This window comes from Mesorhizobium sp. M1088, assembly GCF_040318575.1.
Lineage (GTDB): Bacteria > Pseudomonadota > Alphaproteobacteria > Rhizobiales > Rhizobiaceae > Mesorhizobium.
Genome location: NZ_JAMYMO010000004.1, coordinates 115344 through 171336, shown reverse-complemented (window position 1 = coordinate 171336; position 55993 = coordinate 115344). Strand labels below are relative to the sequence as shown.

The window sequence follows — 55993 nt, the reverse complement described above, 5'->3', positions numbered from 1 at the left end:
GCGGTGTGACCTGCCATCTCACCATGCGCAACGAAACCGCCTGGTGGCACCCGATGCATGTCCACGGCTTCAGCCTGTCGGTCATCTCGCGCAACGGTTCGCCGGTGCCGCACCGCCAATGGCAGGACACGGTGCTGCTCGCCCCCAAGGATGTGATCGAATGCGCCTTCGTCGCCGACAATCCCGGCGACTGGATGCTGCACTGCCATGTCGCCGACCACCAGATGGCGGGTCTGATGACCGTCTTCCGCGTGACCTGATTTTTTCGCCACCCCAATCACCCAAGGAGAACTGCAAATGAAACTGCCCTACTCAATCGCCGCTCTCGCGGTCGCAATCGCAATGCCGATGCCTGCATTCGCCGCAACGATCCAGGCGGTGATGTACAAGAACCCGAGCTGCAGCTGCTGCGAGACCTACGCCGCCTATCTCGAACAGAACGGCTTCAAGGTCGAGCTCAAGCCGACCAACGACCTCAGCCAGATAAGCGCTGGGCTCGGCGTTCCCGCGCAATTGCAAGGCTGCCATTCGGTGGTGATCGGCGACTACGTGGTCGACGGCTTCGTGCCGGTCGACTTGGTCAAGAAGATGCTGACGGAACAGCCCCAAATCACCGGCATCGCCATGGCCGGCATGCCGATGGGCTCGCCGGGAATGGGCGGCGAGAAGACCGAGACCTGGAAGATCTACGCCTTCACCAAGGACGGCAAGGCGCCGACCGTCTACGCGACGCAGTGACGGCCGGCGATGAATTTCTGGAACCCGAGGAGACTGCCATGAAACTGACCTACTCGCTTGCGGCCTTCGCCGTCGCGATCGCCATGCCCCTTCCGGCCGTCGCCGCGACGATCGAAGCGGTGATGTACAAGAACCCGCAATGCAGCTGCTGTGAATCCTATGCTAACTATTTGGAGCACAATGGCTTCAAGGTCGAGATCAAGCCGGTCAACAACCTCTCGCAGATTAGCGGCGATGCCGGCGTGCCGGCCGACCTGCAAGGCTGCCATACGCTGATGGTCGACGGCTATGTCGTCGACGGCCTAGTGCCGGTCGAGATCGTCAAGAAGCTTTTGACCGAAAGGCCAGCAATCACAGGCATCACGCTGGCCGGCATGCCGACGGGCGCGCCCGGCATGGGCGGCGAGAAAGACGGGACCTGGACGATCTATGCTTTCACCAAGGACGGCAAGGCGCCGACCGTCTACGCGACGGAGTGAAAGGCACCGCGATGTTGACCGACATTTCCGATTGTCCGGCCAGAACCTGGCTTGCGATGACCTTCCTGTCCGTTGCCGGTTTCCTCGTGCTGCTGGTTCTGGTGCTCGCCGTCGCAGCACTCGCAAGATACGTGCTGACGGGTCGTCGGACCACAATCGGCCGGGTGCATCATGACCAGCGGTGACGTTCAATCCGATGCGGGACCGGCAGCCATTCGGCGCGCCTTGCTTCGACGATTACTGGTCGTCCTGCCCGTGATGATTTTCGTCGGGCTGGCCGTGTTGCTCGCCTGGGGGCTCACGCGCAATGCGTCCGACATTCCATCGGTGCTGATCGGCAAGCCGGTGCCCCAATTCAGCCTGCCGCCGGTCCAGGGTCGCACGTTTGGTTTGTCGAGCGGTGACCTGCGGGGCGACGTTTCGCTGGTCAACGTCTTCGCATCCTGGTGCTTGGCCTGCCGCGAGGAACATCCTGTGTTCATACAACTGGCGGCGAGCAAGACGGTGCCGCTGCATGGGCTCAACTACAAGGACAGGCCCGATGATGCCGCACAATGGCTCGACACGATGGGCGATCCTTATACGCGTACCGGCGCGGATCTGAACGGCCGCGTCTCCATCGATTGGGGCGTCTACGGCATACCGGAAACTTTTGTCGTGAGCGCCGACGGCCGCATTGTCTACAAGCACATTGGCGCGGTGACGGAAGAGGCTCTTGAGAAAACGATCATGCCGCTCGTCGAGCGCCTGAGGGCCGAGGCGAAGGAGCGGCAACCGTGAAGATGCTCACTCTCGCGCTCTTCGGCGCCTTGCTCACGGTGGCGCAGCCCGCATCGGCCGTCGAGCCGCCGCAGGACTTCGCCATTCATGAGGCTCCCGTCCCCGTGCCGGAAATCAGCTTTGAGGACGCCGACGGTCAACCGAAAACGCTTGCGGATTTCCACGGCAAGGTCCTGCTGCTCAACATCTGGGCGACATGGTGCGCTCCCTGCCGCAAGGAAATGCCGACGCTCGACCGGTTGCAAGCCAAGCTCGGCGGACCGGATTTCGAGGTCATCGCGCTGTCGATGGATCGCGGCGGTCCGGACATCGTGAAAAAGTTCTTCGCCGAGATCGGCGTCGAGCATCTCGCCCTCAACATCGACACAACGGGCAAGGCGATGTTCACGCTCGGCGCCCTCGGCCTTCCCATGACATTGCTGATCGACCGCGAGGGCAAGGAAATCGGCCGGCTGATCGGCCCAGCCGAATGGGATTCACCCGAAATGATGGCGTTCATCCGCAGCCATTTCGGGGCCAACTGAGAAAGGAAAGGACATGACCACAACAGAATCGCCCGAAACCTCGCAGGCTTCGCTCGGCCGCAGCATTCTTCACGCCATCCGCCACTATCTCGGTGACCGGCGCGGACTAATCGCTGCCGGCATGGTCATTGCCGTCGCCGGCCTCGCCTTCAACTGGACATGGCTGGTCGCCGCGGGCATTGCGCCACTGCTGCTCAGCGTCCTGCCTTGCGTGGCCATGTGCGCGCTCGGCCTGTGCATGAACCGGATGACAGGCCGCACCTGCCAAACGGAAAACGCTGCCCCAAAAGCGGATGGGGAAGGCACCACGAAAGGCAGCGGTTGATGCCTATCCAGACCCAAAACGAGCGGCAAGCGCTCTCGCCGACTTTGGGCACGCGCTTGCTGTGCGGCCTGATCGCACTGGCGGCGCTGATCCTCGGCCTTTTTCACGGCGCGCAGGCGCATTCGCTCGATGAAGTCGACGCCATGCTCAAGGGCGACGAGAAGTATTTCCAGCCGATTGATAAGCCGATACCCGATTTCACCCTGCGCACCGCTGAGGGGCGTATCGTGCGGCCGACCGAGTTGCATGGCAAGGTCGTCGTCCTCCACTTCGTCTACACGTCGTGCACGGACGTATGCCCGCTCCACGCCGAGAAGATCGCCGAGATCCAGGCGATGGTGAACGCCACGCCGATGAAGGACCAGGTCACCTTCGTGACTATCACCACTGACCCGACGCGGGACACGCCGGACGTGCTGCGCAGCTACGGGCCGGCGCACGGGCTCGATCCGGTCAATTGGTTGTTCCTGACCACGACACCCGATCAGCCGGAGGACGCGACCCGCAAGCTGGCGGAAGCCTTCGGCCACAGATTCAGCAAGACAGATGACGGCATTCAGGCGCACGGCATCGTCACTCATGTCATCGACAAGGAAGGCCGGTGGCGCGCCAATTTTCACGGCCTGGATTTCGCGCCGGTCAATCTTGTCACCTTCGTCAACGCGCTCACCAACGGCGTCGAGCGTCCGCACCATGAACAGGAAACGGGTGGGGAGCCGGACGAAGGCTGGCTGGCAAAATTGAAAAACTTCTTTTGACGCGCAATTTCGCCGGCGGCATGCCGACCGGGCGCCTCGACGGAGAACAAGGAGAGATGCATATGACGATCAGCGTAAAACAGGCAAACCGATATGGGAGCTGGCTTGTCCGCGCCCTGCTGCTTGCCGCCGTGACCGGATGGTTCCTGCTAAATCCGGGCCTTCAGGGCGCCGGGCGATCGGCGACGGCGGCTGGCGGAATGTCCCAGGACCAAATCGACCAGCGCATCCACGACTATATCCTCGCCCATCCCGAAGTCCTGGTGCAGGCGCTGCAAAGCCTGGATCAGCGCCAGCGCGAGGCCGAGGCGGCCCAGGTAAAGGCGGTTCTGGCGTCGCGCGCGGACGACATTTTCCGCGACAAGCAAAGCCCCGTCGGCGGCAATGCGCAAGGCAACGTCACCATGGCCGAATTCTTCGACTATAATTGCCCTTATTGCCGCCAAGTGGCGCCGATCATGGCGCAAGCCGCGGCCAACGACCCGCAGTTGCGCATCGTCTACAAGGAATTCCCCATCCTCGGCCCTGATTCCGTATTTGCGGCCAAGGCAGCGCTCGCGGCTCAGATGCAGGGCAAATATGCGGAGTTCCACAAGGCCCTGTATGACGCCAAGAGCCGGGTGAACGAGACGATCGTTCTCAGGATCGCGGCCGAGATCGGCCTCGACGTCCCTCGCTTGAAGACCGATATGCAGCATCCGGACATCCAAGCGGCGATTGACCAAAATGCGAAACTGGCTCAGGCGCTGAAAATCGCCGGAACGCCGACTTTCGTCGTCGGCGACCAGATTTTTCAAGGCGCGACCGATCTTGCTTCGATGAAGAAATTGATCGGGCAGGCAAGGGCCCTGAAGAAGTGACGCCGGCAAGCGGGAACAATTGATCGATGCCCGAACTCTCCAACATCGGCGTGCTGACCGCCTTCGTGGCCGGCATCGTCTCGTTTCTCTCTCCCTGCGTGCTGCCGCTGGTGCCGGGCTATGTGTCGTATGTCGCCGGCAGGACGCCGATGGGCGGGTCGGCGCGCCTGTCGGCGGCCGCTTTGAGCCTCTGTTTCGTGCTCGGGTTCTCGACCGTCTTCATCGTGCTAGGCGCCAGCGCCACGGCGCTCGGCCGATTGCTGCTCCGCCACCGCATCGAGCTCAACCTTGCCGGCGGTGCGATCGTCATCCTGTTCGGCCTGTTCCTCACCGGTCTGCTTCGCCCATCCTGGATGATGCGCGAAGCGAGATTTCATGCCGATATGCCCGGTGGCAAGGCGACGTCGGCCTATGTTCTCGGCCTCGCCTTCGCCTTCGGCTGGACCCCGTGCATAGGCCCGATCCTCGGCGCCATCCTGACCGTCGGCGCCCCGTCGGCCACCGTCGCCGAAGGCGTGACGCTGCTCGCCGTCTATTCGCTCGGCCTCGGCCTTCCCTTCTTGCTTGCCGCTCTGTTCACCGACAGTCTGGCGCGGCGGCTGAAGGCGATGCGCCGGACCGGCTCGATGTTGCAGTTCGCCGCCGGGGGTATCATGGTCGTCATGGGGCTCGCCATGGTCACCGGACGGATGTCGACATTCTCGTTCTGGCTGCTCGAACAGTTTCCAATATTCACGCGCATCGGCTGAAGACCGGGAAAGGAATTAGTCATGGTCCGGACAATGTCCCCAAACAGACGAATGGTTGTTTTCGGCGGTGTTTTCGGCGCCGCGATGGTTGCCGGCTTTGTCAACGAACCGGATTTGGCAATCGCTGCGGAGGACCCCGGTATGGCGGGTCGCTTCAAAGACCTCAGCGAAAATGGCAACAGCACGTGTTCGGCCAAATTCACGGAGTCGATCGCAACCATGCCAAGCACGTCGCGGATCAAGGGCTCATGTTGCAGCCCGATGGAAATGAAGCGCTACATCGAGCAGTTGAATGGGCTGACCAAGTATCGCGATATCGCCATGATACCCGTCGATCCATACGACATTCCGGCTGGCATCGCCCAAAAATTGATTCCTTACTACGATGTGAAGCTCTCCGGCGATGAGCAGCAGGCCTACGACTACGCGATGGCCAATTCCAACGAGAAAGGCCCATGCTGCTGTCAATGCTGGCGCTGGAAAGTGTATGGCGGGCTGGCGAAGTTCCTGATCCGCGAGCACGGTTTCACCGGCAAGCAGGTCGTCGACGTCTGGGATCTCTCCGACGGCTGCGGCGGTGGAGAGTAGAGCCGGGCGACGCCTCGGATGCGGTTCAACAAGCGCTCTCAACCTGTTCTAGCTTCTTGAAAGGAGCGCTTGACCTTCCGGTGGCTGGAACGGTTAGGCTCATTGCCAACTTCCGGAGATCGTCCAATGGCGGACCGAACCATGAATTTCGAAAGGCAGCTACTGGCCCTGTTCAGAGAGGCATATCGGCAAGGCAGATCAGATGTCGCGGAGCATTTGCTGCGAGCGCTGGAGGCACTGGATCAAAGCCCTGCCGTTCCCGAGTTACCGCACGGCCAGCATGTTTTGGCCGAAGCCTACTATGAACTCGTTCGTCGATAGCATTGAACATGCCCTGATTGACCGGCAAGCCACCGCCTTCGTGGGCTGATCGAGTTCGCCTTGACGGGCGTACATGGCGAACTAGTTCCCCTCGCAATCGCCGGTGGCAGCGGCGGCGGGAGGGATGATTGTAATGATGATGGACGGTTCAATGTGGATGATGGGCGGCATGGCGCTCATTTGGGTCCTGGTGCTTGTCACCCTCGTGCTCGCGATCGCGGCGCTGGTCAAATATTTGCGAACCTGACGGCATAGGCAGTCGGGGTCAAAAGAGCAAAAAGGACGGAAAGTTGTAGGCGTCACCGGAAGCAGCAGCGTCATCGGGTCGGCGTCGGAACTGGTCCGGCCCTCCGGCTCTTAACGTCTGTCGCCTTCGGCCCTCTCAGGAGTGGCAAATCGCCGGCTATGAGGTCTGGATGGCGAAGCGCAAAGACACGGTTATTGTTACCGGCAGCACCGGCTTCATCGGCTCGGCTCTGGTCAACAGCTTCGCCGACCGGTTTGCTCTCGTCGGCCTCGACCGGGCGGCGACGCGTCAGCCGCCGCCGGCCGCGGAGTGCGTCTGCATCGACCTGACATCGGAGGACGCCGTGGCAGCCGGCTTGGCGCGCGTGCGGACGGCCTATGGCGCCCGCCTCGCCTCGGTGATCCATCTTGCGGCCTATTTCGATCTCACAGGCGAACGGAACCCGCTCTACGAAAAGATTACGGTTGGCGGCACCGAGAAGCTCCTGCGCGCCCTGAAACAATTTGAGGTCGAGCAGTTTGTCTTCATGAGTTCGATGCTGGCGCACAAGGCTGGCCGACCAGGCGACATCATCGATGAGGATTGGCCGCTCGAATCGAACCTACCCTACCGCACCTCGAAGATCGAGACCGAGCGCCTGATCCATGAGCAGCACGGGGCGATCCCTGTCGTCTATGCCAGGCCGGCCGGCGTCTATGATGATCTCGGCCGTAACGCATTCCTCGCCAATCAGATTGCGCGTATCTACGAAGAGGATCCGACCGGGCATGTATATCCGGGTGACCTGCGCACCGGGCAGTCGTTCCTGCATCTGGAAGACCTCACCGATGCGGTGGCGCGCCTTATAGATCGGCGGAAGAAACTTCCCACGGAGCTGGCGCTGCTTCTCGGCGAGCCTGAGGTCATGGGCTACGGCGAACTTCAAGCCGAGATTGGTCGGTTGATCCGTGGCGAGAACTGGGAGACACGGGAGGTGCCGAAGGCGCTCGCCAAGGCGGGTGCCTGGGTCCAACAGGACGTGCTGGGCGAAGAATCATTCGTTCGTCCCTGGATGGTCGATATCGCCGACGACCACTACGCGATCGATATCAGCCGTGCCCGCAATGTCCTCGGCTGGCAGCCCCGGCATTCCCTGCGCGAGACGTTGCCGCGGATCGTCGACGCGCTCAAGGCAGATCCCGCCGGCTGGTATCGGGCCAACAAGCTCAACGCCGCCAAGGTGGCCGGCAGCGGAACAAAAGCGCGAGAGAAAGACAAGGCGTTCGAGGCCAAACACGACAAGATGAAACCCGGACACATGGCCGAGATGGCGGGGATGGGCAAGCAGATGCTCTGGGCTCATTTCCTGGTCATCACGCTTGGCGTGTGGCTCCTCACCAGCCCGCTTCAGTTCGCGCTGTTCGATCCGGCGGCGGCTGGCACTGTGCGTGACGTCACGCAAGAGCGTGGACTGTGGGAACCGGTGCTGCGCAACGCGCTCACCGGCTGGAGCGACATTGTCTCGGGCTTGCTGCTGATGCTGTTTGGCGGGCTCGCACTGTCGCCGCGTTTTTCCTGGGCGCAATGGGGCACGACGATCGCCGGCCTATGGCTGCTGTTCGCGCCGCTGTTCTTCTGGACGCCGAGCGCCGCCGCCACCATGAACGACACGATCGTCGGCGCGCTGGCCATCACTTTCTCGGTGCTCGTCCCGATGATGCCGGGCATGAGCCACGAAGGGATGATGGACGAGAGCACCGTTCCGCCCGGCTGGACCTACTCGCCGTCATCCTGGCTGCAGCGCCTGCCGATCATCGCGCTCGGTTTCTTCGGTTTCCTTATCGCCCGCTATCTCACTGCCTACCAGCTCGGCCATGTGGGTGCTGTCTGGGAGCCGTTCTTCCCCGGCGGAGACGGCAGGAACGGCACGGAATTCATCATCACATCCGACGTTTCTCGAGCCTGGCCAGTCGCTGATGCCGGGCTTGGCGCCGTGGCCTATATGATCGAAACCCTGATGGGCGCGATGGGCACGGCGACCCGCTGGCGCACCATGCCCTGGATGGTGACCTTCTTCTTCATCCTGGTGGTGCCGCTCGGCGGCGTCTCGATCTTCTTCATCATCATCCAGCCGATCATGATCGGCACCTATTGCACACTGTGCCTCATCGCGGCGGCGGCCATGCTGGTCATGATCCCGCTGACGCTGGACGAGGTGGTCGCCATGGGCCAGTACATGCTGCGCAGCGTGCGGGCAGACCGTCCGTTCTGGCGCACCTTTTTCCAAGGCGGGCCGGAGCCGAACGGCGAGGCGGACAAGAACGATCCCGGCTTTTCCGCCGCGCTTGCCGCACAGTCCGCCGCAGCCATTCGCGGTGTCACGTTTCCATGGACGCTGGTCGCATGCTGTATCGTCGGCGGTTGGCTGATGGTCTCGCGGCTGGTCTTCGGCACGGCTGGCGCCATTGCAAACAGCGATCACCTCTCGGGCGCCATGATCATCACGATCGCGGTCTGCGCCATGGCCGAGGTGGCACGGCCATTGCGTTTCCTCAACCTGCCGTTCGGGTTATGGCTGATCGCAGCGCCCTGGCTGCTCGACGGCGCGACCAGAGGTTCGACATTGAACAATGCCGTTGCAGGGCTAGTTGTGATCGGCCTCAGCCTGCCTCGGGGGCGCCGAAGCAAGGAGCACTACGGCTCATGGGACCGCTATGTCGCCTAGACGAAGCCGGGAACCGGCTTGGTCTTGCCGCTCAGTTGCGCGCCCAGCGTCAGTGTCTGCGGGAAATTCCGGACGATCGCTGCCATCAAGGTGGCGCTGCCGGGGCGAAGGGCAATTCCGGCAACGGCCGCGGCGGCGTAGACCCGTGTCGAGAACAGTCTTTTCCAGGCCGCCCCGTAGCGTGTGGCGGCAGCCTCGCGCCCTGCCCGGCCACTTGGCGCGCATGCGAGTTCGCAAGCCAGCAGCCAGCCGGACTGAAGCGCCATCGAGATGCCCTCGGCGATGACAGGATGAGACTCTCCAGCTGCATTGCCGACGCGGAAGATGTCCTCTTCGTAGCACGAGCGAATTCCCGGCCGGATCGGACCTGCGGCAAGCCACGGACCGTCGAGGAGAGCCGGTTCCAGGGCGTTCCTGACGCCTTGGCACGAGTCCACGAGATGGCGCGCGACCGCACCGGCGGCCGACACGTGGCTCCGTTGTTTGGGGCCATATTGTTTACGCAGCCGCGCGAGCATATCGCGCCGGATGCAGCACGAGACCGACAACCGGCCATGATCCGCCGAAACCATGCCGCCATAGCCGCCGGGGAAGGCCAGCAGAGGCATCAAATCCGGCGGCAGGGACGACCCGGTGAAATGCGCCTTGAAGCCGAGCAGGTCCGACGGGCGATTGGCCTTTGCGAGCTGGCTGGGCAATGGTCCCGGTTCCCACGAGCCGTGTGCGGCGACAATCACCGGCGCTCGCAATATCGCCGCTTCATCCCCGGCATGAATTCGCACCCATTGCATCTCGCGATCCCGCTCGATGGCGACGGCGCGGCAGGGTTGAAAGATTTCGACACCCGCCGATCGCGCCGCTTGCAAAAGCAGAGAATCGAGAATGTCCCGGCCGAGCGCCCGGCCGAAGCTGTCTTTCGCCCGAGGCCCAGCTCCCGCACATGGCATTGCCGCCTCGACGCAGGTCTCCCCGGAAAACAAACCGACGCGGCGGATTTCGGGGCCGGCATTGGTACGCCAGGCATCGCCGATCTCGAGCCGGTCGAGAAGCGCAAGATTGCTTGCCGAGATGTATTCGCCGCAGACCTTGCGGCGTGGAAACGCACTCTTTTCCACAATTGCCACAGCCCATCCGCGCCGGACCAGCGTGAGCGCGACGGATGTGCCCGCCGGGCCGGCGCCTATGATGATCGCGTCATGGGTCGACAATCGCGTCATGGGTCGTTGCCGGCGCTGGCGCCGACGAAAATGTGGGAAAACAGGCCGGCGCGCCGTTCCTCGACCGGTTTGCCGTTGGCCGCAAGCCAGAGACCGGAAAGCTCGCTGCCGCGAAAGCCGGCACGCACGCTTTGCGCCGCGTCGTTTCGTGTGACGTCGTTGGCGCCGATTGCCGGCAGAAGACGGGTCGCGGCCAGCGGCAGTTTCGCCCGCAGCGGCTCTGTCGCAATGAGCAACGGGGCTTTCGGCCCGATCAGCGAAAACAGACGCACGAGCTGTGCATCGTCGAGGTGATGCAGGAACAGATTGACGGTGACGGCGTCGAAACGCGCGCCCTCGATCTTTCCTGCCCAGTCGAAGACATCGGCGGTGACGCCTTCCGCCCTCCATCCCAGCCTGTCAAGATCGCCGCGCAATTGCGCGGTGACGAGGCCGACGCGGTCGAGCATCACCAGTTCGACCCCGGGCCAATGCCTGGTCATGCGCCGCGCCACCGCCAGCATGAAGGAGCCATCGCCGGCGCCGATCTCCAGAATGCGGCGTGGCGGCTTTGGCACAAACCTCCTGAGCAACGACGTCATGATCGGCACCTGAAACATCAGCATATTGATGCGCCGAAGGTCGCGGCGCGCGGCCAGCGCTCGCGGATCGTCGGCCGCAAGTCCGTCGAGGATTTCCGGCGCAAGCTGCCGGTGCTCCAGGCCGCTCATGACACCGTTCGAAAGAGCATGGTTTCGGCCGTCAGCCCGGGTCCGAACGACATGCCGCAACCGAGCAGGCCGGGTGGCGCCTTCAGCATCTCCTTCATCACGAACATGACGGTCGCCGACGACATGTTCCCATACTGGCGCAACACCTCGCGCGATGGTTCCAGCGCGGTGGGCTCCAGTTCCAGGGCCCTTTCGACGGCGTCGAGCACCGAACGTCCACCCGGATGCACGGCCCAAAGGTCGATGTCTTTCGCCGATCGGCCTCCGAGGACGGCGGCCTGGCTGTTCCGCAACGCTTCATGAATCGCTGCCGGCACCTGGCCGGAAAGAACCATTTCGAAGCCGTGGTCGCGAATGTTCCAGCGCATCAGGTCCCGCCGTTCCCTCGCCACCAGACAGTGAAAGCTATCGAGCTCGATGCCGACCGGCTCGGCAGTGATGAGCGCAGCCGCGCAGCCGTCGCCCCAAAGGCAGAACGACAGCAGTTTTTCCAGCTCGGTGGTCTGTCGCAGATGCATCGTGCAGAGTTCGATATTGACCAGCAGGACCTTGGCCTGCGGGTCGGAGCGGACGATGTGGCGGGCCAGCTTGAGGCCGTTGATCGCCGCATAGCAACCCATGAACCCGATCATCGTGCGTTCGATCCCGTTCGGCAGCCCGCAACGCGCAACCAGCTCGAGATCGATGCCCGGCGCCGAAAAGCCGGTGCAGGTGGTGACGATCAAATGGGTGATGCGGGAAGCGTCGTCGCCAAGCTGCAATCCGTCGATGCCCTTTTGCGCCAGAACAGGTGCGGCATCGTCGAACATCGCCATTCTCGCCGCCGTTCCGGGAAACGCGCCCCGGATGAAGGTTCCGGCCAGGTCGGCGGACGGTCCCTCGGGGTCGGACGCCGGCGCAAAGCAGGAATATCGGTGCTCGATGCCGGCAAGATCGGCCATGCGTTCGAAGATCCTCCGGCGATCGGCCGCGAGCATGGAGGCCGCGAAACGCAGGTAGAATTGATGAACCTCGTACTCCGGCACCGCTGTCGCGATCCGGTTGATATAGGCCTTGACGGGCATGTTCTGTCTCCTCGGCGTCTGCGCGGTGTTGCGTCGAGCCAGCGCCGGAGGGTCTTTGCTCATCGGCACCCGGTGTCGAACACCGGGTTTTGAGCACTGTTCGGTAAAAACGTTTCCGAGGACCGATTTCTTCCCGAAGGTTCAGTATGTGCTGGCAGGCAAACGGTTGGAGCGGGCGGGCGGTTGCGTCAGGCATCCAAAATCGCCACATCATGTTGACCTTCCATCTACTGGAAGGTCTATTTCCTCCGACAAAGGAGATTTCCGCCATGAACATCGGCGTCGCATCCGAAAAATCCGGCTTGCCGGCCAAGACGATCCGTTACTACGAGGATATCGGGCTCTTGCACCCGGCCCGGACGGACAATGGCTATCGTGATTACTCGACGGCCGATATTCACCGGCTGCGCTTCCTGCAGCGCTCGCGAAGCCTGGGGTTTTCGGTCGACGAATGCCGCCAGTTGCTGTCGCTGTACCAGGACAGGGAACGTGACAGCGCCGACGTGAAGGCCATCGCGAGCGCCAAGCTGGTGGAGATCGACAGGAAGATCGCTGAGCTGGTCGGATTGCGCGGCCTGCTCCACCAATTGGTCAGTCACTGCCACGGCGACGAGCGGCCGGATTGCCCGATCATCGACGAGCTGGCAGGACAAGGCGTCGCCCAGTGAGGTGGATTGAAAATCGGAGCGGCTGACGTGCAAACTTCGCTGTCATGCCGGCTTGTGCTGCCGCACGACCTTCCATTCATGCCAGATCAGCACCATGACGACAGCATCGAATACGGTCAGGACAAGCAGGCCGAACGAATGGGTGTAGGAGTAGCGGTAGACTTGATAGAACATAAATGCGCCCAGCGCCGCAAGCGATGCCGGATACGACCACAGCTTGCCTCTCAAAAGCCCGACAACGAGCAGCAGTTTTATCAGGCCGTGGCTAAGTAGGTAGAAGGCATAAAACTCCTTGCTGGCGACGGAAAAGTGGCTTGCCATCTGCGACAGATAGCCAGCTATGAAATCGTTCGGATCTTCGATCAATTCCTCTTGGGTGAATGTATTGACCCAGGAGGCAATGGCGTCGGTGGTGACGACATAAAGCAGGATCCCGCCCACGCATTCGATCAGGGCATGCGCCCCTTTAAGCCAGATGCTGAGCTCGAAAATCTGATGGATGCGGCGTTCGTCTACTGCTTTCACAAAATTCACCTTGCGATCGACAACAGCGGAAACGAGAAACGATGGATGCAGCTCTCACCCACTGGATCAACGCGGCAGCCGGGATCAGCCCTTTTCTTGATAAGGCAATGATCGCCGTCTCACAAATCGGCGTTCCGCTGATGGTGCTGGCTGTTGCCCTGCAATGGTGGGCAAAGGCCGACCGTTACCATGTGCGCCATGCTGCCTTGTCCGCCGGCTTGGCGTTCCTGCTCGGTCTGGCGATCAATCAGTTCATTTTGCTATTCGTCCACCGGCTGCGGCCCTACGATGCCGGCGTGACGCATCTGCTGATTGCGCCCAGCGCCGACTGGTCGTTTCCCTCCGACCACGCGACAGCCAGCTTTGCGGTTGTTGCGGCTCTTGCAACGCAAGGTCTGCCGCGCCGGACGCTGGCCCTCTCCATCATGGCATTGCTGATCTGCTGGTCGAGAATTTATATCGGCACCCACTATCTCACCGACGTGATAGGCGGTGCCGTCACTGGCGTCTTAGGTGCCGTTGTGGTCCGATTTGCCTATCGCGAGAACTCCCGACTGGACAGTCTGGTCACAAGAATTCTCTAGCTCCTTATGTGCCAACGATGAGACGAGCAGCTATCATAGCGGTCCTGTCGCTTGCCTGCGTCTCTGTCGTGCTCGCCGCCGCCCATTCGGGTCGTGATGCGGTCATCCAGGCTCGCCAGGCCTCGATGAAGGAAATGGCCGCGGCGGCAAAGGCGATCGCTGGGATGTTCGACGGCAAGCAGGCGTACGACGCCGCGGCCTTCAAGGCGGCGGCCGAGACCATCCGCGCACGCACCGGGCCTGCCCTGATTGCCGAATTCCCCGGCGCGACATTGGGTGCGCCTTCAGGCGCCAAGCCGGATATCGACCTCGCCCGCGCGGAGTTCGAGGCACTGGCTCGTCATATCGGAACGCTGGCCAGCGCCCTGGCCTCCGACGCCGAGCGGGCGCCGCCGCGCATCACCGACGGCATGAGAATGGGTTCCGGCCTGGCGATGGGCGGTGGCAGCCTGCTTGGCAAGCGACCATCACTCGCGGAAGCCGATCCCACTAAATTGCCGGCGGAGCACCTCCTGCATCTCATCTTGCAGGATTGCTCGAGCTGCCATTCGAAGTTTAGGCAAAAGGTCGAGTGATAGCGTCAGCTTCGCTGCAGCTGACCCGCCATGAAATTGCGCCAGCCGCCGAAATGCGAAATCTCCTTTGCATCGGTGAGACCGGCACTTTCGACGAGGAAGCCTTTCGGCGAAGTTCCGTCATCAAGCAGAAGCGTGCCGATGCCTAGCGGCGGCGGGATCGCGGCAACAAAACGGCCGAAGGCTTGCGGCGAGAGCCGCCAGACTTCGACCTCGATCGCTGTCCCCTTGCCGTTGCAGATGCGTTCGAGCCCCGGTCGCGGCACCGACTGGCCGGCGAGCGCGTAAAGCCGGTAGAGCGGCGCCGTTCTTGCAGCCCGGGCGAACATTGCGCCGAGCTGCTGCAGCTGGCCGTTCAGCGCCATCCCCGACAGATGCGCGCCGACCACGGCCAGCTCGATCGTGCCTTCATCCACGCCCGCCAGAACATCGCCGCGCTGCGGCTGCGGCCAGCCGATAGCACCAAGCGCAAGGCCGCTTGCCGCATGGACATCGCGCGCAAGCGACGCAGTCAGGTGGTCCTTGCCCGCCGCGGCAAGCAAGGTGACGCTCATCGGCAGACCGTCGCTGCGGGTTCCGCTCGGCACGGCAATGCCGCACATGTCGAGCAGATTGACGAAGTTGGTGTACGTGCCGAGCCGGCTGTTGGTGGCGATCGGATCGGCCAGCACCGCTTCGACTGTGTAGTGCGTCGGCGCGGTCGGCACGCAGAAAACGTCGACCGAGGCGATGACCGGCGCAAGCTTGGCCTTATAGCCTTGCAGGGCATAGAGCCCGTTGAAAGCGTCCGCAGCGGAAAGTTTTCGCGCACCGCCGATGATCTGCCGCGTCACCGGATGCATGGCGGCCTCGTTGGCATCCATGAAGTCCCTGATCGCGGCGTAACGCTCGGCCACCCAGGCGCCTTCGTAGAGCAGAGTGGCGGTGGCGTAGAAATCACCGAACGGGATTTCGACCAGCCGGCAGCCCAGCGTCTCCAGCGAGGCAAGGGCGGCCTCGAAGCCCGCCTGCATCGCCTGGTCGCCGAAGAAGGTCCAGTCGGCCCTGGCCGGCACGCCAACCGTCAGCACCGGCGGGCGCGCGGCAAGAGCCTGAATGCAGAGGTCACGCGAATAGGGATCGGCGTCGTCCTTTGCCGCCGCCGCCTCGAACACGCGGTAGGCGTCATCGACGGTGAGCGCGAAGACCGAGATGCAGTCGAGCGTGCGGCAGGCCGGCACGACGCCGGCGGCCGACAGCGCGCCGACGCTCGGCTTCAGCCCGACGATGTTGTTGAGGCCGGCGGGAATGCGCCCAGAACCGGCGGTGTCGGTGCCGAGCGCGAACGAGACGATGCCGCGCGCGGTTGCGACGGCCGAGCCGCATGAGGAGCCGCCCGGCACCAGTTTCGGGTCGATCGCATTCCTCGGGATTGGATAGGGCGTGCGAACGCCGACCAGGCCGGTGGCGAACTGGTCGAGATTGGTCTTGCCGACAACCAGCGCGCCGGCGGCCTTGAGCCGCGCGACGACGGTGGCGTCTTTCGCCGGCAAGTAGGCATATTCCGCACAACCCGCCGTGGTCGGCATGCCGGCAACATCGATGTTGTCTTTGACCGCGAACGGCACGCCCCACAGCGGCTTTGCCGCGGGATCGAACGGGCCGAGCTTTTCCGCCTCGGCAAGCAACTCCGCCCTGCTCGCCAGATGGATGAAGATGCCGGGGTCATCGGCCGCCGCGAGCCGCGCATGGACCATATCGATCACCTCGCCAATGCTGACGCCGGCCTGATAGGCAACGTGCAGGCTCGCTATGTCGAAGCGGATGTCGCTCATTTGGCCTCGCCCAGAATGACTACCGGCAGGTTCCACTGGATGAGTACGACGCAGCCGTCTTTTGTCCACACCGAATGCTCAGTTCCGACCGGGTTCAGGATCACGCTGCCCGCGGCATGGTCGCCGTTCTCGTCGCTCTGCGTGCCTTCCAGCACGATGATCGTTTCCAGCCCGGCATGGCGATGGCGCGGCACGCCGGCGCCGGGCCGGTAGTTCAGGATGGCGACCGACGGTTCCGTCGGTCCACCCTTGAGCAGCCAATGCACTGTGATGCCTTCGCGGAAAGGCTCGAACGGCAGATCGCGCCAGCCCCCTTGGATGAGAGCCGCGTATGCGACGTTAGGCATTGGAAAGTCCCTCGAGCACCTGGTCCGTCGTTGCCGTCCAGCCGACGATGGCGCCCTGTGCCCTGATCATCGCCAGGGCGGCCGCCTTGAACTCGGCAAAATAGCTCTCGGTAGCATCCTCGGCCAGCAGGCATTCATAGCCGCGGTCGTTGGCCTCGCGCATCGTCGTCTGCACGCAGACCTCCGTCGTCACTCCGGCAAAGACCAGTTGCTGTGCGCCGAGCCGCTTCAGGTCATCGTCGAAGCTGGTGGCATAAAACGCGCCCTTGCCCGGCTTTTCGATGACGATTTCGCCGGGCAATGGGGCAAGTTCATCGAGGATCGCCGTTCCCGGCTCGCCGACGATCAGCACGCGACCCATTGGCCCGACATCGCCGATCCGGATCGACGGATTGCCGCGATTGCGCTTGGCCGACGGCAGATCCGAAAGGTCTGCCTTGTGGCACTCCATCGTGTGGATCACCGGCAGGCCAGCGGTGCGGAACCCCTCGATCAATCTCTTCACCGTCGGCACAATCGCCACCACCCGGCTGACGTCGTTGCCGAGGCTGGCGCCGAAGCCGCCGGGTTCAGCGAAATCGCGCTGCATGTCGATGACGACCAGCGCCATCGCCTCAGGCTTGAAGGCGAACGGAAACGGCAGCGCCTCGATCTCCGCCATCAGTGATGTCCCGCCATGTGCTCGCCGATCGTCTGCACGCTCGCCTGCGCGATCGGCGTCTCGTAGACCAGCGCGCCGTCCGACATGACGAAGATGCGGTCCGAGAGCTCGAGCAGCTCATCAAGGTCCTCCGACATCAAAAGCACGGCGGCACCGGCGTTGCGCGCCTTCATGATGCGGGCGCGGATTTCGGCGACGGCAGAGAAGTCGAGGCCGAAGCAGGGATTGGACACGATGAGCAAATCGACCTCGCCGGTCAGCTCGCGCGCCAGCACGGCGCGCTGCACATTGCCGCCTGACAGCGACGAAATCGGCGAAGCGAGCGAGGCCGTCTTGACCTTGAACTGTTCGACCAGGCGGGCCGCGTAGTCCCTGATCGCACTCATCCTGATCCAGTTGACCGGCTTGCCCGCCTCGTTGAGGTCGAAGGTCCGGAAGGCCATGTTTTCCGCCACCGTCATCTTCGGTGCGCAGGCATTGCGTAACGGCTCCTCCGGAATGAAGCGGACATTGAGCTTGCGCGCCTCGCTGCGGCTGGCGCCATAGGGCGAGCCTTTCACCAGAACGTCGCCGCCATTGCGCGCCCGCTGTCCGGCAAGGACTTCGAGAAACTCCTTCTGGCCGTTGCCGGAGATGCCGGCAATGCCGACGATCTCACCCGACTTCACATCGAGTTCGCCGATGTCGATGGTTTTCAAGCCGGTGCGGTCAGGCGCCTTCAGCGACTTTACCGTCAGCACCTGTCTGGCGCCGGCCGGCACCGGGGCGCGGCTGTCGAGTGCGGCGATCGGTTGGTCGCCGATCATCATCGCCGCCATCTGCTTGTGGGAAAGTTCGGAGACCTTTCCGGTTCCGGTCAGCCTGCCCTTGCGCAGCACGGTGATATCGTCGGCAAAGGCCTTCACCTCGTGGAATTTATGCGAGATCATCAGCACGGTGAGGTCGCCGGTCCTGGTCATGTCGCGCACCAGGCCAAGCACTTCGTGTGCCTCGCCGGGAGTGAGCACCGAAGTCGGCTCGTCGAGCACCAGGAAACTGCGGCCGAGATAGAGCTGCTTGATGATTTCGAGCTTCTGCTTCTCGCCGGCCGCAAGTTCCGCCACCTTGACGTCGAGCGGCAGCTTGAACGGCATACGCTGCATGAATTGCGCAAGTGCGGCGCGCTCCTTGCGCCAGTCGATGACGCCGGGCACCTTCTCGCGCGAAATGACCAGGTTCTCCGCGCCGGTCAGCGACGGGACGAGCGTGAAATGCTGGTAGACCATGCCGAGCCCCAATGCCGAGGCATCCTTCGGACTGGCGATCGCGACCTCGCGGCTATCAACCAGCATGTCGCCGGCGGTCGGATGGTAAAAACCCATCATGCATTTGACCAGCGTCGACTTGCCGGCGCCGTTTTCGCCGAGCAGCGCATGGAACGATCCCGCCGGCACCTTGATCGAGACGTCGTCCAGCGCGGTGAAGGCGCCGAAGCGCATGGTCATGCCGATGGTCTCGATGCCGACGGCTTTCTTGCCGATGCTTCCGCTCAAGATCGTGTCCTCACGGCAGCTGCGCGACGAAGGATGCCGAATTCGACACCGCGCCGAACACGCCGCCCTGCATCTTGATCATCTTGATCGCGGCGAGATGGTTGCCGTAATCGGTCGCGCCGCAGCAATCCTCCAGCATCACGCATTCAAAGCCGCGATCATTGGCCTCGCGCATCGTCGTGTGGACGCAGACATCGGTGGTGATGCCGGTCAGCACGATGTTTTCGATGCCGCGCTGGTGCAGGATCAGCTCCAGGTCGGTGGCGCAGAACGAGCCCTTGCCCGGCTTGTCGATGATCGGCTCGCCAGCCGCCGGATAGAGGTCGGGGATGATGTCCCAGCCGGGTTCGCCGCGCACCAGGATGCGCCCGGAAGGTCCGGGGTCGCCGATGCCGGCATTGATGCGGCGCGAACGCCAGCGCTTGTTGGCCGGCAGGTCGGCGAGATCGGGCCGGTGGCCCTCGCGCGTGTGGATGATGGTGTAGCCCTTGGCCCGCATGGCTGCGAGCACCGACTTGATCGGCTCGATCGGCGCCCGCACCAGCGAAAGATCGTAGCCCATATGATCGACATAGCCGCCCGGCCCGCAGAAATCGGTCTGCATGTCGATGATGATCAGTGCCGTATTGTCCGGCCGGAGCTCGCCATTATAAGGCCATGGATAAGGGTCGGCGTCGATGTAGCGCTGGGTGATCTCGGCTCTGGCGTTCATCGGAAAAACTCCAGTCATTTGGTGATCGACAATTCGCCCGGCGCGCCGACAAGCGAGCGGCTCGGCGACGAGGTGGCGATCATGATGATGAGCGTGAGGATGTAAGGCGCGGCGTAGAAGAGGTAGTAGCCCTGCGTGACCCCGACCGATTGCAACGCCGGGCCTAGCGCGCCCGCACCGCCGAACAATAGTGCCGCGGCAAAGCAGCCGAACGGATTCCAGCGCGCGAAGATGACCAGCGCCACCGCCATCAGGCCCTGCCCCGACGAGATGCGTTCGGTCCAGCTGCCGGGATAATAGAGCGACAGATAGGCGCCGCCGATGCCGGCGAGCGCACCGCCGACACCTGTCGCAAGCAGGCGCACGGTGTTGGGATTGAGGCCCATGGCGCGCGCCGCATCGGAGCTGTCGCCGACGACGCGCACGATCAGGCCGGCGCGGGTGTTGCGGAACGCCCACCATAGGAACACGGCAAGTGCGGCACCAATCAGGAACAGGATGTTGACGTTGAGCGCCGCCTGCACCTGCGGGATATCCGACCAGCCACCGAAGGCGATGGCCGGCAGGTCTGGTGCCGAGGGCTGGATAAACGGCTTGCCGAAGAAGAAGGCGAGACCGGAGCCGAACAGCATCAGCGCGATGCCGATGGCGATGTCGTTAACCCCGCGGAATTTGCAGATCCAGCCGTGGAACAGGCCGAAGCAAAGACCGGCACCGGCGGCAGCCAGAACGCCGAGCCATGGCGAGCCGGTCATCACCGCGACGGCGTAGGCAGTCATCGCACCGAAGACCAGCGTGCCTTCGAGGCCAAGATTGATGCGGCCGGAGCGTTCGGTGATGGCTTCGCCGAGCGAGACGAAGATGAAGGGCGTCGAAACGCGGATGGCGCCGCCGAGAATGGCGAGCGGCACGCCCCACAGGCCGATCTCGGTCGCGTCCATCAGGAGCCTCTCTTCCACAGATCGGGATTGAAGACCTTGAAGCGGCCGTAAAAGGTTTCGCTGAACAGGATGACGACGAAGAGCATGCCTTGCAGCACCAGCACGGTGGCGTCGGGCAGGTCCATGCGGCGCTGGATCAGCCCGCCGGAAGCGCCGATACCGCCGAGCAGGAAAGCGACCGGGATGATGGCGAGCGGATTGTGGCGAGCGAGGAAGGCGACGAGGATGCCGGTATAGCCATAGCCGGCGGCGAGCGAGGCGTTGGCGCTGCCTTGCACGGCGCCGACCTCCAGCATGCCGGCCAGCCCGGCGAAGCCGCCGGCCAGCCCGGTGAAGCCGACGATCAGCGGCCCGACGGCAAGCCCTTGCACCTGAGCTGCCCTGACATTGCCGCCGGCAATGCGGGCGGCAAACCCCCAGCGCGTCTTTTCGATCAACAGCCAGGACAGGAGGCAGGCGAGAATGCCGACGACCAGGCCCCAGTGCACGTCCATGCCTGGAATGTTGCCGATGCGGTAGGCATCCGCCAGCGGCTCGGTCGAGGGTTTGTTGAGCGAAGCCGGATCGCGCAGCGGCCCTTCGACCAGATGGTTCATCAGCGCGATGGCGATATAGGCCATCAGCAGACTGGAGATGGTTTCGTTGACGGCGCGGTAGTGGCGCAGTGCGCCGACGGCACCTATCCAGATGCCGCCGGCGACCGCGCCCGCCACGCCCATCAGCAGGATGACCACAAAAGCCGGCGCGCCATTCGCCGCGACGCCGATGGCGGCGGCGGCAACGCCGCCCAGCACGATCGCGCCTTCGCCGCCAATGACGACGAGGCCGAGCCGGGCCGGCAGCGCCACGCAGAGCGCTGCCAGTAAAAGCGGTGCTGCCCGCGACAGCGAGTTCTGGATCGAGAACCACGAGCCGAAGCCGCCGCGCCACATCGTCTCGTAGAGTTGCACCGGCGATTTGCCGACCAGCGCGATGAACACGCTGAACAGCGCCATGCCGACGATCAGCGCCGCGAGCGGTATGACGAAGGCTTCCGCCCGCCGCGCCGCCCATTCGAGCGCCGCCGGATAATTCCTGGCGCCAAACAGCGCCGGTGCGCTCGCAGTGCTGATCGTGTCTGCCATGGCCCCGTCTCCGATCCGGTTCAGGCGGTCGAACCGACGACGCCCTCGACCAGGTAGTCCATGCTTTCGAGTTCGAGCGCGGTCTCGGCGAAGGCCTGGCCTTCGGTCGCGACGACGACGCCCTTGTTGCTCTTCAGCGGACCCTTGATGACGGAAAAGCCGCCTTTCATCATTTCGGCCAGCGTGCCGTCGAACTGCTTGCGGGCGGCATCGCCGACGGCCGGGCCGAGCGGGCTCATCTTGACGAAGCCGTCGGCCAGGCCGCCGCGCGTGAAATTGGGCAGCGGCGTGCCGGCCACCAGATCGTCGACGAACATCTTGTAGACCTTGGCCCAGTTCCATTCCGCGCCGGTCAGGTATTTTTCCGGCGCCAGCGGGCTCTGGTTGGCATGATAGCCGCAGACGAAGGCGCCACGCCCGGCCGCCGTCTCGACCACCACCTTGGGGCTATCGACATGGCAGGTGATGACGTCGGCACCCTGGTCGACCAGCGCATTGGTGGCCTCGGCCTCCTTGACCGCCAGCGACCACTCGCCGGTGAAGATCACCTGGCAGGTGATGGTCGGGTCGACCGAGCGCGCGCCGAGCAGGAAGGAATTGATGTTGAGCAACACCTGCGGGATCGGCTTTGCCGCGACGAAGCCGAGCTTCTTGGTTTTGCTGGTGTGACCGGCGACGACGCCATTCAGATACTGGCCCATGCCGATATAGCCGAAATAGGAACCGGCATTCATCGGATGCTTGTCCTTGTTCCACATGCCACCGCAATGGCGGAACTGCACGTCGGGGAATTTCGCGCACATGGCGAGCATGTGCGGATCGAAATAGCCGAACGAGGTCGGGAAGATCAGCGACGCACCGTCGAGATTGATCATCGATTCCATCGTCTTCTGGACGTCGACCGTCTCCGGCACGTTCTCCTCCTCGACGACGGAAATTCCTTCGATCCCCTTCAGCGTGGCGGCGCCTTCGGCATGCGCCTGGTTGTAGCCGTAATCGTCCTTTGGCCCGACGTAGATGAAGCCGACGGTGGCCGTCGCGGCGAAGGCCCTGCTGATCGGAAACGATGCGGACGCAAGGCCGAGCGCCGCTCCGGCGGCGGAGGTCTTGAGCAGGTCGCGGCGGCTAAGCATGAATCTCTCGGACATTGAATGCTCCCTCTGTGGGGCCTTTGGGGCCGGTTAACACCTCAATGAAAGAAGTGTATGCAATCAGCATGCCAGTTTCAGAAATGAGATTTATTCAGCAATATCAATGAGTGTGCCGATGTGGGCTGCACAAAGCCGGAGCAATTGCATACACTTTTTGCCTCCAAAATCGCCAATTTGACATGAAGGCTAAAACATAGGCATACAGAGATGCGGAGGAATCGAAGCCGGTGAGTGGCTTGCGGCTCTAGCGAAAAGACTGGACGGAGGAGACGTGCCGGGAAAGCGCAATTTGATCAGGTCGGGCACGACCGTCGATCAGATGGTGAGGGCGATCAGCGACCGGATCGTCACCGGTTTCCTGCGCCCGGGCGAAAAGCTCGACGAGGCCTCGCTCGCCGCCCGCTTCGACGTCTCACGCACGCCGATCAGGGAAGCGCTCAGCCGGCTCAGCGCCATGGGGCTCGTCGAAAGGCGGCCGAACCGCGGCGCCACCGTCGCCGTGGTGACGCAGGAGCACCTCGCCTCGATGTTCGAAAGCATGGCCGAGCTTGAAGCGATCTGCGCGCGGTTCTCGGCCGAGCGCATGACCGGTGGCGAGCGCCGCACGCTGGAGGCCGAGCACCAGGCCTCGGCGCGCTTCGTGCAGCTCGGTGCCGAAGAAGAGTATGAGCTTTTCAACACCGAATTCCACACCCGGCTCTATCGCGGCGCCCACAGCAAGCACATTTATGAACTGACCGTCATGACCCGCGGCCGCCTGGCGCCGTTCCGGCGCGCGCAATTCATGCTGCCGGGCCGGCTGGCCCAGTCCTGGCAGGAGCATGACGCCATCGTCACCGCAATCATGCGCGGCGACAGTGCGGCGGCCGGAACAGCCGCCAAGGATCATGTCTCGATCGTCAGCGAGGCGAGCGCCGTCTTTGCCATCGGCGATCGCCCCAAAGGCAGGACCGAGCCGTTCCCGACATCGGCTTCCTAACCGTCAATCGACCAGCACGGCGACCACGGCAGCGCAGTCGCCGGCCTTGACCAGCCCCGGAAAATGCCGCGCCGCCAACAGACCGGACATTTTGGCCCGGATCTCCCGCGGAGCGCCGCCGGTGCGGCCTATAGAATGGATACGTGCCAGCACCTGGTTCTCTGCCACCGCGTCGCCGAGATCGATCATCGTTTCGATCATCCCGTCGTCCTCGGCGAACGAAAAGCAATCGCCGGACGGCATGTCGAGCCAGCGGGTCGGCTGCATCTCGACCGCGCCGGCGACAATGCCGGCATGGCGCAGCACATTGAGCACGCCGCGACGCGCGATCCGCACCGTTTCCGCGCGCGAAGTCCCGCCGCCGCCAAGCTCTGTGGTGATGAACAGCTTGCCCATCTCTTCGGCGGCAGTGTCGAACATACCGACCGCGTCGATCTCCAGCATTTTCATCGACCATGGTGCGGAGAAGGCTTCAACCGCGGCGAAACCCTTCGCTTCCAGCACCTTGTCGGGCCGGATGTGGGCGGCGCAGAACGGCACGAAGTCGAGCGTCTTGCCGCCGGAGTGGAAGTCGAGCGCGATGTCTGTACGGGGCAGAAGCTCGCGCTGGAAATAATCGGCGATCTTCTCGGTCACCGTGCCGTCGGGCCGGCCGGGAAAGCTGCGGTTGAGATTGCCCTTGTCGATCGGCGAGGTGCGTGTGCCGGCGCGGAACGCCGGATAGTTCATCGCCGGCACGATGATGATCGTGCCGCTGACTTGCTTCGGGTCGAGCGTACGGGCGAGGTCATAGAGCGCCAGCGGCCCCTCGTACTCGTCGCCATGATTGCCGCCGGTGAGCAATGCGCTCGGCCCCTTGCCGTTGCGGATGACGCAGATCGGGATCATCACCGATCCCCAGGCGGAATCGTCGCGGCTGTAAGGCAGGCGCAGGAAACCGTGCTGCACGCCGTCGCGCTCGAAATCGACGGTCGGCGTGATCGGTGACGGGCGAAGGCTGGACATCGGGCTCAATTCTTCACCACCAGTTTGCGCGGCACATTCGCCAGGCACTCGACGCCCGTCTCGGTGATCAGGATGGATTCGGTGATTTCCAGCCCCATCGTCTCAAGCCACAAGCCGGTCATGAAATGGAAGGTCATACCGGGCTTCAACTCGGTGCGGTCGCCTGGACGCAGGCTCATCGTGCGCTCGCCCCAGTCAGGCGGATAGGAAAGCCCGATCGGGTACCCGGTGCGGTTGTCCTTGACGATGCCGTACCGCTTCAGCACCGCGAAGAAGGCGTTGGCGATGTCCTCGCATGTGTTGCCGGGGTTGGCGGCCGCAAGTCCCGCCTCCATGCCTTCCAGCGTCGCCTTTTCGGCATCGAGGAATTCCTGCGTCGGTTTACCAAGGAACACAGTCCGGGAAAGCGGACAATGGTAGCGGTTGTAGCAGCCGGCAATTTCGAAAAAAGTGCCCTCGCCCGACTTCATCGGCCTGTCGTCCCAGGTCAGATGCGGCGCCGATGCGTCGGCGCCCGACGGCAGCAGCGGCACGATCGCCGGATAGTCGCCGCCAATGCCATCGACGCCGCGCGTGCCGGCATCATAGATCTCGGCGACCAGGTCGCATTTGCGCATGCCGACCTCGATCTTGTCGACAATGCGCTCGTGCATTGCCTCGACGATGCGGGCGGCTTTGCGCATGCAGTCGATTTCGGTCGGGCTCTTCACTGCGCGCTGCCAGTTGACGAGTGCCGTGGCGTCGACGAAGCGGGCATTGGGCAGATGTTTCTGCAGAGACGCGAAGGCTGCGGCGGAGAACCAATAATTGTCCATCTCGACACCGATGCTGAGCTTGCCCCAGCCGCGATCGGCGAGCACCTGCGAGAGAAAATCCATCGGATGGCGCTCGGTCGACTGCACATAGTGGTCGGCATAGCCGATGATGTTGTCGTGCGCGAGATAGGCGGTGCGCTTGGCGCCGTTGGCGTCCTGGCCGCGCCCGTACCACACCGGCTCGCCCGACGGCGGCACGATGACAGCCTGGTGCACGTAGAACGACCAGCCGTCATAGCCGGTCAGCCAGGCCATGTTGGACGGGTCGCTGACGATCAATAGATCGACGCCCTTGACCTGCATGGCCTTCCGCGTCTTGGCGAGGCGCTCCGCATATTCGCCGCGCGAGAATTTCAAATTGGGCTGCATTGTTCTTGGTCCTCGTTTGTTGGGCCTTGCGGCCAGCATCAGCTTTCGAAAATCGTACCGGTCTTGGCCGCACGCGCACGGTCGCGGGCGAGCGTGGCGATTGCCGTGTCCTGCACGCCGGTGCCGGTCAGGTCGGCAATGGTGATGTCGCTGTCCGAGCGCCGGCCATGCCTTTCGCCGGCGATGATGTGGCCAAGCTCGGTGATTTCGGCATCGGACGCCATCACGCCCGCCGCGATAGCATGGTGCAGTTCGCCCAGCCGGCGCGTCTGTTTGGCGCTGTCGGCGACGTAGAGATCGGCCATGCGCAGGATCGCCGGCGCGATCTCGTTCTTGTGCTCGGCATCCGAGCCCATGGCAGTGATATGCTGGCCGGCGGAGACGAAGCCGGCCTTGATCAGCGGCTCGGTCGACGGCGTCGTGGTGACGATGATGTCGGCATCGGCCGCAGCCTTTGCCGCGTCGGGCTCGGCGTGAACGGCGATGCCCAGTCTTTCGGACAATGCGTCGGCCGCGGCTTCGGCCTTGCCGGCATCCCTTGCCCAGATGCGGGCTTTGGTGATCGGCCGCACCAGCATCAGCGCCTCGAGCTGCAGTCCGGCCTGAACACCGGCGCCGAAGATCGCGGCAACGGAGGAACCCGGCCGCGACAGATGCTTGGCGGCAACCGCGCCGGCCGCCGCCGTGCGGATGTCGGTGAGATAGCCATTGTCGAGCAGCAGCGCCTCGACCAGACCGGTTTTCGCCGACAGCAGCACCATCATGCCGTTGACGCTGGGCAGGCCGAGCTTCGGATTGTCGAAGAAGCCGGGGCTGATCTTGATGGCAAAACCGTCGATGCCCGGCACATAGGCGGTCTTGACGTCGACCTCGCCGCGATGCTCGGGAATGTCGAGCCTGAGGATTGGCGGCATCGCCACCGGCAAGGTGGCGAGCGCGCGAAACGCGTTCTCGACGCAGGCAACGGCATCGAGATCAAGCTTCACGATCTTGCGCAATTCAGCTTCGGTGAGGATCGTCATCCGGCTCATGCTGCGCTCTCCGCAATTGCTTCGCCGCAGATGATCTTGCGGTGCAGTGTCATATCGATGTTGCGGCCGGACAGCACGAGCACCGTCGGGCCATTCGCTTTGACCTTGCCGGCAAGCACGGCCGCGATGCCGACCGCGCCGGCGCCTTCGACGATCTCGCGCTCCTGCTCATAGGCATGGCGGATGCCGGCGGCGATCTCGTCCTCGCTGAGCAGGATCACATCGTCGAGCAGGTCGCGGCACATCGAGAAGGTCAGCCGGTTGTCGAGGCCGATGCCGCCGCCGAGTGAATCCGCCAGCGTCGGCAGTTCTTCGACCAAAACCGGATGTCCGGCGTCGAGGCTCGCCTTCATCGCCGCACCGCGCGCCATTGAAACGCCCACCACCTTCGTCGCCGGGCTGACGCCCTTGACGGCAGCGGCAACGCCAGCCGCCAGCCCACCGCCAGAAAGCGGCACCAGCACAAGGGCGGCATCAGGAACCTGTTCGATGATCTCCAGCCCGAGCGTGCCTTGCCCGGCGACAATGGCGGGATGGTCGAAAGGCGGCAGCATGACCAGCCCCTCTTCCGCGACCAGCCGTTCGACCTCCCGCTGCGCATCGTCCTGGCTGTTGCCGACGATGCGGATCCCGGCGCCGAGCCGGCGGATCTCGTCGAGCTTGTTCTGCGGCACCAGCCGCGACATGCAGATCGTCGCGTGGATGCCTTGCGATTGAGCAGCATAGGCAAGTGCCCGGCCGTGGTTGCCGGTCGAGGCAGCGACGACGCCGCGCGCCTTCTCCTCTGCTGTCAGCGAAGCGATAGCGTTCGAGGCACCACGCAGCTTGAAGGCGCCGGTGGTCTGCCGGTGTTCGAGCTTGAGATAAACAGGAGCGTCCAAGTGCTGGGAAAGACTCCGGGAAGGAACGGTCGGCGTACGCTCGACCTTGCCTGCGATGCGCTCGCGCGCGGCGTGGATTTCGGACAGGCTTATCCTGGACGTGGTCATGGCTCTGCAATCAGTTCAGCGGCAGCGTCATCAGACGGCCGAATTCAGGGCGCGGCTCGTCGTCGTCGCAAAGCCGCAGGCAATTCCAGGCCGTCGCCTGGTTGCTGGTGACGACAGGACGGCCGATGGCTTCTTCCATACCGACAACTGCCGCCGCGGACCGCAGTGCCGTGCAGGAGACAAACAGCGCGTCCGAGTGTTCGGCCGTCGCCTCGCGAGCCAGATCGACCAAGGATTTCGGCGCAATCCGCGCCATCTCGCGATCATCCTCGAAGCCGAGGCAAGTGAAGCTGACGATTTCGAAACCATGCTCGGTGAAATAGGTCGCCATCGGCCGGCTGGTCTCGACCGTATAAGGGGTAAGAATGCTGATCGTCCTGGCGCCCAGCGCCTTCAGGCCGCGCACCCCGGCCATCGGCGGCGTGACCACCGGCACGCCGGGCTTGGCGGCCTGCACCGCCGCCTCGATTTGGGCATCGCGGATCACGACGGAAGCTGAGGTGCAGGAATAGCAGATCGCATCGAGCGGCTCGTCGGGCAGGATCAGGGCCGCGGCCGCCGTCAGTGACGGCTGCATCTTGCGCAAATTGTCCGGCGTCGTCGGGTTGGCGTAGGGGATGCGTGCGACATAGACCCCGATGCGGTCGCTTGCCACCATGCGGTGAAAATCCGGTTCGCTCGTATGGTCGGTGGCAAGGATGATCAGGCCGACCCGCTTTTCCAGCGGACGCGCGTCGAGCGGCGGCCGGGCCGAATGCAGGCGGATTTCGGGTGCAGCGCTCATCTTTCGATCCGCCCATAACGGTGTTCCAGCCAGCGCAGCAGCACCACCGAGAACAGGCTGATGGCGAGGAAGAAGGCGCCGACCAACGTGATCGGTTCGATATACCGATAATAGGTATTGGCGACGCTCTTGGCCTGGTTCATCAGTTCCAGCACGGTGATCGCCGACAGCAGCGGCGTCTCTTTGAACATGGCGATGAAATAATTGGCAAGCGCCGGGATCATCGGCGGGATCGCCTGCGGAATGATGATGTGCGTCCAGGTCTGGGTGGCGTTCAGATTGCAGGCCTTGGCCGCTTCCCACTGGCCGCGCGGAACATTATCGATGCCGGCGCGGTAGACCTCGGCCGTGTAAGTGCCGTAATGCAGCCCGAGACCGATGACGCCCGCGACCAGCGGCGGCAACAGGACGCCAAAATCCGGCAGCACGTAGAAGATGAAATAGAGCTGCACCAACAGCGGTGTGCCACGGATGAACTCGGCAAGGAAACCGACGGTGCGCGACAGAGCCCTGTTCGGCGACCGGCGCGCCAACGCGATGCCCAGCCCGACGATCGCCGCCAGTACCGAGCCGAGCAGCGTCGCCAGGATGGTGATCTTCACCCCCTCGATCAGCGTCGGCAGGATCTGCCGGACAAAATCCCAATCCCATTCCATTATCAGGTCCGATCCATCATACGCGCACCCCGTCGAGGCCACGCGCCATGCGGCGTTCCAGCGACCGCACGCCCCAGGAGATGAGCAGCGCCAGGACGAAATAGATGACGAGGATGGTGCTGAACGGCACCAGAGTATTGCCGGTCTGCGAGCGCACCACCTGCGCCTGGAAGGTCAGGTCGGCGAGCGAGATTAGCGAAACGACGGCGGTGGCCTTGAGCAATTCAATGGCGTTGTTGCCGAAGGTTGGCAGCATCACCAGAAGCGCCTGCGGCAGGATGACATGGCGCATGGCTTGCCAGCGGCCGAGATTGAGCGCGGTGCACGCCTCATATTGTTCGCGGCCGATCGACTTGATGGCGCCGCGCACCACTTCCGCTGCATAGGCGCCGACATTGAGGCCCAGCGCCAGCACGCCGGCCTGCAGCGGCGTCAGCGAAATGCCGGCAAAGGGCAGCACGAAATAGGCCCAGAACAGCTGCACGAAAATCGAGGTGCCGCGGAAGAACTCGATATAGGCGGTGGCCAGCGCCCGCAGCACGAAAAACCGCGACAGCCGCCCCAGCCCGGCAAGAAAAGCCATGATCAAGGCCAGCACCGACCCCATCAGCGTCAGCTCGATGGTGACAAGCGCTCCTTGCAATATCAGGCCGAAATAGCCGGACCATTGGGTCATTGGGTCGAAAGTTTCCGCGTTGAATGTCTAGCGACACGTTGCTTCCAGCGTCCTTCTCCCGGTTCACGGGGAGAAGATACCGGCAGGCAGATGGGGGGCAGCGCGAACCAACCCGAGTATGGCGCCGCCCCTCATCCGGCCCTTCGGGCCACCTTCTCCCCGTGAAAGGGGAGAAGGAAGAACGCACCTACTTCGCCGAGCAGAGCTTGTCGCGGCTCGTCGACATTGCCGCCGCCGCCGAGAAGCCGTAAGGCTCGATGATCTTGGCGAACTCGCCGGACTTCTTCAGTTTCGCCAGCTCGACATCATAGGCGTCGCGCAGCGCTTCGTCGCCCTTCTTGAAGGCCGCGCCGTCGCAATAGACCGGCGCACCGACCACCGGCGCGATGACTTCGAGGTTCGGATCATTGGCTTTCTTGACCAGGTCGTTGATCGACAGCACGGGCAGCGAATAAGCATCGATGCGGCCGTCCTGCAGCATTTTCAGGCCGCTCTGGCCGTCCGGCACGACGATGACGCGCTCGCGCGGCACACCTGCGGTGAGCGCCAGCTTCTCTTCAGTGCCGCCACCCGGCGCGCCGATCGTGGCGCTCGCGTCCTTCGCGACGTCCTCGTAGCTCTTGAAGCCCTTCGGGTTGCCCTTCTTCACCAGCATCGCCTCGGCGTCGCACAGCACCGGTTCCGAATAGGCGACCGCAGCACAACGTTCCGGCTTCATGAACAGGCCGGCGGTGACGACGTCGAAACGGCCGGCCTGCAGGCCGGGAATCATCGCGCCATATTCCGAGATCGACGCGACGATATCGTTGACGCCAAGGCGCTTGAAGATTTCACGGGCAACGTCAGGCGCCGCACCCGAAACCTTGCCGTCGGCAGCGACCGCCGTATAGGGCGGCTCGTTGGCGATGGCGACGCGGGCAAAGCCTTGCGCCTTGAGCTCTTCGAGCTTGCTGTCATCGGCCGAGCCGCCCGTCGAGGCGGCCAGCACCGCCGTCAGCGCGATACCGGCGACGCCGGCCAAAATGGCAAATTTCTTCATTGTTCCCAACTCCTTGTTTGTCTGTCTTCTTGGCTTGCTTGAGGCGTCGCCGCCTCGCATGGCAGTCAGACCCGATGTCCGGCCGCAATGATCTTCTTCAGGAAACCTTGCGTGCGCTCCTGTTTGGGATGGCGAAAAATCTCGTCGGGCTTGCCCTCCTCGACTATTCTGCCGCGATCGAAGAACAGCACCCGGTCGGCGAAGTCATGGGCGAAACCCATCTCGTGGGTGACCAGCAGCATGGTCATGTCGGTCTCGGCGGCGAGCTTGCGCATGACGTTGAGCACCTCGTCGACGAGCTCAGGGTCGAGCGCCGAGGTGACCTCGTCGAACAGCATGATTTTCGGCGACAGCGCCAGCGCCCGCGCAATCGCGACGCGCTGCTTCTGGCCGCCTGAAAGCTGCGCCGGCATCGCTTTGGCCTTGTCGACCATGCCGACCATGTCGAGCAGTTCCATCGCCCGTTTTTCTGCGGCGGCCCGCGGCACGCCTTTGGTCAGCATCGGTGCCAGCGTCACATTGTCGATGACGCATTTGTGCGGAAATAGATTGAATAGTTGGAAGACCATGCCGATCTTCTGGCGCATCTTTGCCAAATGCCGTTCATCGGCCGTCAGCAGCCGGCCGTTGCGCTCCATGTGGTACAGCTGTTCGCCGTCGACTTGGATGTGGCCGCTGTCGATACGCTCTAGCGTCATCAGGATGCGCAGGATCGTCGTCTTGCCCGAACCCGATGGGCCGATCAGTGCCAGCTTCTCGCCGGGCATGACTTGCATCGAGAGGCCGTCCAGCACCTTGAAGGTGCCGAAGCTTTTCGAAATGCCGTCGATGTTGATGATGGGCGCCGACAATGAATTTCCCGTGCTAGAGAAGCTATGCCTTTAACGATGCGGATCGCGGAAAATCATGTCAATCAAGAAAATAATATCATGACAATATTTCGGATTCCGCACAATTTCGCGCCGTTCGCCGTCTAGATCACAAGCAGGAGATGCTCGGGATCGCCGAGCAGAAGCTTGGTGACAACGCCGAGACCGGCACGCAGTTCCCCCTCCGTGGTCGAGCCCAGCGAAATCCGTACGGCTGGATGCCAAGGCATCTGCGAAATGCGAAACGACGTACCGGGCGCAATCGCCACGCCCTGCAGGCGCGCCTGGGACACAAAGCTTTCCTCGCCGCGATCCTCGGGCAGCCGCAGCCAGACATGCAGCCCGTCGCGATGAGCCCGATAGTCCACTCCGGCAAGCACCTCGGCGGCGATGTCCAGACGCCGCCGCAAAGCCAGGCGCTGCCATCGAACGAGTTCCATCGCGGTGCCGTCGGTCACCCATTTGGTGGCGATCTCGGCCACCAGCGGCGTCGCCATCCAGTTCGAGACGAGGTGGCGGTTGGCAACTGCGGCGACATAACGATCGGGCGCGGCGAGATAGCCGATGCGCAGGCCGGGCACCACGATCTTGGTGAAGGAGGTGACATAGAGCGTGCGCTCGGGGGCAAACGCCGCGACCGGCGGCGGACGGTCCTCGACCAGCGGGCCGAGCACGTCGTTTTCGATAATGGCGATGTCGTGCCTGCGCGCCACCGCAGCGATCTGCTCGCGCCGGGCGGCATCCATCAGCGTTGCCGTCGGGTTGATCACCGAGGGCTGCACGAACACGGCGCGGATGTCGGACAGCCGACAGGCCTCGTCCAGCGCTTCCGGGATCAGCCCATTGTCGTCGATCGGCAAACCCTCGAGGTTGAAGCCGAGATAACGCGCCAGCGGGATCAGCGTGTGGTGACCGATCGCCTCGGTGGCGACGGTCGAACCGGGCGGCGCTACGCTCATCAGCGCTACCGTCATACCGGCGGTGGCGCCGTTGGTCAGGCTGATGTTCTGCGGCGACGCGTCGAGGCCGCAGAGCCGCAGCCACTCGACACCCACCGCACGGTGGCGTGGGAACACCATGTTCGGCCTGAACGACAGCGCCGAGCTCGACGGCAGGTTTTCGGCGAGCCAGCCCAGTGCCTGCCTCAGCCGCTCCAGATGCATCGGTTCGCAGACCGGCTTCAGGATGGAGAGGTCGATGAGCTCGCCCAGCCGCTCCGGCAGATAGGGGGGCTCCGGCTCGCGGCGCTGTGTCTGCACGAAGCTGCCGCGGCCGACCTCGCCGGACACCAGCCCGCGGCGGATCAGCTCCTCATAGGCGCGGCTGACCGTCTGCACGGAAAGTTGCAGATCGTCAGCCAACTGCCGGTGCGTCGGCAACCGAGCGCCATTGGCCAGGCGCCCGTCATGGATGGCGCGCGCGAACTGGTCGGCGAGCGATTGATAGGCCGGCCGCCGGATAAGAGCGGGATCTGGTCGCCAAAATGTCATGACTTATTAGAGATCGAAATCAGTGCAATTGACAATCGAAATAATGCGCCGTCATGGTGTCCGGCACTGGAAGTGGGCGATCATGGCTGCAGCGAAACTCGATCCGATCGATCTGAAAATCCTCGACGCCATCCAGCGCGACGGGCGCATCACCAAGCTGGCGCTGGCCGAGAAAGTCGGCCTGTCGCCGACGCCGTGCTGGATGCGGCTGCGCAAGCTGGAAAAGGCCGGCATCGTCTCGGGCTACCATGCCAGGATCGCCATGCGCGCCATCGCGCCGGTCGCTACCGTGCTGATGGAGGTGACGCTGGCTAGCCACCGCCAGGCCGATTTCGACCGTTTCGAGCGCGTCATCCGCGACATCCCCGAGATCGTCGCCTGCTGGTCTGTCGGCGGCGGCGTCGATTACCTGCTGAAGGTGATGGCGCGCGACATCGACGCCTATCAGCGGCTGGTCGACACTCTGCTCGAACGCGAGATCGGCATCGACCGCTACTTCACCTACATCGTGACCAAGACGGTGAAGGAGGAGAGTGTGCTGCCAGTGGCGGATCTGTTGCCGGCATCTTCCTGATACCGGAGAGATCGTCTGGCTGGGCAGGGCAATAGAGACAATCTCTCTACGTGCGGGCACGCAAATAGCCTCTCTGTTTGCGCGGCAGAGATAGTCTTGCGGCATCACCCGAACCGGGAGCCCGATGATGTCCGCACATTTTGCCCGCTCGCACCGCCATGAAGCACTTGATCGCCTTGCCGACCGGCGGCTGCTGCGCGAACTCGCCTATGTCGCTGGCCACTGGACGGCGAGCGAGACCGCGGAGAGTTTCGAGGTGACCGATCCGGCCACCGGATCCACCGTCGCTTTCGTTGCCGCGCTCGATGCCCGGCAGACCACATTGGCGATCGATGCGGCATCGCGCGCCTTTCCTGCCTGGCGCGCATTGCTGCCGCAGGAACGGTCGAAAATCTTGCGAAAATGGTTCGATCTGATCGTCGCCGCCAAAAATGACCTGGCCATGCTGATGACGCTAGAACAAGGCAAGCCGCTGAAGGAATCGCGCGGCGAGATCGACTACGCAGCCTCTTTTGTCGAGTGGTATGCCGAGGAGGCCAAACGTCTCAACGCCGAAAGCGTCACCAGCCATTTGCCAAATGCCGAGATGGTGGTGCGACGCGAACCGCTCGGTGTCGTCGGCGTCGTCACGCCGTGGAATTTTCCAGCGGCCATGCTGACCCGCAAGGCGGCTGCCGCCCTTGCCGCCGGCTGCACCATCGTCGCGCATCCTTCCTCGGAAACGCCGCTGTCGGCACTGGCGCTGGCCGAGCTTGGCGAACGTGCCGGCCTGCCGGCTGGCGTGTTCAACGTCCTCACCGGCAGGGCTTCGACCATCGTCGGGCGGATGTGCGAAGACCCGCGCGTTCGCGCCATGAGCTTCACCGGCTCGACCGAGGTCGGCAGGTTGATCGCCGCGCAGAGTGCGCCGACGATGAAGCGTCTGGTGATGGAACTTGGCGGGCATGCGCCGCTGATCGTCTTTGCCGACGCCGATCTCGACAAGGCGGTGACCATAGCCGTCGATGCCAAATTCGCCACCTCCGGCCAGGACTGCCTCGCCGCCAACCGCATCTATGTCCAGCGCCCGATCTACGACCGTTTTTGCGCCGCCTTCACCAAGCGCATCGAGACGTTGCGGACCGGCAATGGCCTGGCTGACGACACCGACATCGGGCCGTTGATGCACGAGCGCGGCGTCAAGAAGATCGAAGAGCAGGTCGCCGATGCGCTGGCTGGTGGCGCGCGCTGCCTCACCGGCGGGGGCCGCCATGTGGCTGGGCCGCTGTTCTACCAGCCGACCCTGCTCGCCGACGTTGGAGACGACGCGCTGATCATGCGCGAGGAGACCTTCGGTCCGGTTGTGGCCGTGACGCCTTTCGACAGCGAAGACGAAGTCGTCGCCCGCGCCAATGCGACAGAATACGGGCTCGTCGCCTATGTCGTCACTGAAAACGGCGGCCGGCAATTGCGCATGGGCCGCGCGCTCGACTATGGCATGGTCGCCATCAACCGCGTCAAGATCACCGGCGCGCCGATCCCCTTCGGCGGCGTCAAACAGTCCGGCATGGGCCGCGAGGGCTCGCGTCACGGGCTCGAAGCCTTTACCGATCTCAAATATCTCTGCCTCGACGTAGCGTAACGCCCTGTCAGGCTTTTTGCTTTCAAGGAGTAAAAAATGCTCGACCAGTCCAACGAACTCGCCGCCTGGGATCGCGATCATTTCTTCCATCCCTCGACCCATATGGGCACGCATGCGCGTGGCGAGAGCCCGACGCGTGTGATCGCCGGTGGCGAAGGCGTCACCATCTGGGACAATAACGGTCGCAAGAGCATCGATGCCTTCGCCGGGCTCTACTGCGTCAATGTCGGCTATGGCCGCCAGAAGATAGCCGACGCCATCGCCGCGCAGGCCAAGAACCTCGCCTATTACCACGCCTATGTCGGGCACGGCACCGAGGCATCGATCACGCTTGCCAAGATGATCATCGACCGTGCGCCCGAGGGCATGTCGAGGGTCTATTTCGGCCTCTCCGGTTCCGACGCCAACGAAACCAACATCAAGCTGATCTGGTACTACAACAACGTGCTCGGCCGGCCGGAGAAGAAGAAGATCATCTCGCGCTGGCGCGGTTATCACGGCTCCGGCATCATGACCGGATCGCTGACCGGCCTCGACCTGTTCCACAACGCCTTCGACCTGCCGCGTGCGCCGGTCCTGCACACCGAGGCGCCCTACTACTTCCGCCGTGCCGACCGCTCGCTGAGCGAGGAGCAGTTTTCGCAACACTGTGCCGACAAACTCGAGGAGATGATTCTCGCCGAAGGGCCGGAGACGGTCGCCGCGTTCATCGGTGAGCCTATCCTCGGCACCGGCGGCATCGTGCCGCCGCCGGCCGGCTACTGGGAGAAGATCCAGGCGGTGCTGAAGAAATACGACGTGCTTCTGGTTGCTGACGAGGTCGTCACCGGCTTCGGCCGGCTGGGCACCATGTTCGGCTCCGACCACTACGGCATCAAGCCCGACCTGATCACGATCGCCAAGGGCCTGACCTCGGCCTATGCGCCGCTGTCGGGCGTCATCGTGTCAGACAAGGTCTGGCAGGTGCTGGTGCAGGGTTCAGACAAGCTCGGCTCACTCGGTCATGGCTGGACCTATTCGGCGCATCCGATCTGCGTCGCCGCCGGCGTCGCCAACCTGGAACTGATCGACGAGATGGACCTGGTGCGGAACGCCGGCGAGACCGGCGCCTATTTCCGCGCCGAGCTGACGAAAGCCGTCGGTGGCCACAAAAATGTCGGCGAGGTACGCGGCGACGGCATGCTGGCGGCAATCGAGTTCGTCGCCGACAAGAACGATCGCGTGTTCTTCGACGCCTCGCATAAAATCGGGCCGCAGGTCGCGACCACCCTTGCGGCAAGCGGCGTCATCGGCCGGGCCATGCCGCAGGGCGACATTCTCGGTTTCGCGCCGCCGCTCTGCCTGACGCGGCAAGAGGCCGATATCGTCGTGTCGAGGACGGCCGACGCGGTGAAGAGCGTGTTTGCAAACATCTGAAGAGCCGACATGAATGCCATGACCAAAACCCTCCCCGCCACCATGGCCGCCGTGCAGCTGATCGGGCACGGCGGGCCGGAAAAGCTCGTCTACCGCACCGACGTGAAAGTGCCCTCGCCCGCCCGGGGCGAGGTGCTGGTCAAGGTCACCGCTTGCGGCATGAACAACACCGACGTCTGGGTGCGCCAGGGCGCCTATGGAACGGAGGAGGATTCCGCCGCTGTGTCGACCTGGCGTCGTCAGGGCAATACGCTGAGCTTCCCGCGCATCCAGGGCACCGACACGGTCGGCAACATCGTTGCCGTCGGCGACGGCGTGTCGCCGGCCCGCATCGGCGAGCGGGTGATGGTCGATTTCTCCATCTACAATCGCGACGACGATTCACTCGCCGACATCGACTATATGGGCCACGGTCGAGACGGCGGCTATGCCGAATACCAGGCAGTACCGTCCGAAAACGCCCATGTCGTCGACACCGATCTGAGCGACGTCGAGCTTGCCACTTTCTGCTGCGCCTATCTCACCGGCGAGCAGATGCTGGAACGCGCCGCATTGAAAGCCGGCGAGCGTGTGCTGGTCACCGGCGCCTCTGGCGGCGTCGGCTCGGGCATCGTGCAGCTGGCGCGGGCGCGCGGCGCCATTCCCTATGCGGTTGCCGGCAAGGGCAAGGAACAGGCCGTGCGTGACATCGGCGCCGAGGCGGTGATCACCCGTGGCGTTGCCGATCTGCCGGCCGCCGTCAGCGCGGCGACCGGCGGGCGGCCAATCGACGTGGTCGCCGATCTGGTCGGCGGCGCCATCTTCAATGACCTCTTGCGCATCTTGAGGCCCGAAGGCCGCTACACCACGGCCGGCGCGATCGCCGGCCCGGTCGTCCAGCTCGACCTGCGCACCATGTACCTGAAACAGCTCCAACTGCATGGCTCGAGCCAAGGCACACGCGCGGATTTCCGCCGCATCGTGCGCTACATCGAGGACAAGAAGATCCGGCCGCTGGTCGGCGGCGTCTACAAGCTGTCCGATTTCCATCGCGCCCAGGCCGATTTCATCGCCAAGGATTTCGTTGGCAAGCTGGTCGTCGTGCCGGATGCGTCGCCAAAATAGCGCGTCGACCAAAAACGCCTATGACAGGCTCGGGCCGTTCGCGGACGCGGTGAGGTCGAGCGCCACATCCAAGCAGCGTTTTCGTGATGGCTTTGTTTATCTGAATGAGCAAAACCCATTCTGATTTGGCTGCACGCCGGCAACAAGGATTCCTGACCCTCTCCTGCGGTGTTATAGGTTTTCGCGATTTTCTTATAACTCCCGCTTGCGTCCCTTGAGGTCATGCCGCTATAAGAGAACCGCATTTTTCTTATAACCGGAGCCGCCTGACATGAAGACGGTCGACCTCGTTTACCGCACGATGTATGCGGAACTCGTCCAGCGATCCTTGGACGCAGTCTTCGAAACGGATTTCCCTACGACGGGCAATCTCGTCAAGGTGCCCGTCAAGGGCAAGGTATACTGGTATTTCGAGGAAACGCAGCCGACGAAGACGCGACGGTATGTCGGGCCTGACAGCGATCCCGAGATTGCAAAACGCGTCGAATCCTTCCGTCAGATCAAGGACGACCTCCGCGCCCGCAGGAAGCTGGTATCCACGCTCGTGCGCGAGGCAGGGCTGACAGAACCCGAAAGGTTCACCGGGGATGTCGTCGAGGCGCTGGGGAAGGCTGGCATCTTCCGCTTACGCGGCGTCCTGGTCGGCACAGTCGCCTTTCAGTCCTACGCGGGCTATCTGGGCGTAAAGCTGCCCGGTGCAGCGTTGCAGACGGGCGATGCAGACTTCGCCCTATTCCATTCCGTGTCGGCCGCGGTCGAGGACAGCCTGCCGCCCATCCTCGAAATCTTGAGGGAGATCGACCCAACCTTCAGGGAAATCCCTTACAGATCAGATCCCGGACACGCGACGCAATTCGAGGACGCAGTCCGATACAAGGTCGAGTTCCTTACACCGAACACGGGCAGCGATGACTACGCCGATCATGCAACCTCGATGCCGCCTTTGGGCGGTGCATCCGCGCAGCCTCTTCGGTTTCTCGATTTCCTGATCCACGAACCAATCAGAACTGTGCTGCTGCATCGATCGGGAGTGCCTGTCGTGGTACCGTCGCCCGGACGATATGCGGTTCACAAGCTGATCGTTGCCTCGCGCCGACAGAACAACGCAAACGGCGTGGGCAAGCGGGAAAAGGATGTCCACCAGGCAGCACTTCTGGTCGAGGCACTGGAAGCTACCCGTCGCCAGGACGATCTCGCCATCGCGTTTTCGGAAGCGTGGGACAGGGGGAAACATTGGCGTGAAGCGATACAAAAAGGACTTGGCTTGATTCCCCAGAAACAGCGTGGCGACGTCGAGGCGACGATCGTCAACGCACTTTCAGGAATCGGCGAGGAACTGGAAGGATTCAGCGGCTCATCTGCGAAAACAAAGCACGGAGACTAAACGGCAGCAACGGGTGTGGAGGGTAACCTTCTGCCAGCCGTCGCCGAGGCGTTTTTGTTTTCAGGTTTCAAAATCGACTTTGCCTATTCAGCTCGGCGATCGGACCTGCTTGGCGGCAGCCTCGAGCGACCGTTCAAACGCGTCGATCACCTGGTCGACCTGCGGCTCGGTGATGATCAGCGGCGGGCAGAAAGCCAGCGCATCGCCCATATTGCGCGAGATGACGCCGTTCTGCTGCATGAAGCCGTTGACGAGCCCGCCCAGTTCACTGGTCTTCCCCCACGGCGCCTTGTTCGCCTTGTCGCCGACCAGTTCGACCGCCGAAATCAGGCCGATGCCGCGCACCTCGCCGACAAGCGGGTGCGAAGCGAGCGTGCGCAGCCGCTTCAGCATATGCGCGCCGACCGCACGCGCATTGCCGACAAGGTCGCGCTCCTCGATCAGCTTCAGGTTCTCGAGCGCGACCGCTGCCGCAACAGGATGGCCGCCGCCGGTGAAACCGTGGCCGAAGGTGCCGATACGGTTGCTTTCGTCGGCGATCGGCTCGAATACCTTGTCATTGATCAGCAGGGCTGAGATCGGCAGGTAGGACGAAGAGATCTGTTTCGATAACACCATGATGTCGGGCCTGATGCCGAAGGTCTGCGAGCCGAACATCTCACCAGTTCGGCCAAAGCCGCAGATCACCTCGTCGGCGATGAGCAGGATGTCGTATCTCGACAGGACCGCCTGTATCTTCTCCCAGTAGCCCGCCGGCGGTACGATGACGCCGCCGGCGCCCATGATCGGTTCGCCGAAAAAGGCGGCGATGGTTTCCGGTCCTTCGGCGAGGATCAGCTTTTCCAGTTCGTCGGCAAGCCGCGTCGAAAACAGCTCCTCGCTTTCACCCGGCAGCGCCTCGCGCCAATGGTGCGGCGTCGAGGTATGCAGCACATTGGCAATCGGCAGGTCAAAGGAAGTGTGGTTGTTGGGCAGTCCGGTCAGGCTTGCCGAGGCGATGGTGACGCCGTGATAGCCCTTCTTGCGGCTGATGATCTTCTTGCGCGCCGGCTGGCCGAGCGCATTCGACCGGTACCAGATCATCTTCATGGCCGTATCGTTGGCCTCGGAGCCGGAATTGGTGAAATACGCCTTGCTCATCGGCACCGGCGCCATCTGCACCAGTCTCTCGGCGAGATCGATCAGCGGCGAATGCGATTTGGAGCCGAAATCGTGATAGTAAGGCAGCTTCGACATTTGCCGTACTGCCGCATCGACCAGCCGCTTCTCCGAAAAGCCGACCGCGACGCTCCAGAGCCCCGCCATCGCCTCGATATAGCGGTTGCCGGCAAGGTCCTCGACATAGATGCCGTCGCCCTTCTCGATGACGAGCGGCCCCGACTCCTGATGCTTGCGCGCATTCGTATAGCCATGCATGTGAAAGCTTATGTCGCGGGCTTCGGGTGAATTCGGTCGTGCGTCCATGACGGCTCCTGATGCTGACGCGGAACAATCCTGCCGCCGGTCCGGCTCGGCAGGTCCCCGTGCGTTATGCCGTTTGATGCATCTTTCTCGAACGGTATAGTGTCAAGCGCTTTCGGCAGGGCCAGCGGATGGATGGACGCATGCAGAACTTCGGCTTGACCTAACCGTGGACCATGTCGACTGCATTGTCGCCGGCGCCGGCGTTGTTGGCCTGGCGATCACGCGAGAGATGGCGCAGCGCGGCATCGATACGCTGGTCCTGGAAGCCGAGAACGCTATCGGCACCGGGACAAGCTCGCGCAATTCCGAGGTCATCCATGCCGGCCTCCACTATCCGGTTGGATCGCTGAAAGCCCGGTTCTGCGTGGCCGGCCGGGAAAGACTCTATCGCTATTGCGAGGAGCGGGCGGTCCCACACGCGCGCTGCGGCAAGCTCATCGTTGCCACAAGTGCCGAACAGGAGCCGGTGCTCGCCTCAATCCGGGCCAATGCACGCGCTTGCGGCGCCGGCGACCTGTTGCGCTTGAGCGAAGCCGAGGCGCATACGCTGGAGCCCAGCCTTAGGTGTACGGCAGCGTTGCTGTCGCCCGCCACCGGCATCATCGACAGCCATGCCCTGATGCTCGCCCTGTCGGGCGACGCCGAGGAGCACGGGGCGGCACTTAGTCTCAACACGCGCATCGCCTCCGGCCGCATCGAAGCAGGCCGCGTCGTGCTCGAGACGGTGGACGCTGCCGGCGGCGAGCGCTTCGAGATCGCCACTCCGCGTTTCGTCAATGCCGCCGGGCTTGGCGCCGCAGCACTTGCCGGTTCGCTTGAAGGGCTCAATCAGCAATTCGTGCCAAAGCTCCATTATGCCAAGGGCAATTATTTTTCGGTGGCCGGACGGGCGCCGTTCTCGCGATTGGTCTATCCGGTGCCCGAACCCGGCGGGCTCGGTGTTCATCTGACACTCGACCTTGATGGCGTCGCCCGCTTCGGGCCGGACGTCGAATGGACCGATCAACTCGACTACCGCGTCGACCCGGCTCGTGGCGAGCGCTTCTACAGCGAGATCCGCAAATACTGGCCGGACCTAGCCGATGGCAGCCTGCAACCCGCTTACAGCGGCATCCGGCCAAAACTGTCCGGTCCCGGTGAGGCCAATGCCGACTTCGTCGTCCAGGACGTGGCGGTGCACGGCGTGGATAGCCTGGTCAACCTGTTCGGCATCGAAAGCCCCGGCCTGACCTCCTGCCTGACGATTGCCGACCACGTCGCGCAGTGCCTCGCGCCGAAGTTGTAGCGTGCGGTGCCCCGCGCCGCGATCTGCACTGTATCAAGGCGCATTGCGTGAACTTTCAGACGCAAGTCGCCTATGAGGCACATCGCGCACTTGCAGCCCGCTCCGCGCTCTGATTCCCTGCATTCTGGGGCTGTCCTGATTCGCACTGCCCGGTTCAGAGTTTTCGCAGTGCGCCCGGGACAAGCTTCCAGCGACCACTCGGCGTATCCAGGGAGAACGGCAATGAACACCGCGACGAGGCCGGTAATCTCGGAGATGAGGCCCAAGATCACCGTCGTCGGGGTCGGCGGCGGCGGCGGCAACGCCGTCAACAACATGATCGCCGAAGGCCTGCAGGGCGCGGAATTCATCGTCGCCAACACCGATGCCCAGGCCCTTGCCATGTCGAAGGCAACGAGGCTGATCCAGTTGGGCGCTCATATCACCGAAGGTCTCGGCGCCGGGTCCCTGCCCGAGGTCGGCCGTGCCGCGGCCGTGGAATCCATCGACGAGATCATGGATCACCTTGCTGGAACGCACATGTGCTTTGTGACCGCCGGCATGGGAGGCGGAACCGGCACTGGTGCCGCGCCTGTTATAGCACAGGCAGCGCGGGCAGCCGGAATACTGACCGTTGCCGTCGTCACCAAGCCATTCGTCTTCGAAGGCAGGCGCCGCATGTACGCTGCCGATGAGGGCATCGAGCGCCTGCGCGAAAGCGCCGATACCGTCATCGTCATTCCCAACCAGAATCTGTTCAGGATCGCCGACGCCAGAACCACGTTCGCCGACGCCTTTGCCATGGCCGACCGGGTCCTCTATGCGGGTGTCGGCTGCATCACCGATCTGATCGTCAAAGAAGGCCTGATCAATCTCGACTTCGCCGATGTGAAGTCGGTGATGCGCGACATGGGCCGCGCCATGATGGGAACCGGCGAAGCCGCCGGAGAAGGCCGCGCCAAGAAGGCAGCGGAAGCGGCAATCGCCAACCCGCTGCTCGACGAAGCTTCGATGATGGGCGCCAAGGGAGTCCTTGTCTCGATATCGGGCGGCATGGACATGACGCTGTTCGAGGTCGACGAAGCCGCTACCCGCATCCGCGAGGAGGTCGACAACGATGCCGACATCATCGTCGGCGCCATCTTCGACAAGGCACTCGCCGGAAAATTCAGGGTGTCGGTCGTGGCGACCGGCTTGCGGCGTGGCCTGGAGATTCCACTGCTTGCCGAACCGGAAGTTCGCATGAACTGAACGCGTATCGCTGCAACTCGCTCAGCCGACTGCCAGCCTCGCGTCACCAGGGCCGCGCGCCGTCGATGACTTCCATGGCACGTGCAGCAAAACAGCCGGCCAGCGGTGCCACATCCGCCGCATCGGCCGCAACCGCGCTGCCGGCCAGCACGCGGTCGGCGATGCCGACGAAGATCACGGCAAAGCGGAACATGGCAAACACCAGATGGAACCGCTGCAACGGCGCCGTCGGCACGGCGCGGGCGAAGTAATGATCGAGGAATTCGCGCTGTGTCGGAATCCCGAGGGCTGCCTGATCGAGGCCGAGGACGCCGCCATATTCGTCCGATGAGGAATGCCAGGGCATCGAGCAGAAGCCGACATCGGCAAGCGGATGGCCGAGGGTCGATAACTCCCAGTCGAGTATGCCGATCACCTCGGGCCGCTCAGGATGGAAGATGAGATTGCCGAGACGGAAATCGCCATGCGCGATCGAAACGTGGCCGTCATCTGGCGGAAGATGTCGCGGCAGCCATTCGGCGACGGCTTCGAGCGCGGCACTGCGCTCGCTCGGCGATTCCCGCAACTGTCTGGTCCAGCGCGCGATCTGTCGCTCAAAATAGTTCCCGGGACGGCCATAGTCGCCGAGCCCAACCTCTTCCGGCCGGACTGCGTGCAGCTTTGCCAGCGCCTCGGCCATGCCGAAATAGATGCCGCGCCGCTCGTCCGGCGCCAGTCCCGGCAACGCGCCATCGTGGAACACCCGGCCGTCGAGCCGCTGCATCAGATAGAACGGCGTGCCGAGCGGCTCGTCGCCGTCGTGATAGAGCACCGGCCGCGGCACCGGCACCTTTGTCGATGCTAACGCCTCGATCACCCGGTACTCGCGATCGACCGCATGAGCGCCGCGCAGGATCGGTCCCGGAGGTTTCTTGCGCAGAATCATGCGGCGGCCGCCATAGTCGACGAAATAGGTCGGGTTGGATTGGCCGCCGACGATCCGCTCAAGCGACATTTGGCCATCGCCAAAATGCGCTCTCAGAAAATCCTCCAGGCGTACTGGATCGAAATCTATCCTCATTGCCAGCTCAGCGGTTCCCGCCGCGACCTGTTTCGTCTTGTCTGCCGGCTTCGACATGCCAGCGCCAGAAGCCCGCACCTTCCTCGTCGAGAAAGCGGTTGAGCACCATCTTGTGGACCTCGTCGGCGCCGTCGACCAGGCGAGCCTGGCGGGCGTAGCGGTAGATCCATTCGAGTACAGTGTCTTTCGAATAGCCGCGGGCGCCGTTGATCTGGATCGCCACGTCGGCGGCGTCATGCAGCACATTGGCGACCTGGATCTTGGCCATGGAGACCTCCTTGCGGGCAAAGCCGCCGCGATCGAGCTCCCAGGCCGCCTTCATCACCAGCAGCCGCCCGATCTCGATGCGCATGGCAAGGTCGCCGAGCATCAGCTGGATACTCTCACGGTCGGCCAAAAGCTGCCCGAAACCGCTACGCTCGGCGGCATAGGCGCGCGCGATCTCGATGCAGCGCTTGGCAAGACCGAGCCAGCGCATGCAATGGGTGAGCCGCGCCGGACCGAGCCGGACCTGGGTAACCCGGAGGCCGCTGCCTTCGCCGGCAAGCACGTCCTCGACCGGGACTTCCAGGCCGTCGAACTCCAGCTCGCAATGGCCGCCATGTTCTTCCGGTCCCATGATTTCGATGCGCCGCACGATCCGCCAGCCCGGCTGGTCTTTGTGGAACAGCAAGGCCGAAAGGCCGTGACGCGGATCGTCCGAAGTGCGCGCAATGAGAATGAAGTGGCTCGCCTCTTGCGCGCCGGTGATGAACCATTTGCGGCCTTTGACGACATATCTGTCGCCGCGCCGTTCGGCTCTGGTCATGATCATCGACGGGTCGGAGCCGCCGCCCGGGTGCGGTTCCGTCATTGCAAAGGCCGAGCGCACCTTGCCCTCGACGATCGGTTTCAGCCATCTTTGCTTCTGCTCCGGCGTTCCCAACCGTTCCAGCATCATCATATTGCCATCGTCGGGGGCCGCGGAATTGAACACGACCGGACCGAAGATCGAGCGGTTCATCTCTTCATAGCAGACGGCCATATCCACCTTGGAAAGGCCGGCCCCGCCGGTCTCGGGTTTCAGCTGCAGGCACCACAGGCCGGCTGCTTTCGCCTTGCCCCGCAGCGTTTCAAGCAGCGGCAGCGCAATATTGCCATGGCCGTCATAGCAAGCCTTGTCAGCCTCGAGCGGCAGGATTTCGCGCTCGACGAAATCGGCGATCCGGCTGCGGAAGGCCTCGGTTCGGACGGAAATGTCGAAATTCATGGCGCTCACAAGGATGAAACGAGATGCCGCCATCGGCTCCGATGGTCGCGCCGGTAGTGTAACTGCCGTCGTTGAATGGGAGCAACAGCAGTTCGCCGGCCGTTCCTTGCGCACGTTCAAAGCGCCGGTTCGATATGGATCGATGCCCGGCGTGCTGCCGATGGCGGTCGAATTCCAGGATCAAAGAGTACTCAGGTTTCGTATGGCTAACGTCCGCTACAATGCTCAGATCAATTCGAGGACAGCGCAGCCATAGCCGTCCAGCGTCAACACTCCGGGGACAGGCCCTTCGCTATCGAGCAGGTTGCTGCCGAAGGGAACGCCGGTTACCGTAACGGGCGTGTCTTTGATGTTTTGCACGAACAACAGCCGGCGTTCGTCATTCTCGCGCATTGTGACCTCGACGCCGTCCGGCAGATCCGGAACCAGAGGCTCCACATTCGCATCCACGAAAGTGCGCTTAGCGAGTTGAGCTGTCAGCTCCGGGGTTAGATAAGTGCCGACATAGAGCACACGGCCCTTGCCGACGGCGCGGGAGGTAATTGCAGGCGTTCCTGCCGCGTAGCGGTTCGACCAAACCCCTACAATTTCGACTTCCGGTTCGACTGCGAGGTTCTCATAGAAATAACCGGCATCGAACTCGTGGTTTCCGACGGTAAAACGACGGATACGGCGGCTGGATTCGGCCGGTCTGTCGGGAGGAATGACGAGCCCGCCGGAGCGCGACATCGTATTGAACAGGCCATTGGCCCCAGGTGCCGCCAGCCGCCCGAAATCCTCGACGCGAACGCCGGTCAACTTCGACAGCGACCGGCCCGGCGCTGTCTCGCGGATGACGTGGTTGTTTTCGTCGCGGGTTCCCGTGCGCGCGCCGATGATGACGGTACCGCCATTTTCGGCAAAGACTTGCAGCCGCTCGGTCCAGCTGTCCTTCCAGATCACCCAATGCGGCACGTAGAACACCTTGAGCTTCGACAGATCGTCTTCCGGGTGGATGAAGCCGCAGGCGATGCCGCGGTCATAGCAATACTGATGCAGCAAGATTGCATCATCCTGCGGACTTGGCAGGCCGATGGGGAAGGTCTTGTGGGCTTCCTGATTGTCGAAGTCCGAGCCGGCGATGCCGACATCCATCCGCACATGGGTGCCCAGGATCTTGTCTTTAAGCGCCGTCATCTCGGTGGCGAACTGCCTGGCTTCGTCATAGCGGCGGCGAGCGACATCATCATGGTCTATGATGCCCATCCAGTATATCTCGGCGCCGAAATGTGCGGGACGCCAGCGGAAGAACATAATCCCATCGGCGCCACGCGCAACCGACGACATCGCCATGCGTCGCATTTCGCCCGGCTCCGGCGTCAGCGTGCAGAAGCCCGGCTGGGCGCCAAAACCCGACTGTTGTTCCGGCACTATGTAGTTGCCGGAAAATCCCCTGCAGATGTCGAGATGCAGCGCCTGGATCTTGGCGTGATTGCCGAGGCGAAAGAACTCGTCATAGAGGAACGGATAGATGTCGTAGCCGACGAAGTCGAGATCGGTGGAGAATTGGCCGCGAAAGTCGATGTCACGCAATCCGCCGAGATTGTGGAAGATGAACCAACTGGCATTCGCTTTTCTCAGGATCTCGACCTGGTCGTGCTGGAACCGTGCTGTCGAAAAGGCGAGAAAACGGTGGTAGTCCTGGAGGTGACCGGGACCGGGAAAGGACGGGGAAAAATCCAGCGGGAAGACAATTTCGCGGAAATCGCCGTAAGCCGTCGCCCAGAAATCGCCACCCCAGGCGAAGTTCAGCCTGTCTATCGTCTGGTAGGTTTCCTGGAGATAAGCCTGGAATTCCTTCAACGCCGACGGCGAATAGGATTCCGGCATGCTGGTGTTGAGTTCGTTGTCGGTCTGCCAGCCTATGACATTTGCATTGTCGCGGTAGTGGTCCGCCATCGCCCTGGTAATCTTGCGGCTATAGTCGCGAAACACCGGGCTGCTGGTGTCGGCATACTGGCGCGAGCCGTGGCCCATCGACCGGCCATTTCCATCAAGCCGCAGGATTTCCGGATGCTTTGCCGTCAGCCAGCGCGGCGGGGTGGCGGTCGGCGTGCACAGGATCGTGTTGACGCCGTGACGCGCGAGGCGCTCGATTGCCCGGTCGAACAGGTCGAAATCGAAGGTGCCTTCACGCGGTTCGAAAATGTGCCAGGCGAATTCGCCGAGGCGGGCGACGTTGAAGCCGGCCTCGGCCATGCGCCGGGCGTCGTTGTCCCAGTAACTCTCGTCCACATGTTCGGGATAGTGCGGCGCGCCGACCAGAAAGCGGTCGGTCTGGATCGTGCGCCAGACCGACAGGGCGCGGCCTCTTGAAGTCTTGTTCACGAAGGATACTCCTGCAGATCAGTCGGTGATGGTGGATTTGCGGGCACTGATTGTCCGCTCATCGACAGAGGAAAAGAGATAGACGTCACGCGGCTCGACCTTGAAGCCGACGGTCGCGTCGGCAGCGACGGCACTCGCATGGCCGATCTGGACGGTGACGTTGCCGCTGCCGCTTTCGGAACTGACGCATTGCAGCGGGCCCGCGTCGGCATAGAGGATGGTCTCGCGGCCGAGATGCTCGACCAGCCGCACCCGTCCTGCAAAACTCGCTGTCCCTTCCGCGGCCAAGCTGATGCTCTCCGGCCGAATCCCCATCGTCACCCTATCGCCGACCTGTACGGATGCCGCTTCCGTCAGTTCGACAGTCAAAGGAGAAAGACCGGCGGTCGACAGCGTGGCGGCACCGCCGGAGACAGCGGCGACGGTCACTTCGAAAAAATTCATCCGGGGTGCGCCGAGGAAGCCCGCGACGAAGAGATTGGCCGGATTGCGGTAGAGTTCGAGCGGAGCGCCCACCTGCTCGACCGAGCCGCGATTGAGCACGACGATACGGCTCGCCATTGTCATCGCCTCGGTCTGGTCGTGCGTGACATAGACCATGGTGGCGCCGAGCCTGGCGTGCAGATCGGAAAGCTCGACGCGCATCTGCGTGCGCAGCGCTGCGTCGAGGTTGGACAATGGTTCGTCGAACAGGAACACGTCGGGCGAGCGGGTTATCGCACGGCCGATCGCCACTCGCTGACGCTGGCCGCCGGAAAGCTGTTTCGGCCGCTTGTCGAGCTGGTCGGTAATGCGAAGGATCTTGGCGGCTCGCAGCACGGCGGCATCGATCTCGGCCTTGGGGCGATGCGCCATGCGCAGGCCGAAACCCATGTTCTCGGCGACGGTCATATGCGGGTAAAGCGCATAGGACTGGAAGACCATGGCAATGCCGCGCTCACCCGGCTCGGTGGTGGTGACATCACGGCCGTTGATCAGAATCTTACCGGTCGAGACGGTTTCAAGCCCGGCGATGATCTTCAACAGCGTTGACTTGCCACAGCCGGACGGCCCGACGGTGACAATGAACTCGCCCTGTTCGACGCTGAGATCGATGCCGCGCAGCGCGTGGTAGCTGCCATAATTCTTTTGTATCTGCCGGAGTTCAAGACTGGTCATGGAGCCCTGCTTGCGAAATCAGTTTCGGATCGGGTGGGCGACGCCTTGAAGTCATGGTCGCTCATCCCTTGACCGCTCCCATGGTGAGGCCGGTGATGAAGTGCTTCTGCATTAGGAAGAACATGGCAACCGGCGGCAAAGCCACGACGATGGTGCCGGCCGAGATCAGGTTCCAGGCCGAGACCCATTCGCCGCGCAGGTTGGCGAGGCCGGCGGTTACCGGTTTGACGGTATCGCTGATGGTCAGCACGACCGCCCAGAAATAATCGTTCCAGATAAAGGTGAAGAGCAGGATGGCCAGCGCCGCGAGAGCCGGCCGCACCAATGGGACCACGACATGTACCAATGTCTGAAACGGCGTCGCGCCCTCGGCCCTGGCGGCCTGAAACAGTTCTCCCGGCAAGGCGGCGATGAAGTTCCGCATGAACAGTGTCGCAAACCCGGTCTGGAAGGCGATATGGAAGATGATCAGGGCCGCCATCGTGTCGTAGAGGTTGAGCCGCACCATGAGATCGCGCACCGGGATCATCATGATCTGGTGCGGCAGGAAGTTTCCGCCGACGAACAGGGCGAAGACGAGCATATTGCCGCGAAACCGGTAACGGGCGAGCACGAACCCGGCGAGCGTGCTCAAGATGAGAACGCCCATCACCGAGGGGATTGTGATCGTCAGGCTGTTGAGGAAGTAGCGGGCCATGGGCGTCTGGGTGAAGACCGCCGTGTAGTTGTCGACCAGGCCGAATTGGGTCGGCCAGCCCCACAGATTGCCGCCCATGACATCCTGTGTAGAGCGGAACGAGGTAAGGATGATGGCAAAGAGCGGCGCCAGCCAGACAATCAGGATGCCGACCACCAGCACGACATAGAGGCCACGCTGCCAAATAGCAGTCTCGGGAATCGGGCGGGGAAACATCAGCCGCCTCTTTCATCGGCGCGGATCATCCGCGTCAGGTACCAGGCGATGAAGACCGCCATGATCACGAACAGCACCGAGGCAATGGCCGCGCCATAGCCGAAGCGGTAGGAAAATATGGACTGCTCGAACATCTGATAGGCAAGCACCTCGGACGAACCGAAGGGGCCGCCGCTGGTCATCACCGAGACCATGTCGAAGGAACGCAGTGCGCCGACAACAGTGACGGCGATGGCGATAAAGGTGACCTGCGTCAGCTGCGGCAACACGATGTGGCGCAGCATGTTCCAGCCCCTGGCGCCGTCGACCCGCCCGGCGCCGATCAGGTCCTCGCTGAGATTGTTGAGGCCGGCGAGATAGAGCACCATGCAGAAGGCGATCTGCGGCCACAACGCTGCGATCACGACGGCGAAGGTGACGAAGTTTTCATCCGACAGCACTGCCGGGGCGGTCGCGCCGAAGGTGCGGAAGATCAGGGCGAGAAGTCCGAATTCCGGCGTATAGACCCAGGTGAAGACAACGCCGACGGCAACCGAAGCCAGCACCAGCGGAATGAAGAACAGCGATTTGAGCAGGCGCATGCCGCGGATTTTCTGGTTGACGAGCAGCGCGATGGCGAGGCCGAGCGGCGGCGCCAGCATGAACATCACCAACCAGATCAGATTGTTCTTCAGCGAAACATAGAACTGCGGGTCGGCGAACAGTTCGCGGTAGTTGCCGAGGCCGATCCAGACCATCGGGCTGAAGCCGTCCCATTCGTGCAGGCTGATCCATAGGCTCTCGACCGCAGAGGCCAGAATGACGACGGAAAACAGCACAGCGGCTGGCAGGATCAGAAGTGTCGGTGTCAGCCACCAGCGATGGCGGCGCCAAAGCTTCGTCATTTTGGGGGACCTCATTCACGGAAAGCATCGGGGAGCAGAGCACGAACCCCGCTCCCCTCCGCTGGGAGGCGCTAGATCTTGAAGATCCGGCGACGAGTTCCCTCGAGACGCTGAAGAATGGCATCCCGGCGCTCCGGCTTGGCCATGAATTCCTGGAAGCCGACCAAACCCGCCTGGGCCATATCGGGATCGGTGTCACGGTCGTAATATTGCGACGTGCCGGCCACCGTCTTCAGGCTTTCCACAGCCGCGTTGACCAGCGGGTCCTTGCTGGCCGGAAGATCGTTGCGCGGCGGAACGTTGCCGCCAGGCTCCAGATAGGGGCCGAAATTTTCCGGCTGGTAGAAGAAGGCGAGGAACTCGCGGGCACCCGCCTTGTTCTTGGCGTTGGCCGGGATGTGGACCGAATTGACCGAGAATTCTTCGTAGCGGTCGAGGGCGCCGTCAATCTTCGGGAAAGGGGCGAATGTCAGCTGCTCGAGATCCTGCTCAGGGAAAGTAGCTTTCACGAAGGCACCGAGATTCATCATGCCGGCCTTCTTCTGGGCGAGGAAGGCGCCGGCCTCCTGCCAGCCGAACGACGTCTGATCCGGGGTGAAGAAACCCTGCTTGATCAGCTCTTCCCAGTGGTCGAAAACAGGCGTCAGCGCCGGGTCGGTGTAAGCCATCTTGCCGTTCATCAAGGCAAAGTGCTTGTCGAGACCGTTGATCCGCAGGTTCATCTGGTCGAACCATCCGGCCGCCGGCCAGAGTTCCTTGGTGCCGATGCTGACGGGAATAAGGCCGGCAGCCTTGGACTTCTGGCCGTAAGCGAGGAATTCGTCCCAGGTCGCCGGCACCGTCAGTCCGTGCTCGGCAAAGACGTCCTTGCGATAGAACATGCCCCACATCGTTCCGCCGGTCGGCAGGCCATACTGCTTGCCGTCGACAGTGACGGCACCGGTCGTGGCACCCAGCACGTCCTTGTACTTTCCCTTCTCGAACAGATCCGAAATGTCGTCGAATAGGCCGCGGGTGACGAAGGCGCGCATACGGTTTCCAGAGAACCAGAAGCAGACATCCGGCGCGCCGGCGACAAGGTAGTTGCGGATCGCGGTCTTGTGGGCCTCGTGATCCATATTGTTGATCACAACCTTGGTGCCGGACTGCTTCTCGAAGTCGGCCGCGATGCGCCGCAAGATCCGCAGGGCATCGGCATTGTTTTCGTCTGAAATGATGGTGACTTCGCTCGACTGGCTGAGTGCCGGCATCGGGAAGCCCGCGAGGGCTCCAGCGGAAATGCCCCCAGCTCCCTTCAGGAAATTGCGCCGCGTCGACGGCTTTTCAATCCACTTGAACGTCATTGTTACTCCTCCCGTGTTGTCAATTCTCTACTGGCACACCGGCCGGCACGGTTGTTCTTCTCAACGGCACGGCTCACCTCCCGGGCAAGGGAATATGCTTGCCCGCTCCTTCAGAGCGCGGTGACATTGCTAACCGGATTAATTTCGCTGACCCCCGGTTCGGGTGTTGAACAGTCGGGCAAACTTATGCATATGTTTTCTCGAGAGGCAATAATTAATTTACAAAATTAAGAAAGCGGATCCGTGAAGCTCAAGGGTGACCCGAGCACGACTCGGGCGATGAACCGCAGACTGATCCTCAATCTCTTGCGGCAGGAAGGAGCGCGCAGCCGGGCCGACATAGCGTCAGTTACCGGCCTTAGTCCGGCAGCGGTCACCTTCGTCGTGGCCGACCTCATCGAGGATGGCCTGCTGATCGAAGGCAAGACAGTCGTGGGCTCGGCTGGGCGCCGCCCTATCCCGGTGGATATCAACTATGCCAACGGCCTTGCCATAGGTTTCAAGCTGATGGTCGGATCGGTCGAATGCGTGGTCACCGATCTTGCGACCAATCCGCTGGGCTCTCTGCGCGTCAAGCTCTCGGACAGCGATCCCGACCACATCATAGCGACCTTGGCCAAGGCGGTACCGGAGCTGATTTCCATTGTCGATCGGCCCGCTGCCAAGCTTGCCGGGATCGGCATTTCAATGCCTGGCGTCATAGACAACCAGAAGGCTGTGTGTATCCGCAGCAATCGCTACAACTGGGACAACGTTCCCCTTGGCCCGATGCTGGCCGAACTGGTGGACGTCCCCGTGTGGCTTGAGGACGACACCAATGCCTATGCCATTGCCCAGCAACTCTTCGGCCTCGGACGCCAGCACCGCCATATGGCTGTGCTGGCGATCGGTGTCGGAATCGGCTGCGCGCTCGTCTTCGATGGCAAACTCTATCGCGGCGCGAACGGTGCCGCCGGCAAGTTCGGCCACAGCTCTTATGAGGAGAACGGCCGCCTTTGCGAGTGCGGAAAACGCGGATGCTTGATGGCCTATTACGCCGAGCCGGCGATCCTGCGCACCTGGCGCGAAGCCACCGGGCACGACGAAACGGATAGCAAAGTCAGCCTTATGGCAGCCTTGGCAGACCGCGAACCGCGAGCCGTCGCCATTCTCGAAGAAGCCGGACATGGCATCGGCCGGCATCTCGCCAATCTTGTCAACATCACCGACCCGGAGGTCATTGTCGTCGGCGGTGAAGCCGTGTCGTTTGGCGATGCGCTGTTTGGCCCAATGCGGCTGACGCTTGGGAAAAATACCTTTCGCGCGGCACCACCAATGCTGCTGGACTGGGAGGACAATTCCTGGGCAAGGGGAGCGGCTGCTCTCGTAACGCAGAAGCTCTTTGATTTCGAAACATCTGCCGGCAACGCCGCTCCGCTTTCGAAGCCGGCCCTATGGTCGGCATAGGCGAGTGAAATAGACAGCCCTGCGCCTCAGGCCGCCCGAACGCTGCGCGCTCCACGCGCCCAGGCCGGCAGCCAATCGCCATGCGCAACCAGCAAGTCATCGACCAGCGACCATATCTGGTCGAGGTCGAGCTCGGCCGCCGTGTGCGGGTCCATCATCGCCGCATGATAGATGTGCTCGCGGTTCTCGGTCATCAGCGCCTGGACCGTCAGCTCCTGGACGTTGATATTGGTGCGGATCAGCGCGGTGAGCTGCACCGGCAGGTCGCCAATGAACGTGGGTTGAATGCCGGAGGCGTCGACGAGGCATGGCACCTCGGCCGCGCAATTATACGGCAATGACGTGATGCAGCCATTGTTGCGGATGTTGCCGTAGATCACCGACGGCTCGCCGGTCCAGACCGAGTTCATGATCGAGGACGCATATTCCTTCGACTGCTCCACTTCGATCTTGTCAGCCGAGCGATAGGCTTCCGCTTGCCCCTTCCAGCGTTCGATCTGCTCGATGCAGCGCTTCGGGTATTCGTCGAGCGGGATACCGAACTTCTCGATCAGATCCTCGCGCCCGTCCTTGATGAAATAGGGCGTGTATTCCGCGAAATGTTCGGAGCTCTCGGTGACGAAGTAACCGAGGCGCTTCAGCATCTCGTAGCGCACCTTGTTCGGGCAGCGCGGATTCCATCCCGGCTTCGGCGCCCGCCCTTCGCTGTAGGCGCGCAGCAGATCCGGATAGAGATTGCGGTAGGAGCCGTCCGGCTGGCGATGCTCGAACTTCAGGTAGAAGGCCATGTGATTGATGCCGGCCGAGCGGTAGCGAATCTCCTCGTAGGGAATATCGAGATCATGCGCCAGTTCCATCGCCGTACCTTGCACCGAATGGCAGAGGCCGACCTGCTTGATGTCGGGGTATTTCTCCGCGATCGCCCAGGTGTTGATCGCCATCGGGTTGACATATTGCAGCATGATCGCCTGCGGGCAGACCGCGAGCATGTCCTCGCAGATCTTCCAGAGATGCGGCACGGTTCTCAAGCCTCGCATGATGCCGCCAACACCGAGCGTATCGGCGATGGTCTGGCGCAGCCCGTATTCCTTCGGAACTTCGAAATCGGTTACCGTGCAGGGCTCGTAGCCGCCGATCTGGAAGGCGACGACGACGAAATCGGCGCCCGCCAGCGCCTTGCGCTGGTCCGAATAGGTTTCGGCTTTGGCCTTTACGCCAAGCGTCGAGATCAGCTTGCCGACGACGATTGCGCTTTCCTCGAGCCGTTGCGGATTGATGTCCATCAGCGCGATCGTCGAGCCGGATAAAGCCGGACGCTGCAATATGTCGCCGACGATGTTCCTCATGAACACCGTCGAGCCAGCTCCGATGAAAGCGACCTTGGGATTTCTTGCCACAACAACCTCCGGCATAAGCAATTAGGCTACCTCGAAAGCGGCTTTGACCAGCCGTTCGGTGTAAGCGGTCTTGGGATGGGACAGGACTTCGTCGACCGGCCCCTCTTCGACGATCTTGCCGTGCTGCATGACGATGACGCGGTGGCACAGCGCCCGCACGACCTTGAGGTCGTGCGAGATGAAGATGTAGCTCAGGCCCCGTTCGCGCTGCAGCTTGCGCAGCAATTCGATGATCTGCGCCTGGACCGAGAGATCCAGCGCCGATGTTGGCTCGTCGAGTACGATGAATTCCGGTTCGAGCGCGACGGCGCGGGCAATCGCAATACGCTGGCGCTGGCCGCCGGAAAACTCGTGCGGGAAGCGCGAGAGGATATCGCCGGGCATGCCGGCGCTGATCAGCGCCTCGCGCACCCGCTCGATCCGATCGTTCCTGGTGGCGCCCATGCGGTTGACGACCAGCCCTTCCTCGATGATCTGGCCGATCGTCATGCGCGGGTTGAGCGACGAGAACGGATCCTGGAAGACGACCTGCATGCGCGACCGCAACGGCCGCATCTGGGCGCGCGAACAGCCATGGATCGGCCGGCCATCGAAATAGATCTCGCCGCTGTCGGTGGTGTTGAGCCTGAGCAACGCCTCGCCGAAGGTGGTCTTGCCCGATCCGGATTCGCCAACGAGACCCAGCGTCTCGTGCCGTC

The 55993-nt window shown here is 62.9% G+C and carries 57 protein-coding genes (2 of these 57 only partly in view); 25 read left to right on the top strand and 32 right to left on the bottom strand.

Annotated elements, in window-relative coordinates:
- The 13 genes from NKH49_RS07280 to NKH49_RS07220 all read left to right on the top strand — a co-directional run.
- Positions 1-260, top strand: partial view of a multicopper oxidase family protein gene (locus NKH49_RS07280; protein ID WP_352925733.1) — the 3' end only. 1177 nt of this gene lie to the left of the window's left edge; the window shows 260 of its 1437 coding nt (coding positions 1178-1437); the start codon falls outside the window, past its left edge; its stop codon occupies positions 258-260.
- 37 nt (positions 261-297) lie between these two features.
- Entirely contained in the window at positions 298-738 is a 441-nt protein-coding gene (locus tag NKH49_RS07275) for a DUF411 domain-containing protein (RefSeq protein WP_352473267.1), read from the top strand.
- 38 nt (positions 739-776) lie between these two features.
- A complete protein-coding gene (locus NKH49_RS07270) occupies positions 777-1217 on the top strand; it encodes a DUF411 domain-containing protein (protein WP_352473266.1) in 441 nt (146 codons plus the stop codon).
- Positions 1218-1228: 11 nt separating this feature from the next.
- The gene (locus NKH49_RS07265) at positions 1229-1402 is read left to right on the top strand and encodes a hypothetical protein (protein WP_352473265.1); all 174 of its coding nucleotides are present in this window, start codon (positions 1229-1231) and stop codon (positions 1400-1402) included.
- Positions 1389-1997 carry a DsbE family thiol:disulfide interchange protein gene (locus tag NKH49_RS07260; protein ID WP_352703988.1) on the top strand — a complete coding sequence of 203 codons (609 nt, stop codon included), beginning with the start codon at positions 1389-1391 and terminating at the stop codon, positions 1995-1997. The genes NKH49_RS07265 and NKH49_RS07260 overlap by 14 nt, the downstream gene beginning before the upstream one ends.
- Before the next feature lie 2 nt (positions 1998-1999).
- A complete protein-coding gene (locus NKH49_RS07255; RefSeq protein ID WP_352925875.1) occupies positions 2000-2521 on the top strand; it encodes a TlpA disulfide reductase family protein in 522 nt (173 codons plus the stop codon).
- Between the two features lie 13 nt (positions 2522-2534).
- Positions 2535-2846, top strand: coding sequence for a hypothetical protein (locus NKH49_RS07250; RefSeq protein ID WP_352925731.1), 312 nt, complete (start codon positions 2535-2537; stop codon positions 2844-2846).
- 44 nt (positions 2847-2890) lie between these two features.
- Positions 2891-3604: an SCO family protein gene (locus NKH49_RS07245; protein WP_352771294.1), complete on the top strand. Its 714-nt coding sequence runs from the start codon at positions 2891-2893 to the stop codon at positions 3602-3604.
- Between the two features lie 62 nt (positions 3605-3666).
- On the top strand, positions 3667-4464 hold the full coding sequence (locus tag NKH49_RS07240) for a DsbA family protein (RefSeq protein ID WP_352925729.1): 798 nt from the start codon (positions 3667-3669) through the stop codon (positions 4462-4464).
- Between the two features lie 26 nt (positions 4465-4490).
- The gene (locus tag NKH49_RS07235; protein WP_352925727.1) at positions 4491-5213 is read left to right on the top strand and encodes a cytochrome c biogenesis CcdA family protein; all 723 of its coding nucleotides are present in this window, start codon (positions 4491-4493) and stop codon (positions 5211-5213) included.
- A 21-nt stretch (positions 5214-5234) separates the two neighbouring features.
- Positions 5235-5801, top strand: coding sequence for a hypothetical protein (locus NKH49_RS07230; protein ID WP_352703996.1), 567 nt, complete (start codon positions 5235-5237; stop codon positions 5799-5801).
- A gap of 126 nt (positions 5802-5927) precedes the next feature.
- Positions 5928-6122, top strand: a complete 195-nt coding sequence (locus NKH49_RS07225) for a hypothetical protein (protein WP_352925725.1) — start codon at positions 5928-5930, stop codon at positions 6120-6122.
- A gap of 416 nt (positions 6123-6538) precedes the next feature.
- Positions 6539-9073 carry an NAD-dependent epimerase/dehydratase family protein gene (locus NKH49_RS07220; RefSeq protein ID WP_352925723.1) on the top strand — a complete coding sequence of 845 codons (2535 nt, stop codon included), beginning with the start codon at positions 6539-6541 and terminating at the stop codon, positions 9071-9073.
- Here the strand turns inward: NKH49_RS07220 and NKH49_RS07215 are convergent.
- From NKH49_RS07215 to NKH49_RS07205, 3 genes are read right to left on the bottom strand one after another with little or no spacing between them, the layout of a single operon-like run.
- On the bottom strand, positions 9070-10290 hold the full coding sequence (locus tag NKH49_RS07215; RefSeq protein WP_352925721.1) for an NAD(P)/FAD-dependent oxidoreductase: 1221 nt from the start codon (positions 10288-10290) through the stop codon (positions 9070-9072). The genes NKH49_RS07220 and NKH49_RS07215 overlap by 4 nt on opposite strands.
- Positions 10287-11000, bottom strand: a complete 714-nt coding sequence (locus NKH49_RS07210; protein ID WP_352925719.1) for a methyltransferase domain-containing protein — start codon at positions 10998-11000, stop codon at positions 10287-10289. Before NKH49_RS07210 ends, NKH49_RS07215 begins: the two co-directional genes overlap by 4 nt.
- Entirely contained in the window at positions 10997-12064 is a 1068-nt protein-coding gene (locus tag NKH49_RS07205; protein ID WP_352925717.1) for a type III polyketide synthase, read from the bottom strand. The genes NKH49_RS07210 and NKH49_RS07205 overlap by 4 nt, the downstream gene beginning before the upstream one ends.
- Before the next feature lie 269 nt (positions 12065-12333).
- Here NKH49_RS07205 and cueR point away from each other — a divergent pair, with 269 nt between their 5' ends.
- Positions 12334-12732 carry a Cu(I)-responsive transcriptional regulator gene (cueR, locus tag NKH49_RS07200; RefSeq protein WP_352784300.1) on the top strand — a complete coding sequence of 133 codons (399 nt, stop codon included), beginning with the start codon at positions 12334-12336 and terminating at the stop codon, positions 12730-12732.
- A 42-nt stretch (positions 12733-12774) separates the two neighbouring features.
- Here the strand turns inward: cueR and NKH49_RS07195 are convergent, their stop codons facing one another.
- Positions 12775-13266 carry a DUF2127 domain-containing protein gene (locus NKH49_RS07195; protein ID WP_352542988.1) on the bottom strand — a complete coding sequence of 164 codons (492 nt, stop codon included), beginning with the start codon at positions 13264-13266 and terminating at the stop codon, positions 12775-12777.
- A 32-nt stretch (positions 13267-13298) separates the two neighbouring features.
- On the opposite strand from NKH49_RS07195, the gene NKH49_RS07190 reads away from it, so the two are divergent.
- Together NKH49_RS07190 and NKH49_RS07185 are read left to right on the top strand one after the other, a co-directional pair.
- On the top strand, positions 13299-13841 hold the full coding sequence (locus NKH49_RS07190) for a phosphatase PAP2 family protein (RefSeq protein ID WP_352925715.1): 543 nt from the start codon (positions 13299-13301) through the stop codon (positions 13839-13841).
- A gap of 17 nt (positions 13842-13858) precedes the next feature.
- Positions 13859-14416, top strand: a complete 558-nt coding sequence (locus NKH49_RS07185) for a cytochrome c (RefSeq protein ID WP_352925713.1) — start codon at positions 13859-13861, stop codon at positions 14414-14416.
- Positions 14417-14421: 5 nt separating this feature from the next.
- On the opposite strand, the gene atzF is transcribed toward NKH49_RS07185, so the two are convergent.
- The 8 genes from atzF to NKH49_RS07145 are packed head-to-tail and all read right to left on the bottom strand — an operon-like array spanning position 14422 to position 22695.
- Positions 14422-16230, bottom strand: a complete 1809-nt coding sequence (gene atzF, locus NKH49_RS07180; RefSeq protein WP_352925711.1) for an allophanate hydrolase — start codon at positions 16228-16230, stop codon at positions 14422-14424.
- Entirely contained in the window at positions 16227-16577 is a 351-nt protein-coding gene (locus tag NKH49_RS07175) for a cupin domain-containing protein (protein ID WP_352925709.1), read from the bottom strand. Before NKH49_RS07175 ends, atzF begins: the two co-directional genes overlap by 4 nt.
- Entirely contained in the window at positions 16570-17238 is a 669-nt protein-coding gene (locus NKH49_RS07170; protein WP_352925707.1) for a cysteine hydrolase family protein, read from the bottom strand. The genes NKH49_RS07175 and NKH49_RS07170 overlap by 8 nt, the downstream gene beginning before the upstream one ends.
- Positions 17238-18770 (bottom strand): ABC transporter ATP-binding protein, encoded by a 1533-nt coding sequence (locus tag NKH49_RS07165; protein WP_352473240.1) that lies wholly within the window; start codon positions 18768-18770, stop codon positions 17238-17240. Before NKH49_RS07165 ends, NKH49_RS07170 begins: the two co-directional genes overlap by 1 nt.
- Before the next feature lie 10 nt (positions 18771-18780).
- On the bottom strand, positions 18781-19482 hold the full coding sequence (biuH, locus tag NKH49_RS07160) for a biuret amidohydrolase (RefSeq protein ID WP_352473238.1): 702 nt from the start codon (positions 19480-19482) through the stop codon (positions 18781-18783).
- A gap of 14 nt (positions 19483-19496) precedes the next feature.
- On the bottom strand, positions 19497-20423 hold the full coding sequence (locus tag NKH49_RS07155) for an ABC transporter permease (RefSeq protein WP_352473237.1): 927 nt from the start codon (positions 20421-20423) through the stop codon (positions 19497-19499).
- Positions 20423-21547, bottom strand: a complete 1125-nt coding sequence (locus tag NKH49_RS07150; protein ID WP_352541670.1) for an ABC transporter permease — start codon at positions 21545-21547, stop codon at positions 20423-20425. The genes NKH49_RS07155 and NKH49_RS07150 overlap by 1 nt, the downstream gene beginning before the upstream one ends.
- A gap of 20 nt (positions 21548-21567) precedes the next feature.
- Positions 21568-22695 (bottom strand): BMP family ABC transporter substrate-binding protein, encoded by a 1128-nt coding sequence (locus NKH49_RS07145; protein ID WP_352467659.1) that lies wholly within the window; start codon positions 22693-22695, stop codon positions 21568-21570.
- A 322-nt stretch (positions 22696-23017) separates the two neighbouring features.
- On the opposite strand from NKH49_RS07145, the gene NKH49_RS07140 reads away from it, so the two are divergent.
- Positions 23018-23677: a GntR family transcriptional regulator gene (locus tag NKH49_RS07140; protein WP_352541730.1), complete on the top strand. Its 660-nt coding sequence runs from the start codon at positions 23018-23020 to the stop codon at positions 23675-23677.
- Positions 23678-23680: 3 nt separating this feature from the next.
- Here NKH49_RS07140 and doeB read toward each other — a convergent pair whose 3' ends face one another.
- From doeB to ehuR, 10 genes are all read right to left on the bottom strand, one after another.
- On the bottom strand, positions 23681-24682 hold the full coding sequence (gene doeB / locus NKH49_RS07135) for a N(2)-acetyl-L-2,4-diaminobutanoate deacetylase DoeB (protein WP_352925703.1): 1002 nt from the start codon (positions 24680-24682) through the stop codon (positions 23681-23683).
- Positions 24683-24687: 5 nt separating this feature from the next.
- On the bottom strand, positions 24688-25866 hold the full coding sequence (gene doeA / locus NKH49_RS07130; protein ID WP_352925701.1) for an ectoine hydrolase DoeA: 1179 nt from the start codon (positions 25864-25866) through the stop codon (positions 24688-24690).
- Between the two features lie 38 nt (positions 25867-25904).
- Positions 25905-26897, bottom strand: coding sequence for a cyclodeaminase (locus tag NKH49_RS07125; RefSeq protein WP_352769491.1), 993 nt, complete (start codon positions 26895-26897; stop codon positions 25905-25907).
- Entirely contained in the window at positions 26894-27886 is a 993-nt protein-coding gene (eutB, locus tag NKH49_RS07120) for a hydroxyectoine utilization dehydratase EutB (RefSeq protein WP_352541673.1), read from the bottom strand. The genes NKH49_RS07125 and eutB overlap by 4 nt, the downstream gene beginning before the upstream one ends.
- Before the next feature lie 10 nt (positions 27887-27896).
- Positions 27897-28670: an ectoine utilization protein EutA gene (gene eutA / locus NKH49_RS07115; RefSeq protein ID WP_352541674.1), complete on the bottom strand. Its 774-nt coding sequence runs from the start codon at positions 28668-28670 to the stop codon at positions 27897-27899.
- Positions 28667-29326, bottom strand: a complete 660-nt coding sequence (gene ehuD / locus NKH49_RS07110) for an ectoine/hydroxyectoine ABC transporter permease subunit EhuD (protein WP_352467665.1) — start codon at positions 29324-29326, stop codon at positions 28667-28669. Before ehuD ends, eutA begins: the two co-directional genes overlap by 4 nt.
- A 16-nt stretch (positions 29327-29342) precedes the next feature.
- The gene (gene ehuC, locus NKH49_RS07105) at positions 29343-30002 is read right to left on the bottom strand and encodes an ectoine/hydroxyectoine ABC transporter permease subunit EhuC (RefSeq protein ID WP_352541675.1); all 660 of its coding nucleotides are present in this window, start codon (positions 30000-30002) and stop codon (positions 29343-29345) included.
- 187 nt (positions 30003-30189) lie between these two features.
- Complete coding sequence (gene ehuB, locus NKH49_RS07100; protein WP_352925698.1) at positions 30190-31041, bottom strand: ectoine/hydroxyectoine ABC transporter substrate-binding protein EhuB; 852 nt, start codon at positions 31039-31041, stop codon at positions 30190-30192.
- Positions 31042-31106: 65 nt separating this feature from the next.
- On the bottom strand, positions 31107-31892 hold the full coding sequence (gene ehuA, locus NKH49_RS07095) for an ectoine/hydroxyectoine ABC transporter ATP-binding protein EhuA (RefSeq protein WP_352501337.1): 786 nt from the start codon (positions 31890-31892) through the stop codon (positions 31107-31109).
- Between the two features lie 122 nt (positions 31893-32014).
- Positions 32015-33400 (bottom strand): MocR-like ectoine utilization transcription factor EhuR, encoded by a 1386-nt coding sequence (gene ehuR, locus NKH49_RS07090; protein WP_352541676.1) that lies wholly within the window; start codon positions 33398-33400, stop codon positions 32015-32017.
- Positions 33401-33482: 82 nt separating this feature from the next.
- Between ehuR and NKH49_RS07085 the strand changes: the two genes are divergently transcribed.
- The 5 genes from NKH49_RS07085 to NKH49_RS07065 all read left to right on the top strand — a co-directional run bounded on the left by NKH49_RS07085 (position 33483) and on the right by NKH49_RS07065 (position 39499).
- Complete coding sequence (locus NKH49_RS07085; RefSeq protein ID WP_352484028.1) at positions 33483-33974, top strand: Lrp/AsnC family transcriptional regulator; 492 nt, start codon at positions 33483-33485, stop codon at positions 33972-33974.
- A 127-nt stretch (positions 33975-34101) separates the two neighbouring features.
- Positions 34102-35595, top strand: coding sequence for an NAD-dependent succinate-semialdehyde dehydrogenase (locus NKH49_RS07080; RefSeq protein WP_352541677.1), 1494 nt, complete (start codon positions 34102-34104; stop codon positions 35593-35595).
- A 36-nt stretch (positions 35596-35631) separates the two neighbouring features.
- The gene (locus NKH49_RS07075) at positions 35632-37011 is read left to right on the top strand and encodes an aspartate aminotransferase family protein (RefSeq protein ID WP_352473222.1); all 1380 of its coding nucleotides are present in this window, start codon (positions 35632-35634) and stop codon (positions 37009-37011) included.
- Positions 37012-37020: 9 nt separating this feature from the next.
- Positions 37021-38115 carry an alcohol dehydrogenase family protein gene (locus NKH49_RS07070; RefSeq protein WP_352925695.1) on the top strand — a complete coding sequence of 365 codons (1095 nt, stop codon included), beginning with the start codon at positions 37021-37023 and terminating at the stop codon, positions 38113-38115.
- Between the two features lie 271 nt (positions 38116-38386).
- Positions 38387-39499, top strand: a complete 1113-nt coding sequence (locus NKH49_RS07065) for a nucleotidyltransferase family protein (RefSeq protein ID WP_352925693.1) — start codon at positions 38387-38389, stop codon at positions 39497-39499.
- 87 nt (positions 39500-39586) lie between these two features.
- On the opposite strand, the gene NKH49_RS07060 is transcribed toward NKH49_RS07065, so the two are convergent.
- Positions 39587-40963, bottom strand: coding sequence for an aspartate aminotransferase family protein (locus NKH49_RS07060; RefSeq protein WP_352925691.1), 1377 nt, complete (start codon positions 40961-40963; stop codon positions 39587-39589).
- Between the two features lie 166 nt (positions 40964-41129).
- Between NKH49_RS07060 and NKH49_RS07055 the strand changes: the two genes are divergently transcribed.
- Both NKH49_RS07055 and ftsZ read left to right on the top strand, forming a co-directional pair.
- Complete coding sequence (locus tag NKH49_RS07055; RefSeq protein WP_352925689.1) at positions 41130-42248, top strand: NAD(P)/FAD-dependent oxidoreductase; 1119 nt, start codon at positions 41130-41132, stop codon at positions 42246-42248.
- A 222-nt stretch (positions 42249-42470) separates the two neighbouring features.
- Positions 42471-43478 (top strand): cell division protein FtsZ, encoded by a 1008-nt coding sequence (gene ftsZ, locus NKH49_RS07050; RefSeq protein WP_023677189.1) that lies wholly within the window; start codon positions 42471-42473, stop codon positions 43476-43478.
- A gap of 43 nt (positions 43479-43521) precedes the next feature.
- Here ftsZ and NKH49_RS07045 read toward each other — a convergent pair whose 3' ends face one another.
- From NKH49_RS07045 to NKH49_RS07015, 7 genes are all read right to left on the bottom strand, one after another.
- Positions 43522-44538, bottom strand: coding sequence for a phosphotransferase family protein (locus NKH49_RS07045; protein WP_352925873.1), 1017 nt, complete (start codon positions 44536-44538; stop codon positions 43522-43524).
- 7 nt (positions 44539-44545) lie between these two features.
- Positions 44546-45787 (bottom strand): acyl-CoA dehydrogenase family protein, encoded by a 1242-nt coding sequence (locus NKH49_RS07040; protein ID WP_352925871.1) that lies wholly within the window; start codon positions 45785-45787, stop codon positions 44546-44548.
- A 225-nt stretch (positions 45788-46012) separates the two neighbouring features.
- Positions 46013-48154, bottom strand: coding sequence for a beta-galactosidase (locus NKH49_RS07035; RefSeq protein WP_352925687.1), 2142 nt, complete (start codon positions 48152-48154; stop codon positions 46013-46015).
- Positions 48155-48172: 18 nt separating this feature from the next.
- Entirely contained in the window at positions 48173-49312 is a 1140-nt protein-coding gene (locus NKH49_RS07030) for an ABC transporter ATP-binding protein (protein ID WP_352473208.1), read from the bottom strand.
- 61 nt (positions 49313-49373) lie between these two features.
- Complete coding sequence (locus tag NKH49_RS07025; RefSeq protein WP_352452362.1) at positions 49374-50225, bottom strand: carbohydrate ABC transporter permease; 852 nt, start codon at positions 50223-50225, stop codon at positions 49374-49376.
- On the bottom strand, positions 50225-51109 hold the full coding sequence (locus NKH49_RS07020) for a carbohydrate ABC transporter permease (protein WP_023677182.1): 885 nt from the start codon (positions 51107-51109) through the stop codon (positions 50225-50227). Before NKH49_RS07020 ends, NKH49_RS07025 begins: the two co-directional genes overlap by 1 nt.
- 71 nt (positions 51110-51180) lie before the next feature.
- Positions 51181-52452, bottom strand: a complete 1272-nt coding sequence (locus tag NKH49_RS07015; RefSeq protein WP_352925685.1) for an ABC transporter substrate-binding protein — start codon at positions 52450-52452, stop codon at positions 51181-51183.
- 243 nt (positions 52453-52695) lie between these two features.
- Here NKH49_RS07015 and NKH49_RS07010 point away from each other — a divergent pair, with 243 nt between their 5' ends.
- A complete protein-coding gene (locus NKH49_RS07010) occupies positions 52696-53898 on the top strand; it encodes an ROK family transcriptional regulator (RefSeq protein ID WP_352925683.1) in 1203 nt (400 codons plus the stop codon).
- Between the two features lie 26 nt (positions 53899-53924).
- Here the strand turns inward: NKH49_RS07010 and NKH49_RS07005 are convergent, their stop codons facing one another.
- Positions 53925-55295, bottom strand: a complete 1371-nt coding sequence (locus NKH49_RS07005; RefSeq protein ID WP_352925681.1) for an alpha-glucosidase/alpha-galactosidase — start codon at positions 55293-55295, stop codon at positions 53925-53927.
- A 21-nt stretch (positions 55296-55316) separates the two neighbouring features.
- Positions 55317-55993: the 3' portion of an ABC transporter ATP-binding protein gene (locus NKH49_RS07000; protein ID WP_352501439.1), read on the bottom strand. The gene runs 991 nt beyond the window's last position; only the last 677 of its 1668 coding nucleotides appear in the window; the start codon falls outside the window, past its right edge — the gene reads right to left on this strand; its stop codon occupies positions 55317-55319.

What these genes read in the sequence shown, in the direction of transcription:
- NKH49_RS07275 (WP_352473267.1), top strand. Translation starts at nt 298, where the DNA reads ATGAAACTGCCCTACTCAATCGCCGCTCTCGCGGTCGCAATCGCAATG.
- NKH49_RS07270 (WP_352473266.1), top strand. Translation starts at nt 777, where the DNA reads ATGAAACTGACCTACTCGCTTGCGGCCTTCGCCGTCGCGATCGCCATG.
- NKH49_RS07265 (WP_352473265.1), top strand. Translation starts at nt 1,229, where the DNA reads ATGTTGACCGACATTTCCGATTGTCCGGCCAGAACCTGGCTTGCGATG.
- NKH49_RS07260 (WP_352703988.1), top strand. Translation starts at nt 1,389, where the DNA reads ATGACCAGCGGTGACGTTCAATCCGATGCGGGACCGGCAGCCATTCGG.
- NKH49_RS07255 (WP_352925875.1), top strand. Translation starts at nt 2,000, where the DNA reads ATGCTCACTCTCGCGCTCTTCGGCGCCTTGCTCACGGTGGCGCAGCCC.
- NKH49_RS07250 (WP_352925731.1), top strand. Translation starts at nt 2,535, where the DNA reads ATGACCACAACAGAATCGCCCGAAACCTCGCAGGCTTCGCTCGGCCGC.
- NKH49_RS07240 (WP_352925729.1), top strand. Translation starts at nt 3,667, where the DNA reads ATGACGATCAGCGTAAAACAGGCAAACCGATATGGGAGCTGGCTTGTC.
- NKH49_RS07235 (WP_352925727.1), top strand. Translation starts at nt 4,491, where the DNA reads ATGCCCGAACTCTCCAACATCGGCGTGCTGACCGCCTTCGTGGCCGGC.
- NKH49_RS07230 (WP_352703996.1), top strand. Translation starts at nt 5,235, where the DNA reads ATGGTCCGGACAATGTCCCCAAACAGACGAATGGTTGTTTTCGGCGGT.
- NKH49_RS07225 (WP_352925725.1), top strand. Translation starts at nt 5,928, where the DNA reads ATGGCGGACCGAACCATGAATTTCGAAAGGCAGCTACTGGCCCTGTTC.
- NKH49_RS07220 (WP_352925723.1), top strand. Translation starts at nt 6,539, where the DNA reads ATGGCGAAGCGCAAAGACACGGTTATTGTTACCGGCAGCACCGGCTTC.
- NKH49_RS07215 (WP_352925721.1), bottom strand. Translation starts at nt 10,290, where the DNA reads ATGACGCGATTGTCGACCCATGACGCGATCATCATAGGCGCCGGCCCG.
- NKH49_RS07210 (WP_352925719.1), bottom strand. Translation starts at nt 11,000, where the DNA reads ATGAGCGGCCTGGAGCACCGGCAGCTTGCGCCGGAAATCCTCGACGGA.
- NKH49_RS07205 (WP_352925717.1), bottom strand. Translation starts at nt 12,064, where the DNA reads ATGCCCGTCAAGGCCTATATCAACCGGATCGCGACAGCGGTGCCGGAG.
- cueR (WP_352784300.1), top strand. Translation starts at nt 12,334, where the DNA reads ATGAACATCGGCGTCGCATCCGAAAAATCCGGCTTGCCGGCCAAGACG.
- NKH49_RS07190 (WP_352925715.1), top strand. Translation starts at nt 13,299, where the DNA reads ATGGATGCAGCTCTCACCCACTGGATCAACGCGGCAGCCGGGATCAGC.
- NKH49_RS07185 (WP_352925713.1), top strand. Translation starts at nt 13,859, where the DNA reads ATGAGACGAGCAGCTATCATAGCGGTCCTGTCGCTTGCCTGCGTCTCT.
- atzF (WP_352925711.1), bottom strand. Translation starts at nt 16,230, where the DNA reads ATGAGCGACATCCGCTTCGACATAGCGAGCCTGCACGTTGCCTATCAG.
- NKH49_RS07175 (WP_352925709.1), bottom strand. Translation starts at nt 16,577, where the DNA reads ATGCCTAACGTCGCATACGCGGCTCTCATCCAAGGGGGCTGGCGCGAT.
- NKH49_RS07170 (WP_352925707.1), bottom strand. Translation starts at nt 17,238, where the DNA reads ATGGCGGAGATCGAGGCGCTGCCGTTTCCGTTCGCCTTCAAGCCTGAG.
- biuH (WP_352473238.1), bottom strand. Translation starts at nt 19,482, where the DNA reads ATGAACGCCAGAGCCGAGATCACCCAGCGCTACATCGACGCCGACCCT.
- NKH49_RS07155 (WP_352473237.1), bottom strand. Translation starts at nt 20,423, where the DNA reads ATGGACGCGACCGAGATCGGCCTGTGGGGCGTGCCGCTCGCCATTCTC.
- NKH49_RS07150 (WP_352541670.1), bottom strand. Translation starts at nt 21,547, where the DNA reads ATGGCAGACACGATCAGCACTGCGAGCGCACCGGCGCTGTTTGGCGCC.
- NKH49_RS07145 (WP_352467659.1), bottom strand. Translation starts at nt 22,695, where the DNA reads ATGTCCGAGAGATTCATGCTTAGCCGCCGCGACCTGCTCAAGACCTCC.
- NKH49_RS07140 (WP_352541730.1), top strand. Translation starts at nt 23,018, where the DNA reads ATGGTGAGGGCGATCAGCGACCGGATCGTCACCGGTTTCCTGCGCCCG.
- doeB (WP_352925703.1), bottom strand. Translation starts at nt 24,682, where the DNA reads ATGTCCAGCCTTCGCCCGTCACCGATCACGCCGACCGTCGATTTCGAG.
- doeA (WP_352925701.1), bottom strand. Translation starts at nt 25,866, where the DNA reads ATGCAGCCCAATTTGAAATTCTCGCGCGGCGAATATGCGGAGCGCCTC.
- NKH49_RS07125 (WP_352769491.1), bottom strand. Translation starts at nt 26,897, where the DNA reads ATGAGCCGGATGACGATCCTCACCGAAGCTGAATTGCGCAAGATCGTG.
- eutB (WP_352541673.1), bottom strand. Translation starts at nt 27,886, where the DNA reads ATGACCACGTCCAGGATAAGCCTGTCCGAAATCCACGCCGCGCGCGAG.
- eutA (WP_352541674.1), bottom strand. Translation starts at nt 28,670, where the DNA reads ATGAGCGCTGCACCCGAAATCCGCCTGCATTCGGCCCGGCCGCCGCTC.
- ehuD (WP_352467665.1), bottom strand. Translation starts at nt 29,326, where the DNA reads ATGGAATGGGATTGGGATTTTGTCCGGCAGATCCTGCCGACGCTGATC.
- ehuC (WP_352541675.1), bottom strand. Translation starts at nt 30,002, where the DNA reads ATGACCCAATGGTCCGGCTATTTCGGCCTGATATTGCAAGGAGCGCTT.
- ehuB (WP_352925698.1), bottom strand. Translation starts at nt 31,041, where the DNA reads ATGAAGAAATTTGCCATTTTGGCCGGCGTCGCCGGTATCGCGCTGACG.
- ehuR (WP_352541676.1), bottom strand. Translation starts at nt 33,400, where the DNA reads ATGACATTTTGGCGACCAGATCCCGCTCTTATCCGGCGGCCGGCCTAT.
- NKH49_RS07085 (WP_352484028.1), top strand. Translation starts at nt 33,483, where the DNA reads ATGGCTGCAGCGAAACTCGATCCGATCGATCTGAAAATCCTCGACGCC.
- NKH49_RS07080 (WP_352541677.1), top strand. Translation starts at nt 34,102, where the DNA reads ATGTCCGCACATTTTGCCCGCTCGCACCGCCATGAAGCACTTGATCGC.
- NKH49_RS07075 (WP_352473222.1), top strand. Translation starts at nt 35,632, where the DNA reads ATGCTCGACCAGTCCAACGAACTCGCCGCCTGGGATCGCGATCATTTC.
- NKH49_RS07070 (WP_352925695.1), top strand. Translation starts at nt 37,021, where the DNA reads ATGAATGCCATGACCAAAACCCTCCCCGCCACCATGGCCGCCGTGCAG.
- NKH49_RS07065 (WP_352925693.1), top strand. Translation starts at nt 38,387, where the DNA reads ATGAAGACGGTCGACCTCGTTTACCGCACGATGTATGCGGAACTCGTC.
- NKH49_RS07060 (WP_352925691.1), bottom strand. Translation starts at nt 40,963, where the DNA reads ATGGACGCACGACCGAATTCACCCGAAGCCCGCGACATAAGCTTTCAC.
- ftsZ (WP_023677189.1), top strand. Translation starts at nt 42,471, where the DNA reads ATGAACACCGCGACGAGGCCGGTAATCTCGGAGATGAGGCCCAAGATC.
- NKH49_RS07045 (WP_352925873.1), bottom strand. Translation starts at nt 44,538, where the DNA reads ATGAGGATAGATTTCGATCCAGTACGCCTGGAGGATTTTCTGAGAGCG.
- NKH49_RS07040 (WP_352925871.1), bottom strand. Translation starts at nt 45,787, where the DNA reads ATGAATTTCGACATTTCCGTCCGAACCGAGGCCTTCCGCAGCCGGATC.
- NKH49_RS07030 (WP_352473208.1), bottom strand. Translation starts at nt 49,312, where the DNA reads ATGACCAGTCTTGAACTCCGGCAGATACAAAAGAATTATGGCAGCTAC.
- NKH49_RS07025 (WP_352452362.1), bottom strand. Translation starts at nt 50,225, where the DNA reads ATGTTTCCCCGCCCGATTCCCGAGACTGCTATTTGGCAGCGTGGCCTC.
- NKH49_RS07020 (WP_023677182.1), bottom strand. Translation starts at nt 51,109, where the DNA reads ATGACGAAGCTTTGGCGCCGCCATCGCTGGTGGCTGACACCGACACTT.
- NKH49_RS07015 (WP_352925685.1), bottom strand. Translation starts at nt 52,452, where the DNA reads ATGACGTTCAAGTGGATTGAAAAGCCGTCGACGCGGCGCAATTTCCTG.